The organism is Vibrio sp. HA2012 (genome assembly GCF_002812955.1).
Taxonomy (GTDB): domain Bacteria; phylum Pseudomonadota; class Gammaproteobacteria; order Enterobacterales; family Vibrionaceae; genus Vibrio.
Genome location: NZ_PFXK01000003.1, coordinates 461372 through 519042, shown reverse-complemented (window position 1 = coordinate 519042; position 57671 = coordinate 461372). Strand labels below are relative to the sequence as shown.

Genomic DNA, 57671 nt, shown 5'->3' with positions numbered 1-57671 from the left:
GCAACTCTGGGTGAACGAAAATTGCCGCAAGAGTATCTGCATATAGAGCATAGAAACCAACTACTTTCGACGCTTCTTCAAATACATACACATCTGAAGAAGGTAAATAAATATTACGCATGTTTTCTACTTGGGCTTGCCAAAACGATGGGGCCACAAAGTCATGGGCCTTTATTGAAGCAGAAAGCCAAATATCTAACACGGCATCTATATCTTCTATTATGTATTTTCTTATCATTTCAAACTCTTATTAACCTTACCGCACTAGCACATAACGCCCAATTAAGGTGTGAGCCACGCTACCACAACACTCAAATTGGACGCCGTAATCACTGAATTAGACCCAAACCAAAAATGCCAAGCGTGGGGAATCACTCTTAAATTGTTTGTTATACGATTTTAGCGCAAAGTCCTACTTTCCATAAATGGGCGCATTCTTTCCAGTGCTAACTTACACATTTTTTCATACTGCTCTTTAGTAAGCTCCTCACCTTTTGTTGCCCCACAATTTTCAAAACCAAATTGTACGGCATCATTGATTACACGATCTCTTTCTCTTTCATAATCGTGTTTGATTGCAGTATCTAAAATATGTCCCAAAGCCTTTTGAATAGCACCTTCCGGTATTAGCTTATAGTTATAGCAATCGTCTACCTGCTGAATATCAAACTGAAAGTCTATATTCACATTTAGTTCTGTACCATCCATAGGATTTATTGCGTAACAAGCTTCAAAGGGCTCACCTTGATAATTACTAGAAAGACATAGCGCCATACGCTGATACCCGAAGAGTTCAACATACCCCACGATACTATTATCTAGAGCATTTCCCTTCACATAAACACAATGAAGAGGAGTTCCAGCAGGTCTATCGATTATAGGATCAGACGAGTAATAATATCCAAAACACGGCTCTGTATTGTCGAACTTTAGGTAGTTAATTGCGTGCTCGCAACAGCGAGCGTCTACATTACATTCATGAATTACTGCTAATGCGCTTTTAACTAAGGATCGCCCCGCTTCAAGCCCACCAAATGATAAATTCACATTTATTGGTTCATCTGGATATTGCGTTCTATGGTTAACCTCAAAGTTAATGTTTGCTTCAGGATATTTCTTCTGAACACCTTTAATTCGCTTTTTGGCTTCTTGTTCATTTCGAGCGGTCATGTGAATACAAACCTTGCCATCAATATGAGTTTCTTCATACGTTGGTGCAGCATTTTGCATTTGTCCGTCATGAGCAAGTTTGATCTTTTGACCTGATGGCATTTCAAATGTTTGACTGGGAGCTTGGCCCCTTTCTCGTTTGATTCCTAGCAATAAACTTAGAGGGTTTAATTGCTTTGCGAGTTCAACTTCCCACTTCGAACCAGTTTCATTATTACAACCATTGCAGATAAACCCTGAAACTTTTCTTCTACCACCGATAGCATTAGGAATTATATGCTCTTTGGTATCATTTTTATCAGTGATTTCTACATCACATAATATGCAATTCCTAATCATAGGTGTAAAATTCTCCTAAATCGTATAACGCCGCATTAAGGGGTGAACAACGCCTCCACCTACCTAAAACATTGTGCCATAAACATTTAAGCTAAACTTTGAACCGAAACCGCCAAGCGTTGTGAATCCCTCTTAAATGCTTTGTTATACGCGGGCTTCCGACCAAACTGCGAACTCATTACCACTTGGTTCTAGAAAATGAAAACGGCAACCACCAGGGAATTCGAATATAGGGCGAATGATTTCACCACCACTTTGAACGACTTTATTTAGAGTACCTTCAATGTCAGAGCTGTAGAATACCAAAAGTGCTCCACCGGTATTAGTTTGGCTGCAACAATCGGCTTTGAAGAAACCACCGTCTAATCCCTGATTTGAAAAAGCTGTATATTCAGGTCCGTAGTCGACAAACTCCCAACCGAAAACTGAAGAGAAGAATGATTTTGTCGACTCTAAGTCTTTTGCGCCAAACTCAACATAATTAAGTTTCTCATGCTGATTCATTTCCTTGCTCCTTTTTGATTGTCCTGATAAGCGTATAACGCCTTGCTAAGGTGCAGATAACCACCACGAAACCTAACAAGACCACCGTAATCACTGAAGCCGACCGAGCTAAAAATGCCAAAGGTTAGCTGTCACTCTTAAGCAATTTGTTAGCATTCTTTACCAAAGTTCTGCACGTGTTTGCATCAAGTTGTCAGATAATTGTGCAGCTTTTCGTGATTGCTCGATGTCATACCACAAGTGATTAATGATTGCTCTATCGTAACTTCTATGTATACCTACAGTATCAAATAGCGAATAATCCGTATTATCGGCTAATTCTTGATTACAAAGCTCACATAGCGTCACTAGATTTCTTGAGGTAGTTTCACCACCTTTAGAAAAAGGGATTACATGCTGCATAGTTAATTTCTCAGTGTTCCCACACTTAACACAGCGATAATTATCACGCTCTAATACAGCGGCTTTTTTTACACTTTTGAAGCTTCGAGCAAGAGTTCCAGGTGAGACCAACGATACATCTGTATACACACCCGTTGATGATTCGATGCATTCATGTGCCTTTAGCCATTGCTGCATGTAACTTCGAGCGAACTCAACATCAACTATTGCCCACCCTTGTCCTCTTAGCCAATGATTGAAACTACTTATATCATTTACAATAAATGGATTGTGTCCCAATAGCCTTGCTGTTTCACTGAATCTATCTTTTGAAACCTCACTTGGCTTTCGAACTTCTTTATTATCTTTATAACCAAAAAAATATGTGAAAGTAGAGAAATAAACATACCCACCACATATCATTTTTAAGTCGAAAACGTACACCTCTTTATCACTATCCAAGTCTACGAACCTCACTATATTTCGACTGAATGCTAATGTAAACATCCCCTAAACTAGTGGCATACCATTTTAGAGTTCTTCGGCTTACACTGAGCAAATAAGGAGAACTCGCGATGAAAAAATCACGTTATACCGAAACACAGATCGTTAAGATTTTGAAAGAAGTAGAAGGTGGCCGTCTCATCAAAGAAGTCTGTAGGGAATATGGGATATCCGATGCGACGTATTACAACTGGAAAGCAAAATACGGTGGTATGGAAGCATCCGATATTAAACGGCTCAAAGAACTGGAAGATGAAAATCGTCGTCTGAAAGCGATGTTTGCTGAGTTAAGTTTAGAGCACAGAATTCTCAAAGATATTGTGGAAAAAAAGCTGTAAAGCCAGCGATTAGACGTGAACTGGTCGATTATGCGCGCCAAGTTCATAACGCGAGTTTACGTCTTGCCTGTCGCGCTGTTGGCATTAGCGATTCCGTATATCGGTACCAGTCCAAAAGTAATAATGACGATGAAGTGATTATTGAACTGCAAAAGGCCGTTGAGCGCTACCCAGCGTACGGTTTTGGCAAGTTACTCAAAATTCTTCGCCGTTGGGGTCACGTGTGGAACCACAAGCGGATATATCGGATTTATTGTGAATTAAAGCTTAATAAGCGTCGCAAAGGTAAAAAACGACTGCCTACACGGACACCAGAGCCACTTTGTGTCCCCATGACAGCCAATCAATGCTGGTCTATCGATTTTATGAGTGACAGCCTGCAATGCGGGCGTCGGTTTAGAACATTCAATGTCGTGGATGATTTTAATCGTGAAGTATTGGCGATTGAAGTTGATTTGAGTTTGCCATCACAACGAGTGGTACGAGTGCTTGAACGGATCATTGTTTGGCGAGGCTATCCTGAAAAGTTACGCATGGATAATGGCCCTGAGTTTATCTCGGTGACACTGGCAACATGGGCGGAAAAGCACGATGTTGAGCTGGAATTTATCCAGCCAGGCAAACCAACCCAGAATTCCTATATTGAACGTTTTAATCGAACATACCGTACCGAGATCCTCGATATGTATGTGTTCAGGACACTGACCGAAGTTCGGGAACTGACAGAAGACTGGATACGGGAATACAACGAAGAACGTCCCCATGATGCACTGAATGATCTGACACCATGGGAATATTTATCGAAATGTGAGCAGGCTGAAAACTCTAATTATGGGTGTAACTAATCAGGGGAGGTTTACACTAACGCCCAACTAAAGGGCAAAAACCAAAACCCATTCACTCAACCGAACCAGCCATAACCTCAAAAACAAACCGAACCAAAAGTGGCACGTGTTTTTGTCCCTTTAAGTTGTTTGTTATATGCGTTTTTTATTTGCCTAAGTTTACTAACTTTAACCCTATCCATGACAGACTCCAGTTGTAAACCAGTGCTCCAAACCCGCCTTTTACCAACTTACTAATTACAAATGTCAAACCAACAACAATTGCTACTGGAACTAGCATCAACGCAAAGGTCCAATACTTTGATAATTGAGATATGTCTAAATATTGTAAAGCGAGAAATATGGTTCCTATACATGAGCCACCACCAATGAAAAGAACCATATTTGTAAACATATTTAGTCTAAACTCGTCTCGTTCGACTAACTCTAATGCCATTAGTTTTTTGATACGATAGCGATCTTCTCTTGTTAGTCGTTTTTTGTGGTTAATTTTAAATAGAACCTTAGCATCACCACTACTTATTTGATTTAACTTATCCATCAATATTTCAGAATTGAAGCTATCATCAGAGTTTAATAACAAATTATGCCAAATATCAGAAAGCTCTTTATCCCTAGGGTCAACTTTTTCAACACTATCAGCCCACTTACCAAATAACTCTAACTGCTCAAATGGTAGATCTTTTTCTGGCTGTTTGGCTGCCTTTTGATGAACGGACTCAACGTGAGAAAACAGATTCTGTTCTCTGCGGTTAGCCTTTGCTTTTTCTATGCGCTCTTGAAGATAACTTTTTAACTCCCCCCCGAGGTAATCAGCACTAGGCTTAAAAAGTGACTCTGCAATAGATAAGGACAATTTATTAGACTTCTTTTCTTCTGACATTTCTAATCCTAAAGTTATAGATAAATCAGATTTTCATACTAGTAAAACTAAATCAAGTACTAAGCATATAACGCTTTGTTAAGGGGTGAGCCAACGCAATACCGATGCCTCCGCATACTACCTTAATCACCAAAATCAACGCATAGTAAAAATGCCACGCGTTGCGAATCCCTCTTGAACAACTTGTTATATGCTTGTCTTGCACCTATAATTTATGCGCACATATAATACGCATAGGTTGCTATCATGAGAAACACACATAGTACGCAAGCACCAAAAAAGGCTACGAACTTGAGCTTAAACAGTGAGTTACTCGCTGAAGCTAAGCGCTTAAATATAAACCTTTCAGCAACAATGGAAAAGGCACTTGAAAAAGAAGTAAGCCAACGCCTTAAAGCTGAATGGTTAGAGCAAAATGCTGACGCCATTAATGCTTGTAACGAGCTAACTGAAAACCACGGACTATTTTCCGATTCTTACCGAGTATTCTAATGTCACAATTTTCACTATACAAAAACAACGATAAGAGCACTGCAACTGCGTACCCATACTTTGTCGACGTTCAAACTGAATTGCTGGATACATTGAACACTCGATTAGTGATTCCTTTGACGCCTACAGAATTATTAGAGAAAAAAGCACCAAATCACCTATGCCCAATAATCCATATTGATGAAGGTGACTTCGTAATTCTTACGCATCAAATGGCGAGTGTTCCCACGAAAATTCTACGTGAATCAGTGAATGACCTCAGCACTTTTAGAAACGAGATCATCTCTGCTATCGACTTTCTGATTACTGGCATATAACGCCGCGTTAAGTAGTGAGCAACGCTACCACCTAACCTAAACCATTGCACCGTAAACACAAAACCCAACGATGGAATGAAAAATGCCATGCGTTGGGAATCTGTCTTAAACGCTTTGTTAGCTAAATTATCAGATGTTTTCTGAATGTTTGTCTATAAATGCTCTCGCTTCTCCACGTGTTTGAACATTGAGCGCCTCTTCTACAGCGCTTTCTGGAAGCTTATCTTTTTGAGCATAAATACTAGTTGCCGTTACTAGTGCAGCCCTAACTGACGGTTCTAACACATCTGAATCATAACCGTTGAAAAAATCTTGATGCGCTATCCAACGACCATCCTCCCCTTCAACAATGCTAAAGGCTCCTCGAACAAAACCTTCATCTTTAATGCCTCTTTCCATGTTCTACTCCTTTTTACAAATTAACTTCTTCAAAATTAGCGACATTAATCGCATTTAGCTAACGCCCAATTAAGGTGTGAAGCACGCGACCACTACATTCAATTTGACCGCAGTAAACACTGAACTTAACCCAAACCAAAAATGCCAAGCGTGCTGAATCACTCTTAAATTGTTTGTTATGTGTAATTTTTTCCCTTGAGTATCGACCTTACGAGCTCACCGATAGGAGTGACGTATAGGCTTGCTCCGCCACTTGTTACATATTTCTCACAATCGTCGTAATAATCACTATCTTTAACTACCACAGGTTCAAAATATACATCGACTAAACCAGTGTTAATAAATGTATTGTCAGAGTCAAAATCAATCGGTTCTGAAGACTCACTAGCAAACTCTAAAAAATCACCAATAAACATACCATCGATAATTCGACTAATTTTTAAAAATTGATTGTATGTAATTTCTCCAACGAGAAACTCAGAGAAGAATATTGCAATAACTTTACTCGTATAATGGTCTTCTGCTTTCTCTATGATATAGATAAGCTTCTCTCCAACTTTTACTTTGTAGTCATCCGAGTTATCAATTGAATCGATCATGATTCGGCGCTGTTCTACCGGAATATCAGACAACTCAGAAAGGAAAGAAACAAGCTTTTTCGTAAACAGAGCATCACGTACGCTGCCAATCGCATTGATACCACCTACAATACTAGAGAGAATCGGGATATCTCTTAACACACCATTATCTAAGATTGCATCGATACCAACTTCGCCAATATTTACCGCTAAATTGCTCAGATCATCTTTTTTAAGAGAGTCTTCTAACGACTTTGAAAGCTTCATTTTTCTCTGTTTCCAATGATTACACATAACGCCCAACTAAAGGGCAAAAACCAAAGTCCATTCACTCAACCGAACCAGTCGTAACCCCAAAAACAAACCGAACCAAAAATCGCGCGTGTTTTTGTCCCATTTAAGTTGTTTGTTATGACGGCGGCCCACACCAAACAAAAACCAGCCAATTCAGAGCATTAAGATGAACCGACCACGGCGAATAACTTAAAGACACCGCGTTTTTATTAGCTTAATCCTTTCCAGTTACAGATCAATAAAGCGGTGAGCCACGGAAGTTCAAAAGCTCATTATGCACCAGCGAAAGTCTGATGCCGCAATAAAGACGAGCCTGGAAAATCACCTGAAAAACGGATTGCGGCACGCCCTCAACCAAAAAGAAAGCCCGCCTCATAACGCCCGGCTAATGGGCAAAAACCAATATCATATGCACTCAATTTAATCAGCCGGAACCTCAAAAGCAAACCGAACCAAAAGTGCCACGCGTTTTTGTCCCGTTAAGCCGATTGTTATGTGCGTACCTACGACTTGGCTATTTCAACCCTAACTCTTGCTGCTTGCGTTTGCTAAGACCAGATAAAACTATACGATAAGACTCTGATAAATAATATTTTAGATCTTCATCTAACACATCGGATGTTTCAACTTGCTGAATCCATTTCATACCACGGCTTGCAAAATAAGGGGCTGGAATATAGCCGTCAGATACACGCAAGAATTCAAAGTTTAACTCTGAAGTTTTAAAGGTAAATGCAGGAAGACCTTTCTTACTGTGTGTGCCAATCGCAAATACCTTACCACCAACTTTCCAAACATCTGAACCTCCCCACTGAACTACATGGGTAGCAGTTGGAAAAGTGCTACAGAACTCATTGAATTCTCTATGATCCATGTGATTTCCCTTTTAGCACATAACGCCCAACTAAAGGGCAAAAACCAACCCCATTCACCCAACCGAACTAGCCGGAACCTCAAAAACAAACCGAACCAAAAGTACCGCGTGTTTTTGTCCCATTGAGTTGTTTGTTATGTTTTGGCTACACTTACCTCATGACCCGTTATTGTACACAAGACTAAGCATTGTTCTTTGGACTCGGAACTAAGTACAACTTGACCACTAGCATCCCAAACAGTGTCATTACCACAAGCAACCCAACCACCTGTTGGAGATATATGATTACTTAACAGAACCGGAAATTTGTGAGTAAAAGCTATATTGGATAGTATTTTTGCGTCTGCTTCAAAGCCTGAATCCGAGATTAACACACTTGCGATGTAAACGTCCGCATCTCGCTCAGCGACTCTGAAAGAGTGCTCAGGATATGAGAAATCCGCACATATAGCTAAGCCTATTAGATTACCTTTAACATTGAACAGGTAATCTTCAGAACCAGGTGAACAATACTTCTCTTCACCGTCATGTAAATATTGTTTTGAGTAAAAGTCGATTGTTCCATTTGGAAAGCAAATGACAGCACCAATCGTTGGCTTTATTGAGCTTTCTGTTTTTAGAGGACAACCAGCTATCACAATAAGATTATGTTTAACGGATGCTTGAGATAACTCGGCGAAGTTTAATGGTTCTTGGCTAAATGCCAACTCTTGAACGAGTTCTAATTCGTAACCCGTTAATGATAATTCTGGAAATAGGACAACGTCAGCTCCGAAAGATGATGACTGCTCAATCATCGCCAGATGACTTGATAGATTTTTAACCACATCACCTTTAGCGACTGGAACCTGAGCCAAACTAATTATGATATCCGATCTCAAAATTTCCCCTTAAAAACATAACGCCGCGTTAAGTGGTGAACAACGCGACCACCCAACCTAAACCATTGTGCCGTAAACACTAAAGCTGATTCAAACCAAAACTGTCAAGCGTTGTGAATCCGTCTTGAACGCTTTGTTAAGTTTCAGTTCGCTGCACAAACTCATTATAGAATTTCATTGCATCGTCTTCAGAACCCAAAGCGGTGCTGATGAGCATTTGCAAACTCCACAAACGCCCCGGAACGACTTCGTCTAAGTTTAAGTCAGCAGGATAACTCTCAGGGTCAATGGCCATTTCTAGATTCACAAACCACCAAATCTCGATCTTCCGTAATAAGCCCACCATATCATCAAAGCTTTTTGCCACATCAAAATCGCAACCTTGGGAAGCGAACTTAAATAGCTCATGCGTCAATTCATTACGATGGCGCTTGATACGCTCATATACTTCAATATCAGCGTCATCAATAGCGTCATGTTGCTTTAACCATAAAAGCGAAGCATAGGTTCGACTGCGGTTTAGCTTTAAAACTTTGAGCTTATAATCATCGCTAACAAGTGGGCCGTTTTCATCAAAACCATTTGTAAAGAACTCTCTAATTTTATCTTCGATGCTACTTTTTAGCATTTCGAATGCCATCGAGTGTACAGAAGCCGTGATTATGTTGTTCTTGAGCGACACTGGATTGAGAAACCTTTCCCATGACGCCTTTACTTCTTTATCCATTGCACCTGAACTCCGATGAAACTTAACGCCCAATTAAGGGGTGAGTAACGCAACACCGATGCCACCGCAAACCACCTTAATCACTAAAATTAACGCATAGTAAAAATGCCACGCGTTACGAATCCCTCTTGAATTGTTTGTTAGTACGCTGCCCCTAAATCCTTTGGCACACTCCAAGATATTGAAATATAGCATGAAACTTGTGGTTTAAAACGCTGAAGCTAAAGGGACAACTGCCAAACTAGAACTCAATCTCAAAACACAAGTTGGCGAGAAGAAAAACTTGCTTAACTGCCCTATTTTCGCCGTGTTAAAATTAGCAAAGGATACGGGCTTTAGAACTAAACAACCGCGCCAAAGTAAATCCGTGTTGACGAAAATTTCCCAACACCAAAGAAACCACACCAAAGAAATAGCCCGAAAGTTAGAAACCGTAAACGGTGAAGTCAAAGCAAACACTCCGCATATAGTGCCACCGGAAAGAACGTGAAAGGCACAAATGTTCAGGTGTAAAGCTAGGCAAAGAAACCGATAAACCCCGAAAATTTTACCGTGGATGCCCATCCAGTACTAACGCCCAATTAAGGGGTGAGTAACGCAATACAAAAGCCGCTGCAAACCGCCTTAATCACTAAAATTAACGCATAGCAAAAATGCCACGCGTTACGAATCCCTCTTGAATTGTTTGTTAGTACGCTGCCCGTTAACCTTTGGCACACGCCAAGATATTGAAATATAGCACGAAACTTGTGGCTTAAAACGCTGAAGCTAAAGGGACAACTGCCAAACTAGAACTCAATCTCAAAACGTAAGTTGGCTAGAAGAAAACCATACCAAACTGCCCTTGTTCACTGTTTTTAAATTAACAAAGGATACGGGCTTTAGAACTAAACGACCGCGCCAAAGTAAATCCGTGTTGACGAAAATTTCCCAACACCAAAGAAACCACACCAAAGAAATAGCCCGAAAGTTAGAAACCGTAAACGGTGAAGTCAAAGCAAACACTCCGCATATAGTGCCACCGGAAAGAACCTGAAAGGCACAAATGTTCAGGTGTAAAGCTAGGAAAAGGAACCGATAAACTCCGAAAATTTTACCGTTGATACCAATCCAGTACTAACGCCCTGTTAAGGGGTGAACAACGCAATACCTAAGCCGCCGCATACCACCTGAATCACTAAAACCAACGCATAGTAAAAATGCCACGCGTTGTGAATCCCTCTTGAACAGTTTGTTAGTACGCTGCCCGTTAATCTTTGGCACAAGCCAAGATATTGAAATATAGCACGAAACTTTTGGCTTAAAACGCAGAAGCTAAAGGGACAACTGCCAAACTAGAACTCAATCTCAAAACGCAAGTTGGCGAGAAGAAAAACTTGCTTAACTTCCCTATTTTCGCCGTTTTCAAATTAACAAAGGATACGGGCTTTAGAACTAAATGACCGCGCCAAAGAAACTCGTGCTCTGACGAAAATCTCTCAACACCAAAGAAGCCGCACCAGAGAAATAACCAGAAAGTTAGAAACCGTAAACGGTGAAGTTACAACAAACTCTACACATATAGTGCCACCGGAAAGAACGTGAAAGGCACATTTGAACAGGTGCAAAGCAAGGAAAAGAAACCGATAAACACCGGAAATTTTACCTTTGATGCCAATCCAGTACTAACGCTTCTTAGACAGAGCAAATCCATATAATACCCAGCCTTCCACGTCTATCTAACTTCCTTATATTAACCATTAACACAAGAATAGCACCAATAAATCATGATCTTAAACCATTAACATTGGGGGAACTGATAGATGTTAAGTGGATTTCATCCTTTTATCACACTTTTGCGAAGCAAAAATAACTTACCGTAAAAAGACTGCTAGAAAAAGATGAATAGATTATGAAAACCAATTCCCCTTTTCTCAACCATATTATTGAATTTATGTACTCCCGACATTATGCTAAAAAAACCATTGAAGCTTATCTGCACTGGATAAAACTATATATTATTTTTCATCAAAAACAGCATCCTGAAAAACTCAGCAATTGCCATGTAGAACAGTTTTTAACCTACCTAGTTGTAAAAAAGAACGTTGCAAAAAAAACGCAGGCATTAGCCTTAAACGCTATCAGCTTTCTGTACAGGGAAATTCTCTCCCAGCCACTTGAACTCAATATGCGTTTCAGGCGTTCGGAACTTGAACAAAAAATTCCAGTGGTATTAACCCGAATAGAAATAACCCGGCTACTAGTGTCAGTAAAACCAGAGCATAAACTGATGACTCAGTTACTCTATGGGAGTGGTCTAAGGCTCATGGAACTCATCAGACTGCGCTATCAGGATATTGATTTTGACTATGGCCTGATACGAATCTGGCAGGGAAAGGGCGGGAAAAACCGCGAAGTTACATTAGCACCGGAACTATACAACCCACTGAGAGACCAACAAAAAGTCGTAGAACTATACTATAAATATGATATCCAGAATCCGGACTATCGTGGCGTCAATATGCCAACAGCAACAGAGAGAAAATACCCGAACGCAGGAAAAACACTGCTCTGGCAATACCTCTTTCCATCACGCAAGCTGAGCTTCGATCCGAAGACTAATTTGGTCAGGCGACACCACGTTAACCCATCGTCGTTACAAAAAGCCATTAAACAAGCATCAAAACAGGCTCAGATACAAAAAAACGTTACCTGCCACACCTTGCGGCACAGCTTCGCTACGCATCTACTAGAATCAGGCGCTGATATAAGAACAGTTCAGGAACAACTAGGGCATGCTGATGTTAAAACCACTCAAATATACACCCACGTACTGGAAAGAGGGGCGACGGGAGTTACCAGCCCCTTATCTCATATACTCAAATAAAAGGAAACCACATAAACTATAAAACCCACACATATACCAAAATGGATACAGTAGTAAAAACTACCCCCATTTAGATCACTAAAACAAACCCATACTTGAACACTAATCAGAAAAAATCAGGGAATAAGGTTCTGACTTAGTTTCTGCGCAACCTCCAGCAATCTTTCTTTTGCATGTTCAATATCTTCAATATGATGATGTACTGTTTTTGAGTTCAGCGTCATATACGGAATCGTAATCACCGCCATAATATCACCCAATACACCGATAACCGGAACACTAATATTGGTAACACCCGAGATCTGAGGACTGGCTCCGATAAAATAACCACGCTCAAGTGTCAATTCAACATGTTCAAGCGCATCTGCTATCTCTTCTTTGGTAGCATCCACTTTATTCAAGATCGCTTTTCGCTTTTCTTCCGAGCTGTAACTCAGCAATACCACTCCAGAACCAGAGCCACAGACATCCAGCTTAGCGCCTAAACGTAATCCAAAACCCATTTTATAAGGACTTTCCTGCCGGGCTATAACCACCAGTTCCCCGTTCTTATAAGTACTGAGATGACAGGACTGATTCAGTTTATGACACAACTCTTCCATCAATGGCTCTGCTCGTTTCAGTAACTGCGCAATAGGCGGATGCTGATTCGACAGTGCAAACATCTTTAATGTCAGGGAATAGCTTGATGTATCACCATCAAATTCTATGTACTGTTTTTCAATCAGAACCGACAGCATACGGAATATCTCATTTATACTACGATTCAGTTTTTCCGCTATCTGCTTTTTGCTCAGAGGCTCACCTTCAGAAGCCAGCAACTCCAGTATTTCCAGCCCTTTTTCCAGCGCCGGAGCCCGGTATTCGGTTTTTTTTATATTATCCATTTAAGTATCGGTTCCTAATCACCCGACAGAGAGTCAGAAAGCAATGTGTAAGAACAGATTATACCCAAGCTGCCCTTGAATAGGTATCCGCGGGCAGCCTGAATAACACCTTCTATTTGATCAACCCCATCATTTCCGGAATCGTCATGGAGACAGCAGGAATATAAGTCACCAACATCAGCACAAAGATGATAGCCAGGAAGAAAGGCAATAAGGTTTTTACCACCTGGTCGATATTAATACCGCTAACTTTGCACCCGGTAAACAGAATCGGACCGACAGGTGGAGTAATCGTTCCCAGAGACAAGTTAAAGACCAACAGAATACCGAACTGCACCGGATCCATACCCAAATCCATACAAATAGGCAGAAAAATCGGCGTAAAAATCAATACTGCCGGTGTTGGATCCATAAACGTACCGATAAACAACAATACAACATTAATAATCAGCAGAATAATAATCGGATTATCAGTCAGAGACAGAAGAGAACTGGCGATCATCCCTGGGATCTGGGTAAACGCCATGACCCATGACATAATGGACGATGTTGCCAACATAAATATAACAATGGCCGACATCTTTGCTGTGTGCAGAAAAATCTCGGGTAGTTTACGTAGATCAAGAGCACGATAAATCAGACTCAAAAACAGCGAATAGACAACAGCAATAGCAGATGCTTCTGTCGCGGTGAATACACCACCTAAAATACCGCCAATCACAATCACTATCAGAGAAAGACTGGGAATCGCTTCCAGAGAAACTTTAATACAGTCTGCCAGCGACATCTTGTGCTGAGCAATATAACCTCGGCGTTTTGCCATAAATCCAGCAATCAGCATTACAGCCAGTCCCCACAGGATACCCGGTATATACCCTCCCATAAACAGAGCCGATACCGACACACTACCTGCTACCGTTGCGTATACGATCAATGTATTGCTCGGCGGGATCAGCATGCCTGTTGGCGCAGAAGCAATATTGACAGCCGTACTGAAAGCCGGGTCATAACCTTCTTCTTTCTGAATCGGGTTCATAATTCCGCCAACGGCCGCCGCAGAAGCGACACCGGAACCACTAATAGAACCGAACAACATATTAGAAACCACATTGGTCTGTGCCAGTGAACCAGGGAAAAAACCACTGATGATCTTAGAAAAATTAATCAGCCGGATGGCAATACCACCATTGTTCATAATATTTCCGGCCAGAATGAAAAAAGGAATCGCCAGCAGAGCAAAAGAATCCAGACCGACAAACATACGCTGAGCAGACGTCACCATTGCACCCTGACCGGGAAGAATGGATAACATGGCAGCAAAAGAGGATATTCCGACACTGATACTGATCGGAGCCCCGATAATTAAAAAGAACAGAGTACCGCTGAACATAATCAGTGCGGCAGTGGTTGCTACGTCCATAACCAAACTCTCATATAAAATTAATGTAACTGTCTCAGACGACGGAATAGCCGAAGCTCGTTATAAAGGAAATAAAAAATAATGATTCCTCCACTGATAGGGATAGCCGCATAAATGGCTCCCATGGGGATCTGCAGAGCAGAATCCAACTGCCACATCTGACGTACTGATGTGCTGTAACCGCCAACGATCATAATTGACAAAGCAAATACTGCGGTTGCCAGTTCAGTAAGCATATCGAGAAGAATTCTTATCCGCTCTGGAAACTTATACTGAATAAATGTAATTGCCATATGTTCTCTGAGTCCGAAAACATAAGCGCTGCCGAACAGGATCAGCCAGATAAACAGGTAACGGGACAATACCTCACTGACAGCACTGGGACTGTCAAACAGATACCGAACAACTACCTGATAGGTAACCATTACCGTCATCGTCCCGACAATAAAGATACAGGCAGACGATATAATTTTATCTACCAACCATTTAAGGGCTTCCAGCCCCTTAAAAAACAGATTTTCATTACTACTTAGCATAAAGACAAACCCTGAGCAGAGGGAATAAACCGGAGATTCTGTTCCGGCTTACTCTCTCTACAACTGTGATTTACGACATAGAGTTAATTTTCTCGAACAAGGCTTCCTGCTCTGAGGTTTCAATCAGATCACTCTGCAGTTTCTTACAGCTTTGCTGGAATGGTTTGATGTCCACTTCAGTAAAGGTTGCCCCTTTATCCTGTGCTGTTTTTTTCGCGCTTTCGATCCGGTCATTCCAAATCTTGAATTCAACCGGAGTGCTTTCTTTCGCCAGCTTTCTCAGAGTCTTCTGATCTTCCTCAGACATAGTAGACAGGAAGTAGCTACTAACAACCAGCAAATCCGGAACCATCAGGTGACGAGTCGCTGAGAAGTAAGGCGCTACTTCATACTGTTTCAGATCCGAATAAGTGATCTCATTATTTTCTGCACCATCCAGAACGCCCTGTTGTACAGCTGTATACACCTCACCCTGACTCATAGGGACACCGGTTCCACCCATGCAGTCAAGCATTTTGATCATAGTGTCGGACTGCATTACACGGATTTTTTGGCCTTTCATATCAGCAACGGTTTTTACCGGAGCTTCTTTGGTATACATACTGCGCGCACCGGCCGTATAGGCTGTCAGCACTTCAAAACCAAATTTCTGTGTAGATGCAAACAAGCTGTCTAACTCACCAGAGGTAAATACTTTTTCCTGATGCGCAGGACCGGTGTATATATATGGCATTGCCAGCACACGAAAAGTCTTGTCATAGTTTTCAACCAGAGGGTTAGCCACCATTGCCATCTGAATCGCGCCATTTTGCACTAGTTCTAAAGCTGCTCGTTGATCACCCAGAAGTTCATTCGGATAAATTGTCAGTTTGTAACGACCATCAGTTTCAGTAGACAGTTTTTTACCAAACTCCTGTAACGCCAAATATTGTGGATGTTTATCGGACTGGTTAAATGCCGCTTTAATTTCAGTTGCAGCATTTGCCAACGAAGCAAAGCTAAGCGAACTTCCAACTGCAGCTGCCAGTACAGCGAACTTCAATACTTTTGTTTTCAACATGAGATGTCTCCATAGAGGTACAGGTTTAGTTATAATTAACGGATTTGGTTCATATCGACGAAGTCCATATCGTCAAAAGTCTGATTCTCGCCCAGCATGCCCCAGACAAAGCTGTAATTCTCCGTACCGCATCCGGAATGGATAGACCAACTTGGGGAAAGAACCAGTTGCTTATCACGGACAATAATGTGCCGCGTTTCCTGCGGTTCTCCCATAAAATGGAAAACCACTTGTTCAGGTTTAATGTTAAAATACAGGTAAGCTTCCATGCGCCGTTCATGGGTATGCGCTGGCATCGTATTCCAGACACTTCCCGGTTGCAGATGCGTCACGCCCATACACAACTGGCAGGTAGGCAACACTTCCGGGTGAAGATATTGATTAATCACCCGTGCATTAGCATTCTTCTGATCACCCAGTTCAACTTTTCTTGCGTCTTCGCGGGTAATAAGTCTGGACGGATAGGTGTGATGCGCCGGAGCACTCAAACAATACAATATGGATTTATTGTCTGCCTGCAAAGAAACAAACTCGATAGCTTCTTCACCTTTTCCCAGATACAGCACATCCAGATAATCAAGAACATAGGTATGTTCTTTGGTACGAATTTCTGCTTTTCCGCCCAGGTTCAATACGCCCAGCTCGCGGCGTTGCAGAAAAAATTCTGTGCCGAATGCTTTCTTATCCACAAAATCATCCAGCTTCAATACATCGTCCCCCGGAGATACGCCAATAGCGACAACCCGGTCAATATGGCTATACACCATATTGATACTCGCCTCTTTAAATAAAACCTCTGTTAAAAATTCATCTCTAAGACGCTGAGTATCATACTGTTTTGCGTCAACAGGATTACTGTTGTAATTGATAAACATACATTGACTCCTTAGGTATAGAAGTCATCTTACCGCCTATTCATATTTGATCAATATCGATCAAATATGAATAGGCTTTTTTGCGATCCTTTTCAGAAAATTTTTTGAAACGGCGTTCATTTTTATGACTCATGTCTATTTTTCTGTTCGAATCCCTCTTTTCATTAATCATAACTGTTCCCTTTCCTTCTTTTGTTTCCGAAGCAGAAACGCTATAAACTGTCAGGATCCCTTTAACAATAAATAAAAGAGATAACATGAAAATAGTTGCCGTCACAGCCTGTCCAACAGGCATTGCCCATACCTACATGGCTGCCGATGCCCTACGTAAGGAAGCACAAAAAAGAAACATTCATATAAAAGTGGAAACTCAGGGAGCCATGGGGATCGAAGATCAGCTCAATTCAACCGATATTGCCCATGCGGATCTGATACTGATTGCCTCCGATATCGAAGTAGAGCAACGGGCTCGTTTTACCGGTAATAAGATACACTGCGTCACGATTGAAGAAGTACTGACTGACGTATCCGGCGTATTAGATCGCTGTCAGGCTCTATAAAGACAAGTGGAAATAATGAGAATAGAGAGGCGTATTACCTTTGTCATCGGCTCTGATGGCTTTGCTGCGTGGAAACTAAACCGGCTGAAAACTCTGGCGGGTTATTTTCGCTCTGTCATTTTATTGCGTAACATTACCACCAACGAAGCATCCAATGCAGAGCATACTTTAAAAGTCATAAGCCTTGGTTGTAAAAACGGCGATCTGTGTCAGTTATGGATTGAAGGTTCAGACGCAGAACTTGCCTGTATGGTGTTGACCGATTTTATTGCAGATCAGTTTGATATCATCAATACCTCACACAAACGCAGTGAAGATTACACAAATTCAATTATCGCACACCACCCTTCCTTCCATCTGCCATTCCCGCTGGATTTCCGGTTTGAAGCCTGCAAATTGCACCCCGGGATAAATAAAACGGTACTGATTTCAAACATAAGTACAACTCTCAATCCAGCGATGGCTCAGGCTGTCTTTGCCGCCATGCTGAAACGGGAAGACGTGTCATCAACAGCAATCGGTCACCAGATAGCTCTGCCACATGTCATACTCGAAGGGATTAAGCAGGCTTCTATTGCCGTATACCGTCTGAATCAGCCGCTGGACTGGTATTCAAGAATGGGATCCGTCACGACAGTTGTAGCTCTGCTATTACCCGCTCCGCCAGATATGAACATCATCAAAGCTTTTACCAGCATTAGCCGTACTCTGCTGAACCCGGAATTTTGTCACCTTCTGACCAGCACCACTGAACCAGAAGCAATAAAAGCCATCCTTCTGCACACAATGTCAATGGGCTGTACCATCGACCGCAGTACTGAGCAGAATATAAATAATTCACAAGATAAATAGATTTTAGTGAACTTAAATATTCACTATGGACTTTGCACATTCGAACACCTCTAAATAAGCATCAATCTATTCACATATGAAGAACAAAAAACTGAGCACATTCCCTCTGCCTATTCCCATAATAAAAAAGGGTAAACAGACCATATCTTTTTCAATTAGTCATTATTGTTAATAAACATAGTGAATCAGCCTCTTCTTTATCAGCATTGTGATATTGATCTAGTTAACAAAATAATTCAATCCTGTGAATTTTTATTGCAAAAAACACCGATTACACGTTAAGGTGTTCTTAATTTTTCTAAAGGATGGGAGATATCATGATTTCAAAAGATGCCGTACTAAGAGTGACCAGAAGAACTGACAATCTGGAAACTATCGCTGACATGTATAAAAAAGCTCTGGGTTTTGAATCGTTGGCTGAATTTAAGGATGAAGATGGCTTTGATGGTGTTGTTCTCGGTCACCCGCATCACAATTATCACCTTGAGTTTACTAACCGTCATGGTGCCTCAGAGCCAAAAAAAGAAGCTGACGAAGGTTTTCTGGTTTTCTTCCTGCCATGCAGTCAGGAATGGGAATGGGCATGTCGTTCAATGATCGATGCCGGGTTCTCATATGTTACGGCAAGGAATCCGGTCTGGCGTAAGCTCGGCAAAACATTCGAAGATGCCGACGGAAACCGGGTTGTTATTCAGAATCGCGACTGGGCGATGTAATTTTTCGGGCTCACCGATCCCTCTCATCAGATAATCAGGCTGCGCTTATTTTTCCCCTTTAAGCGTGGCCTTTTTTTGCTTACTCCATACCCCGGTACTCTGTCGGAGTTCGTCCGGTTTTATTTCTGAACACCCGAAAAAAATAGTTCACATCCTGAAACCCGCAACGGGTAGCGACTTCATTCAGACGAAATGAATACTTACGCAGCATAAACTTTGCCCGGTCGATTCGTACCCAGGTAATATAATCGGCTAGGGTCATATGGCCCTGTTGACGAAACAGACGTGAAAGATGATTAGGTGACACACTGAACCTTTCTGCGATACTGGAACGGGTAATAGATCGATGAAAGTTTTCCTGGATATAGATACAAATCCCCTGATAAAGATCTTCACTGCGTTTCTTTGCTGAATGTGCAGGATCTGCAATCATGATCTGGGCATAACTCATCAGAGCCAATAGCAAATGTTCATCCACAGGAGTTCTCCTTGGTTCCCGAGCTAATGCGTTCAGCGCCTCAAGAATATGGTCTATTGCATGCCCGGTTCGGGTCTGAATACTGTGTTTGCGAACATCAAAAAATCCACTTTCATCTTTCTTTTTTCCAACCAGACTGAATCCCAACTGACGGCGTCCGAACAAGAGACTGAGTACAGAACAATCCGTATCCCAGTCCGGCCGGTTCCAGCAATTTGGCGGAATAAACAAAGCATCACCGGAAAGAATACTAACATCGGTGATTCCATATTCCGGATCCTCAATCTGATTACGGTACTCACCACTGATCACCAATTCCAGACGTGGAAAATTAACCTGATAGCTAAACGGAGGAGGAGTCAGTTGATCATTGGCAAACCAGATCCGGTTAAAATTTTCTCGTTCCGACAATAGAGTTTCCAGCAGATCATGAAACACCATGCTCATAATATTATTCTTACCTTATCCCCTTCTCCGCTTTCTTCAGCAAAGGCAGGCGAATTATCTGTCCTATCGTGATGTGTAGCACACTTTTTACGGTTATATAATGGCAACTTTAATCCAGAAAGTGAAATGGATAAATCATAAGGGAAAAATAAAAAATATATTAACACAAGAAAATTGACACATATCATCATGAAAAATAATTGAATTTTCATTTTTTATCTATCTTCCTTCACCATTTAAAATACATGCGTCGGATCACACTTAAAACTTATGGTTACAATAATCCAGTAAATGTCTCTCCTATGCACTATCGGTTTATTCCCTGCCAGACGAAAATATCTCTGACACAGCGAAGGCCTTCGTACCAATAAATCCAATACACAATAGGGTGAAACACTATGATCACTGATCTCATCAATGAAAATTTGATATGCCTTGATCTCAATGCAACAACCAAAAATGAAGCATTTATTGAGTTAATCGATTTGCTTCATACACAAGGCAGAATCAATGACAAAAATCAGTTTCTGACAGATATTCAGGCACGCGAAGAATTGGGTAATACCGGCTTTGAAGCAGGTGTCGCGCTTCCGCATGCCAAAAGTTCTGCCGTTACCGAACCGGCCGTTGCCATAGGTATCAGTCGAAACGGTATTGACTACGGTGCCGAAGACGGTCAGCCATCGAAACTTTTCTTTATGATCGCCTCTCCGGACGGTGGATCAAACCACCATATTGAAGTGCTGGCAGAACTGTCCTCAAAGCTGATTGAAGATGGTTTTATTGAAAGTTTCATGCAGGTTAAAAGTGCAGAAGATGCCCTTGAGCTATTGCTGCAAAAGGTTGAACCATCCCAGATGAATCCTGTCGCCGATAAAGGATTCCTTATCGGGGTAACCGGCTGTCCGGCAGGCGTCGCGCATACCTATCTGGCAGCTGAAGCTCTGGAAAAGGGTGCTGCCGAACTGGGCTATCAGATCAAGGTTGAAACCAACGGTTCTATCGGTGTAAAAAATGAACCGACAGCCGAAGAAATAGATCGTGCGGATGCTATTATCGTCGCTTGTGACAAACAAGTAGATATGGGACGTTTTGCCGGAAAACGAGTCATAGAAACCGGTGTAAAAGCACCGATTAAAGATGCCATCGGCCTGATTCAACAGTCACTCAGACAGCCACTCTATCAGGCGGATAATGTTAAAAACGAAAAGAACAAAGCTTCTCAGGGACGCTCTGATCTGTATCGATTCCTGATGAACGGTGTATCACATATGATCCCGTTTGTGGTTACCGGTGGTCTGCTGATCGCTTTGTCACTAGCTATTGGCGGTGAACCAACCGAAGCAGGTATGGCAATTCCTCCGGGTAGCCTGTGGAATAAAGTCTTAGATGTAGGTGTTGTTTCCTTTACTCTGATGATCCCTATTCTGGCAGGATACATCGCCTATGCCATTGCAGATCGTCCAGCACTGGCTCCCGGTCTGATTGGCGGCTGGATTGCTAATAACGGTTCCTTTTACGGAGCAGAAGCAGGTACTGGATTCATCGGAGCTATCCTTGCCGGTCTTTTGGTCGGTTACTTTATCCGCTGGCTAACAAGCATTAATTATCACAAATTTATTCAGCCGCTTGTGCCGATTATGATTGCACCAATTGCCGGTTCGCTTTTCATCTCCAGCCTGTTTATCTTTGTCATCGGTGCACCAATTGCCGGTTTGATGGACAGCCTAAATATCCTGCTGACCACAATGAGTACCGGAAACGTTGTCCTTTTGGGAATCGTTCTGGGTGGCATGGCCGGGTTTGATATGGGTGGCCCGTGTAACAAAGTCGCCTTCCTATTCTCTGTTGGCATGATTGCCAGTGGACAAACCCAGTTTATGGGTGCGATGGCCTGTGCCATTCCGGTTGCACCACTGGGTATGGGTCTGGCTACAGTTCTGGGACATAAACTGAACTTGTTTGAAGCATCAGAGTTTGAAGCAGGCAAAGCTGCCGGAGCCATGGGACTGGTCGGCATCTCTGAGGGAGCTATCCCGTTTGCGGCTCAGGATCCGTTGTCTGTCATTCCGGCGAACGTGATAGGCTCAATGGTTGCGGCAGTCATGGCATTCTCATTCGGGATCACAAACAGCGTCGCACATGGTGGCCCGGTGGTTGCTCTGCTTGGTGCAATGAATAAACCACTGCTGGCACTTATCTGCATGGCTGCGGGTTCAGTCGTAACAGCTCTGGTTTGTGTCACACTGAAGAAAATGCGTCAGAAAAAGGCAGAAGCCGCATTTGCCTGATCATAGTACAACAAGCATCACTGTTTTCTGCATGCTCCTGACAGACCGTCAACTGTGATGCTTTTTGTCCCTTCATATGAAGGGACATTTTTATTTATATCTGTGTCAGTCTCATTTTCAGGACAAAAATGTGCAGTACCCACCATCTCAAAAGTGCACTTTGTATACTGGATCACGTAAACTACGGCACAATAAACCGAATTATATCAGAGGATAACCATGACTCAGGCATCAACTCAGTATTTCTTCCCAATGGAAAATGTCATTCAGAACTATGCGTGGGGAAGCACAACTTCTATCCATGAACTCTTTGATATCGCCAATCCGGAACAAAAACCGCAGGCTGAAATATGGATGGGAGCCCACCCGAACGGCTGTTCAAAAATCGTTGAAGATGGGGAAACACAATGGCTGTCTGATTTTATCAGTCTGGATAAATCAGGGATCCTACATGAAGGAACTGATATTCAGTTTGGTGAACTGCCTTACCTGTTTAAAGTTTTGGCTGCAGCCAATGCCCTTTCCGTTCAGGTGCACCCGAGTAAAGAGCAAGCAGAAATCGGTTATGAAAAAGAGGAACTGGCAGGTATAGCCCGTACCGCAGCAAACCGAAATTATAAAGATCCGAACCATAAACCGGAATTAGTATATGCTCTGACTCCTTATCAGGCCATGAACGGATTCCGGGAATTCCCGGAAATTATCGCCCTGTTCAGACAAATCAGCCTGCCTTCAATCAAAGAACTGGTGAATGCATTTTCAGCATCCCCTGATGCTGAAGGGCTAAAAACATTTTTCCGCGCAATGCTTTCTCTCGAAGGAAATCAGAAAGAAACCGCGGTACAGGAACTGCTGACCTACGCTGAAGCAAACAAACACCATGAACTGTTCGCCCTGATCCAGGAGCTTGCACAACAATATCCCGGCGATATCGGCTTATTTTGTCCACTCATGTTGAATGTATTAACACTGCAGCCCGGCGAAGCGATGTTCCTGCATGCCTGTACACCACATGCCTACCTGAAAGGGACCGGTCTGGAAATTATGGCAAGTTCAGATAATGTATTGCGTTCAGGGCTGACACCTAAATATATTGATGTGGAAGAACTGGTAGCCTGTACACGTTTTGAAGGTAAGCCACTAAAAACGCTGCTGACTCAGCCAGAAAAGCAGGATGGCATACTTTACTTTCCGGTTCCGGTGGATGATTTTAAATTTGCAGTTATTGAATCAGTACAGGCTCTGACTCTGTGTCCGGAAAGTGCTGAAATTCTGTTTGCTGTCGATGCGAACATGACACTGAATCATAAAAGTGGTGAAACAGTCACCGTCAAAAAAGGAGAGTCGGTATTTGTACCGGCTTATACCGGTAAATATCAGCTGTCAACGACCGGGAAAGTTGCACGCGCTTATAATTGATCACACACTAAAAATCATCGCACAATGAAAACTGCCGGATTTACCGGCAGTTTTCATTTCCAGTCCATAAGCTATTCTCTCAACCCCAATGCTTTATGGGTAGTATTCAGGTTCTTCTCTGCCAGTTCCGGCATTTTATTTACGATCGTAGCATACAGGCAGTCAATCATCGCCAGTTTGACCAGTCTTGCTGTCCCGTTTTTTCCCATCACAGGTTCCGGAGAAGAAGGCGCATAAAGAGGAATATCGGATAACAGGGAAAGCTCTGCGTTGTAGTTATTGGTAATAGAAATAATTTTGGCTCCAGACTGCTTTGCCAGCCGTACAGAGTCCATCAAATCGGCAGTCTGGCCAGAGTGGGAAACCACCAGAACAACATCATGCTCTGACAGAAGGCTTGCCGACATCAGCATCAGGTGCCTTTCCATAGGTACCGATGCCTTAATACCGATACGCAATAGTTTCTGCTGAAAATCTTCACAAACAATACTGGATGCCCCGGCAGCATAAAATTCTATACACTTCGCATTCAAAATCGCATCCGCTGCAGCACTTAATGCCTGAGCATCAATAAAATCCAGAATTTCAGTCAGTGCATTAATAGAATTGTGCAGCACCTTGCTGATAATTTCTTCACAACTATCATCAGGAAGCAGTTGTTCACTAGGTATAAAATCTGCAGATTCAAGCTGTGCTGTCAGTGCATCTTTCAGTTGCTTAAATCCACTATACCCTAGTTTTTTCGATACTTTTACCAACAGGGCAGGTGAGACTCTCAACCGTTCAGCCACCTCTTTTATCGAGGTATTCTTATGCAGAAAATGAGGCTGCAGGAAGCTCTCAACGATTGACTGTTCCGTCTTGGTTAAAGACGGCATCCGCATCCGGATATTCGGTAAAGGCTGGTCGATATTTACTGACATACAAACATTCCGTTGAAAAACAGCACCCATTATATACCCGATAAAAACCAAAAAGAGTGTTTTAATTTACACTCTGCATAATCCTTATATAAATTACTGCCAACAGCATAACAAATTTGTGGACTATAATTTGTAGGCTATAATTTTTGGTGAACTATCTGATTTATAGCAGAATCACATAACTAAAACCGATAATAACTTGCTGCATGATTGCGGTTACACGTCAGACGGAGTGTTTGTCATGTTTCATAAGAAACTCACCACTGTTCCTCTCATTATTCTGGTGTCGACATTCATCTTTCTGGACTTCACTCTGCTGTTTCTCAATATCAACCTGACTCAAAAACTGGAAAATGATGCACTGATTATTAATGTAACTGGCCGGCAACGCATGCTGTCGCAAAATATCGCTAAAAATCTGTTACTGCTCAGTAGCCCTTCTACCTCTTTAAGCGAAGCCGCGGAAGATAAAAAAACTGTCATTGAATCAGCGAGAACACTGAACCAGACTCTGAGAACATTAAAAAACGGTGGAACTCTGCACACTCCGGATGAAAAAAACGTAACACTAAAAGCGATCCATGATCTGAAAAGTCAGCAACTACTGACCAAAGCTCTGGAATTATGGACACCAGTATATAAAATGCTGGAAAGTGATCAGCCTTACCGAAACAATAACGTACTGCAGAACTATGCCCTGCAAACGAATAAATCCATGCTGTTTCTGATGAATGAACTAACCATACGCTCAGAACAACTGTCCATTCAGAAATCACAAACCCTGCGTATTGCACAAATTATTATTTTCATTCTGGTACTGATTAATTTTCTTCTGATGATATACCGACTGCATCTGGCAAATAGAAACAGTAATGCATTTCAGAGGAATCTGGAAAACCTTCTGATGAATCTGCCGCAAGCGGCTTTACTGATTAATGATAATAATCAAATCACCTACGCCAATGCTGCTGCTGAACAGATCTTTCACCGCACCTCAGGAAGGCTAAAAGGAGAACCCATTACCCGATTTATCCCGTTACCACTGGAAAATTGTCAGATACAGATCCACGATCAGCATTTTGAACTGACACAATCGCTTGCCGTCACCATTCCCCATGAACTGAAACTTATCAGCCTGCTCAACATTACAGAATCTGTCGAACTGAAACAAAAATCCAACTATGACGTGCTGACACCACTGCTGAACCGCAGCGGCCTGATAGAAGAGTACATGCTATTAGCCAAAAAGGCAGAGCAAATCTGCTGTCTGTTTCTCGATTTAGACAAGTTTAAATCCATCAATGATACCTATGGGCATCCCATCGGCGACAAGGTCTTGGCCATCGTAGCACAACGGTTAAAATCCAGCATAAAGACCGGAGATATTATCGCCCGCTTTGGTGGTGATGAATTTGTAGTCATGCTGGAAAGGCCTGCCAACATAAAAGATATCGATATACTCTGCAACCGTCTGGAATCAGTGACCAATGAAGAAATCAGAATTGGTCACCATTCATTTCATTTGGGTGTCAGTATTGGTGTTCATGTCGGAGATCCACAAACCGAATCTTTTGATATGATCATCAATGAAGCGGATCAGGCCATGTATGAAAATAAACACTCCAATAAGCTGGTCGAGCAACTGATTCAGGGAAAAGCCCTACATACCTGATGGTCAATCCCGAAGTATACCCTGCCCCCGAAACCGGCTCTCTAGCTCACTGACACCCAGTCCACTTTGTTTGCGGACTTTAATCTGTACAGGAATACGCTCTTTCATCGCTTCCACATGGCTGATCACACCGATCATTTTTCCGGATGCATTCAGACTGTCCAGAGCGTCCAGCGCCATATCCAGCGTCTCAGCATCCAGTGTACCGAAGCCTTCATCCAGAAACAGAGAATCAATACTGGTTTTATGACTAACCAGATCCGACAACCCCAACGCAAGGGCAAGACTAACCAGAAAACTTTCTCCGCCGGAGAGAGTCTTTGTATCCCGCACTACATCTCCCTGCCAGGTATCGACTACTGACAATTCCAGCCCCTGATTTTCTTTTCTCTGTAGTTCATAGCGACCATGCAGACGCTGCAATTGCTTATTGGCCAGATAGACAAGATTATCCAGAGTCAGCCCCTGTGCAAACTTACGAAATTTGTCCCCGCTCTGTGAACCAATCAGTGCATGCAGATACTGAATGTCATCATAGACGCCACGGTACTCACTAATTTCTTGAAACAACGCCTGCTGATCCTGTCTGCGTTTTACATCAGACCGTAGCTCGTTAGTCACTTCTCCCTGTTGTTTACTCCGGATTTCTATACTCTCTCTCAACGCTATAGTCTGCTGCACAAACTCTGCTTTCGGCATAGGCAGATACTCCTGCGCCATATCATCATTCAGTAGCTGTTGCTCCGTTTTTCCTGCAACGCTGACCAGCGTCTGCGCTTTATCCCGTTCACTGAACAGCTTCTCTTTTAATGCCATCAGCCGGTGTCGTTCTTCTTTCTCCAGCAAGGCAGCCTCAAACGCCTGGGTCGATTCAAACAGGCTCTCCTGTAATAAAGTTTCCCACTCCTGAATTCGAGCTTTCTGGCTGTTTTGTGCCTGCGCATAAGACGACTGCAGATTTACAATTTCCCCTTTCAGAGACTGAAGGACTCTCTGCTGCGCCATGACCTTCTCTTGCTGATGCTGGTATGCCTTTTCTGCTATATTACAAAGCGCCTGACCAGCCAGCCTTTCATCATCCACCTGCTTGTTCCCAAACAGGATATGCCTTTCCTGCTCAAGCTGTTGTACACGTTTAGCCTGTTGTGTCAGCTCCTGTACCATCACAGCCAGTTTCTGCTCTGTTTCAGATATCTGTCTACGGCCGGTGTCTACATTTGCATGATGCACAGCCAACTCGCGCTGATACCGTTCCTGTTTGTTAACCGTTTCTTTCCAGACGCTTGCATCATTTTGTTTACTGTCCAGCCAAACAGACAGCGCAGATTTTTCCAAAGATACAAACCCCTTTCCGTGGATCTGAGCAATCAGTCCGGAAAACAAGCCATCAATCTCACTCAGTAACTTCCCTTGCTGTTCCTGCTTCTTCTCCAGATCACTGCGAATGTATCCCAATTGCTGACCAAACAATTTCAGCTGAGATTCCGCCTGTTGATAATGTACTAATGCCGTATCCTGAGCGTCTTTGGCGGCTGTTAAACGCTGATTCAGATCGCGATACTCATGAATAGTCTTATACAAAACAGAACTCTGTTGCTCAGTTTCAATCATCCGCTGTTTCAGACTGTCGGCGTCTTCAATTGGAAGCGTGTATACTGCCTGAACAGCCAATTGCTGCCAGCGTCCATCCAGTTGGTTCTGTTCCTGAATGATATGCTGCTGTCGCTTCTGTTCATCCTCAATCCGGCGCTCCAGAGAACTGATATCCAGATTAAGTTTGTCTCCTTGCTCTTTAATACTTTCCCGTTCTTTATCCGCTGCCAGCATACTCTGCCGAGTCTCAGAGAGGCTGATCACAGCATGTTGACTGGCATATGGATGCTCAGTCGAACCACAAAGCGGGCATGCCTCTCCAGCAATAAGCTGAGTACGGTACTCCGCCAGACGTTCCTCCTGACTGACCAGTCTATCCAACGCTTTTACCAGCTCATTCTGTGTCGTATAACGCTGTCGCAGTTGCTGCCGCTCCAGTTCCAGCTTCTGTTTATCCAGCAACAGAGCCGGGATCTCCTGTTCTTTCTTCTGTTTCTCACGCTGAAAATTCAGCCACTGACTCTGTACCATTTGCAGAGAAGACAAGGTCGCCATCACCTGATTCTGGTGCTGCAACTGATTTTCAAGCTGATGGATATCTGTCTCAATCGCCCGTTCTTTCAGAAACTGCTTTTTCTTATTTTCTGTTTCGCTATAGCTCTGCTGTAATCGGGTAACCTGATCCGATTCCAGCTTAAGCTGCTGCTGATCAGCAGTATATTTAAGCTCTTCCTGCTTTAACTTTGCAGTATCGGCAGTTACCTGATCAGCCAATTGCTGAGCCTCTTTCTGCTGCGTTTCTATTCGACCATATTGAGCCACCCAGAGCCCTAAAGACTGTTCCAGACAGATATCCGCCTGGTGTTCCTTCATATACTGACCAATCTGCTGCAGAGAAAGCTCCACCTGTACAAGGCACTGTTGCTGCTCAGACAAAGCCTGTTGCTGTCTGTCCCATTCGGAATTAAGGTGTTGCTGACGTTGTTCCAGATCCACCTTTTTATCATGTTCAGTACGGAGATTCTGATCCAGAGGGATCACCTTCTCATTCAGAAGCGTTTCCAGTGCCCGGCTGGCTTGTCTGGCCTGCTCAAGATCCGATTGTTTTGCTTCAAAGAGGATTTCTGCCTGCTTGTAACCCTGCTCAGTTTCTTCACTAGCCTCAGATTTTTGCTTGAGATTTTCTTCAATTTGATGACAGTGATTACTTGCTTCATTCATCAACAGGTACGGTGCCCGTAATGCTTCGGCAGGTTCACTACGAGCCAGTTTATCCAGCTCTAGGGCAGAGGTCGCTATCACCTCTTGAGCCAGCATTAGTGCCTGCTCTGCTTCCTGTTTATGAATGCGGCTTTTCTCCAGTTCATTCCACCAGTGCAACCCGGCATCCAGCTTGTTCAACAAACTTTTTTGCTGGTTCTGCTCCTGTTCAAGCCTTTTCTGTTCCTGTTCCAGTGCCTGAGCCTCTTCCTCGGTCAGCAACTGCACCCCTTGCGCTCTAGCTTCCAGCTCAGCCATGGTCTGTCTGGTCTGAGTATAATGCTCATGCACCTTTGCTGAAATCTTCCCGTAGATTTCCGTTCCCGTAAGCTCTTCCAGCAACTCCGCCCGCTCTGCCTCTCTGGCATTGAGGAATGCAGCAAACTGCCCCTGAGAGAGCAACATGGACTTGGTAAAACGACCAAAATCCAGCCCGGTTACGGATTCTACCAGTTCAGATTTCTTCTTAATCTGATTTGCCAGTACTTGACCGGAAACCACCTCTGCCAGCTCTACCTGTGCCGGCTGCAGATTACCATCGGCTTTGTCACGGGAACGGCGCATGCTCCAGAATGCCCGATAAGCCTTACCTTTTACCTCAAACTCAACTTCCGCCAGACACTCTGCTGTACCGCGAGTCATCAGCTCATTACCGGAAACGGAGATATTATCCAACCGCGGAGTTTTGTGGTATAACGCCACACAAATAGCATCCAATATGGTGGTCTTACCTGCACCGGTTGGGCCAGTAATAGCAAACAGACCGGTCTCAGAAAACGGTGAACGGGTGAAGTCGATATACCACTCTCCTTTCAAAGAATTAAGATTTTTAAAGCGTAACGTTAAGATCTTCATTCACCGCCTTCCTTATGTCCGACTTCCAGTACAATCTGACTAAATTTCTGCTTCAGACGGGTTAATCGCTTCTGTTCATCCTCTCCGTCAAACCGTTCCTTTTCCAGTCGCTTATCAAAAACGTCATAGGGAGTCAGCTCTGATAACGTTTCTGTTGCCTCACGCATCAGAGTATCGCGCCGATCACTTTTACTGCGTTTTAAACGAATGACTTCCACATTTAGCCCTGCTGTCATTTCCTGAATACGCAACTGAAGATCTGAAAGATAATCCTGAACTTCAACTTCAATAAACAGCCAGACAGGCTCTTCTTCTTCCGATGCAGGGGGATATTGATTCAACATAACCTGAATCTCAGCCAAATCGCCTTTCAGTATTTCCATCCGGCGAAACATAGGAACGTCAACCGGTATGATCTGCCTGTGTTTATCAGCAAAGAATTCAACGATAATCACCTGTTTCCGCCATTTCAACTCATCAAAACTGAGCGGAATCGGCGAACCGCAATAACGAATATGGTCAGATTTTGCAACGATCTGCGGACGGTGAATATGCCCCAGAGCGATGTAATCGGCGGGAGGAAAGCCATCGGCAGAAAAGGCATCCAAAGAGCCGATATAGATATCCCGTTCAGACTCTGTTTTTGTCACACCAAGAGCCGTCAGATGCCCGGTTGCGATAATAGGTACCTGACAATTCTGATTTTCTCTGTATGCTAATGCTTTCTGATACAGCATCCGGTAATGATCCTTGATCTGCTCACCTAACTGCTTTTGTTTGTCCTTTCCTGACCCCCCGGCAACACTTTGCATCACATCCCGGGCTCGGATAAACGGAACAGCGCACAATAAGGCTCCGACAGTACCTTCTCGATTTTTCAGTTCAATAAGCTGTTCTTCCGGCTCCCCCTCAGTACTGGCAATCACCCGGGTATTCAGGCAGGAAAGCAACTGGCGGGATTCATTCAGAGTCGAAACTGAATCATGATTTCCCCCAAGGATCACTAACTGACAACCTGTACGGCTTATATCCACCACAAACTGGTTATACATCTCCCTTGCATAGCTAGGAGGCGTTCCTGTATCAAACACATCTCCAGCAATAATTACAGCATCAATATTTTCAGTTTTAACCAGCGTCAACAACCAGCGGATAAAGGCCTGATGTTCATTTTTACGGCTTTTAGTAAAAAAATTCTGGCCCAGATGCCAGTCGGAGGTATGGAGAATTCGCATGCTCTGTCTTACGCAGAAAAAGATAAGCTATTGTGCCAAGAATAGACAGGGGACTCAAATAGCCAATATAGGCTGTCATATTTCTATCACAATAATCTGTTGTAATTCGCTGACTTATATACATTGATTATCCTGAATTTGAATATTGCTATCACCTTAGACGAAGCGACCATCTGTAACCCGAGTGCTCTTGAGTACCACTGGGTGAGGACGTTATATGCAGAAGGGTATGATGACAAATCCATTAATCACTATATTCATGCCTGTTTTGGCGGGGATATGATTTTTGCGGATCTGTTTAGGAGAGTGGCAATGCATCAGGAGAGTATTTACATTCTAATGCAATACGTCGGCTGTGCTCCATCCAGCAGAGAACTCATTTAGTCTCTATTGGATATTGAAAAATAAAGAGCCCGGAGAACAACTCCAGGCTCAGATAACAATATAATGCTAAAAACGATTATTACCCTTTCACACCACCGGCTGTCAGGCCACCAACCAGCCAGCGCTGTGCCAACAGGAACACAATGGTAATCGGCACGGCCGACAAGACGGCAGCTGCCGCAAAATCGCCCCACAAATAGTTCTGCGGATAAAGATACTGCTGCATACCCACCGCCAGCGTATATTTATCAATATCCGAGAGCAAAAGTGTTGCAACCGGTACTTCCCCTACCACCATAATGAAGGACAGAATAAAGACTACAGCCAGGATCGGTACAGAAAGAGGCAATAGAACCAGACGGAATGCCTGCCATGGTGTGGCTCCGTCCAATGCAGCCGCTTCTTCCAGCGAACCATCAATAGACTCAAAATAGCCTTTAATGGTCCACACATGCAGTGCAATTCCCCCCAGATAAGCAAAGATAAGCCCGCCATGCGTATTCAGCCCCAAAAACGGAATATATTGTCCCAGCTTGTCAAACAACGCATAAAGAGCAACCAGTGCCAGTACTGCCGGGAACATCTGAAAAATCATCATTGCTTTCAGGATGGTACTTTTACCACCAAATTTCAGACGAGCAAATGCGTAAGCTGATGTTGTAGACAAAGTCACAATAAATAGCGAAGAAACTCCGGCAATTTTGATCGTATTCCACAGCCACAGCAGAACAGGAAACGGGGGTTTTGTTACCGTTCCGTCAGCATTTGTTACCGAAAAGCCCAATGCCAGTTTCCAGTGTTCCAGAGATGGGTTCTCCGGAATAAGGCTACCAGTTGCAAAGTTACCTTCACGAAAAGAGATAGCCACAATCATCAGCAGCGGAAAAATGATCAGTGACAGGAACATCCATAATCCGATATGGGTTGCCCATACACGATATTTCAGATTTTTACCTTGTACCATTGCCATGGTGATGACTCCTTAATCTTGTACCGGTTTGGTGAAGTGTAAATTGATGAGTGCCAGACCACCGACTAACAGGAAGATCAGTGTTGCTATCGCGCTTGCCAGGCCAAAATCCTGACCACCGCTGCCTTCAAATGCAATCCGGTAGGTATAGCTGACCAGCAAATCCGTATAGCCCGCAGGTTCTGTCGTACCAATCATATTCGGACCACCGGTCGTTAACAGGTAAATCATCACAAAGTTATTGAAGTTGAAAGCAAAGCTCGCAATCATCAATGGTGTCAGTGGCTTAACCATCATAGGAACGGTAATGCGGGTAAAGTTTTTCAGCGGACCTGCACCGTCTATCGCCGAAGCTTCATACAGATCATCCGGAATCGCTTTCATCAGACCCATACATAAAATCATCATATAAGGGAAACCAAGCCATGTGTTTACAATAATAACCATAGCCCGTGCCATTATCGGATCAGAAAACCAGTTGGGGCTAAGACCGAACAGAGCCTGCAAAACCATATTGATCTCACCAAAACTCTGATTAAATAAACCCTTAAAAATCAGAATCGAGATAAATGCAGGAACGGCATAAGGAAGAATAAGCAGTACCCGATACACAGAACGCCCCCGGAGCTCTTCCCACTGTACGATGCTGGCTAGCACCAGACCGATAAAAGCAGTAAAGATTACCGTCATAGCAGAAAATGCGATCGTCCAGATAAAGATGCTGATAAAAGGTTCTTTGATACCATCGTCTTTCCATACTCTTTCAAAGTTAGCGGTATCGACATTGACAATAAAGCCGGGAGAAATGCCATCGCCTACGAAATGATCATTTTTATCGACCACCTGATAATAGCCAATTTGCATATTTGGCTTCAGTGTTTCTCCGGTTTTATTATCAATAAGCGTCTGACCATCTTCCTGCCTCGTATACAGAGGAACCACTGACGCAAACTTACGCAAACCACTCATACGGATCACCGCTCCGTCAGGAGTATTCAGATCAATACCACTAAGTGTACTGCGGTGTTTAATGATACTTTTAATCTGTTCAGGAGTTCCCTGAACCGATGGCACAGGAGCTAGGTCTAAATAAGGTTCAGTAAAATCATCCAGTTTTATTTCCCGGGTTGCCAGCAGTTGCTCACCCTGAGTAATCACCAGACGATAACCATTTTCTGTCCGATACAGAGAAAAAGGATAGCTTTCGCCGCTCTGATAAGTTCTGTCCAACAAAACCTGCTGTGCTCTTTCCAAAGAGAGCTGGTTCTTGGCGCTGTAGTTGGTAAACGCCAGACCTACGGTATACATAAGAGGAAAAAGGATAAATAAAATCATACCCGCGATACCCGGATAGATATAGCGATGTGCGTATGTTTTTTTACTGCCAAAAATATAGATGGCTAATGCGGTAAGCACAACTGTCAGCATTGCAAATGCCAGCTCACCACGGGAATACATAAGAATCGATGCGTAACCATTAAGGATACCGACTGTCGCCAGCAGTGCCCATTTAATAAACACTTTCTGACCGAGTGGCACATCACCGGATGCAACCACACCTGAACCTTGAACTGACTGCATAAAATAAAACCTGCTAGCAATAAGGAAAAATTAAAAATCAGGGATAACTTACCATCCCTTCCTCTGTATCATCGGAAATAATAACGAATACATCATCATCCTGAACCCTACGCCCCCAACTGAACCCGTTAATTTCGTGATCTCCATCGTCAACAAGGAGCGATCCTTATCACAGAAAATATACATTTTGTGATAAAAAACACACTTAGTGTCCTATTTTATTTGAAGTAGATCTTACTTTGTATTTCCCCGAACATAGAGCCTCCTCCTTTTCTACTCCCCCTGAAATTAATTCCACCGGGAGGATGTCTGCCACGTCCTATTTTAAGAGACTACAGCAATCCAAGAGTGGATAGTAAGAGCCTTTGCCGGTAATTCTGTTACATTGCGGAAAGACATTTTGCTTACCGTCACCAGAATATACTTGCTGGCATTCATTGCCGGGAGAGTCAGTAAGCACGTTACATGTGTCACAGTTTGTTCTACGGGGGAGTATTCAGACTGTGGAGGGGAGAATACTGGCTTTCTTTTAGCAATAGCAGGTGATGTCTGCATAAACCGGAGACATCACCTTTTTTCTCACAGAGACAGGATGGCTTACCTTTCAAATTTATTTCGCTTAAAGATTGAAAGGTAAGCGACCCCTAAACGGTTTTCTATAATGACGGCTCGCCATACAATGGTGAGTCCGCATAACGAATCAAGTTTTATTGTGAGCAGTAACAGCATAAAAAATATCGAGGACAAGCTACATGGCAAGTGTTACGTTAAAAAACGTCTGTAAAGCATATGACGACGTATTGATTTCAAAAAACGTCAGCCTGGAAATCAAAGAAGGCGAATTTGTTGTGTTCGTTGGTCCGTCAGGCTGTGGTAAATCTACTCTGCTACGCTGTATCGCCGGGTTGGAGGACATTACTTCCGGAGATCTCTATATCGGACAGGACAGAATGAATGATGTGGAACCGGCCAAACGCGGCGTTGGCATGGTCTTCCAGTCTTATGCGCTTTACCCGCACCTGAACCTTTACGACAACATGTCTTTCGGTATGAAACTGGCGAAAGCAGATAAAAAAGAAATAGACCAGCGGGTAAATCATGCGGCTGATATCCTTCAACTGACTCATCTTCTGGATCGTCAGCCTAAGGCATTGTCAGGTGGACAACGCCAGCGGGTCGCTATCGGCCGGACTCTGGTTTCACAACCTAAGGTCTTCCTTCTGGACGAACCACTATCGAATCTGGATGCCGCATTGCGTGTCAATATGCGCAGTGAGATCACCAAACTGCAGCGTAAACTTGGTTGTACTATGATCTATGTAACCCATGATCAGGTTGAAGCAATGACCATGGCAGATAAAATTGTGGTCCTTGACGCAGGTCGTGTCGCACAAGTCGGACGTCCTCTGGAACTATATCACTATCCGCAGAATCGTTTCGTTGCCGGATTCATTGGCTCACCGAAAATGAATTTCATGAGTGTACAGATTGAAGCAGTAGAAGACGAACGAGTCATGGTTCAACTGTCTAACGGAGAAACATTCTGGGTCCCGGTATCAGGTGCAACCGTCAACAAAGGTGAACGTATGTCGCTGGGCATCCGCCCTGAACATCTGTTAAACGCAGATGTCGGTGATGCAGTGATTGCTGGTGACGTACAAATTGTAGAAAAACTGGGGCATGAAACTCAAGTGTATCTGCACCTTGACGGTGCCGATGCCGATGTTATCTACCGAGTGCCGGATACCCTTAATATCGAAGTTGGCGATAAGTATTCTATCGGTCTACCAGCACATCGTTGCCATCTGTTTCACAGTAACGGTGACGCATGTCGCAGACTGTATAAAGAACATGGCGTAGACTAATTATTAGCCAAGTTACTAAGGGGTTAACCCTTTACGACCAAAACCCTCAGCCTTTTGCCGAGGGTTTTTTCTTGTCCGTTGCCTATTTACACCAGATAATTCCTCCAGATAAACAGGTTTTAGCCAACAGTAAACAATCATGACAGAACAGCAGTTTAAACAAGGAATAGCCACCCACCTGAAAGCCATCAGGAAGCAAAGACAACTCAGTCTGGATGCCGTAGCAAAACTAACCGGTGTTTCTAAGGCCATGCTGGGACAAATTGAACGGGAAGAATCCAGCCCGACCATTGCCAAACTGTGGCAAATTGCATCCGGTCTGGAAACATCATTTTCAGCCTTTTTTACCCAAACACCCGAGCCGGATGAACATCAGTATTTTCCGGATCCAGATATGAAAGTGAAATCCATCTTTCCCTATAACCCTGCGGTCAATTATGAAATACATGAAATTACTCTGACTAACCATCATTGCCAAATGTCAGATGCCCATGCACCCGGAGTAATCGAAAGTATTATTGTTCTGCAGGGTGATATGGAAGTTTTGAATAATGGCCATTGGGAACCAGTTAAACAAGGCAAAAGCTTGCGTTTTTGTGCTGATCAACCACATGGCTACAAAGCGATAAGTAAAACCGCAGTCTTCCAGAATATCGTCAGTTATTAATGAGTAATATATCCAATCCACTCAAAATACAATGGCCCATTGGGTAAAAACAATGAGCCATTGATGTGTGGTTTTATTATTGATAAACAACATCTCAGAGTTTTTCAGGACGATATCAATCATCACAGTACATATTTTCGTCAGTGAAGTAAGGATCGTCATCCATTGCGTGTGGCAACTTTTCTTTAAGCTGTTCCAGCTGATTTTCAAGTTGATTCATCAGCTCAATATCACCTTCAGAACCGGCGACTTTGATATCATGTTCCAACTCTTTAATTTTGTCACTGATATTCATATTCACCTCCAGTATCGGGTCTCAAGAATGAGCCTCGCCCTCCCATCGGAAGGTATCGACCCTACTACTAGCATAGCCCAGATTTGATTTGGCGGTGTGTTTACTTAATATCACCCCATATAACGTCGGATCTGATACCCGGAAAAAACATCATACGCCTTTTCTACCTGTTCCGGCGTCGGTGTAGTAAATGAATGAAACACTTCATCCATGCGGAAAGCCATGTATTTCGCCTTGCCCAGTTCATGATATGGCAGCAGTTCAATGGTGCTTCCACTGAGATATTCACGAATGAACTCGGCGGTGGCACGCAGATTGTCGTCATCCAGATTCACTTCAGTGATTAAAGGCACACGAATCGTCATCGGCACACCCAGTTCATGCATTTTTCGCGCGTTGTCCAGAATAGTCCGGTTGCTTTGTCCCGTCACTTGCTCATGCACCTGTTCATCCATGTGCTTGATATCAAAAAACACATGTTCAATTCCAGACATCAGATCCTGACACTGTTTCCAGTTAAAAAAGCCACAGGTTTCCACCCAGACAGAAACACCAAGCTGTTCACAGCCCGCCATTAACTGCCGCAGAAACTGATGCTGCAAAAACGGCTCTCCGCCGGAAAAGGTCACCCCGCCACCTGTATGGCGGAAAAACAGCTCATCACGACGGATCTTCTGCATAACGGATTCGACATCGGTATCTGAACAGGCCAGCTCTAACGCTTTTTCCGGACATACCGAAACACATGCGCCACACAAGGTACAATCACTCAGATCGAATTCATTACTGGATGGTTTAAGGCTCTGTGGGCACACTGGCTCACAGCTGTGACACTGCGAGCATTTATGTGCATAAAAGGCGAGCTTGGGTTTCTTCGTCCAGCTTTCAGGATTCGCGCACCACTGACACCGAAGGCCACAGCCAGCCAGAAAGATCGTGGTTCTTACTCCATCCCCGTCATGGATGGAGTAATCCTGCATCTGAATAACAACGCCGGAGGATACCTCTTTCCCCATTACATGGCTCCGTGAGCGGAACGGGCGATGATCGCTTCCTGCATTTCCGGAGACAGGTTCACAAACTGGGTACTATAACCAGCCACCCGCACCAGCAGATCTTTATACTCTTCAGGATTTGCCTGTGCTTTACGCAACACCTCGGTTGACAGAGTATTAAACTGCACATGGAATGCACCCAGAGAGAAATAAGCACGAATAATATTGCCCAGATCCCGTTTGCCTTTTGGCGTGCTGACCAGATCCTCACTCAGACGCAGGTTCAGCAAGGTGCCGCCTGTATGCACATCATGATTCATCTTGGCACTGGAACGCATCGCCGCCAGCGGGCTGCTGACATCACTGCCAGCATAAGGGGATACCCCTTCGGTGATCGGTTTTTTCGCTTTCCGTCCACATGGCGTCGCACCGACAATCCGGCCGGTCGGGATATAGTTAGAGATCCCCATAAATGCCGAATTAAAGTTCGAGCCGAAGATATCTTTATAAGAGCGGGTCTCACGGTAGTAATAGTTCGCCAGATCCCGGGCAATGGAATCCACATAGTCGTCATCATTGCCGTACTTCACCACATCCAGAGCCTTGTCCCGAAGACTTTCATAGCCTTCCCAGTCGGCATTCATCGCGGCGTCCAGTTCAGCCAGAGTGATGACCTGATCTTCAAAGACCAGTTTCTTAATCACCGCCAGCGAGTTCGCAACAACGGCCAGACCAATACCGGTAAGTACCGGACCCACATTGTATTTTGCTCCACCCTGCGACAAATCAGTCCCCGTAGTCAGACACTCTTCAATACAGGTAGAAAGGAATGGTCTTGGTACCATTTGTGAGTGAAGTTTTTGCGCAACAACCGTCGCGACCACAGAGTGATAAATAAGGTTACCGACCTGTTCAAAGGCCGCATCCTGCACTTGTTGATAGCTGGTGTATTCCTGAACAGGTTTCGCATCCAGCCCCAGCTTTTCTCCGGTCAGACGGCTTTTCCCCTGATTCAGAGCGTATTCCATGGCGGCCACAAAGTTCACGTTCACCGCCGATGTCCACTGACCGGTTTTACGGAAATGAGGCACCACGCAACCGCAGTTATTCCAGTCTCTGGCATCTTCCGCTTCATAACCGGCCTGAAGCAGCATCTGCGTACCAGCCTGATCGTTATGGATAGCCGGAAAACCAGTTCCTTTACTGACCAGATCCGTCACCGCATACAAAAATTCCGGCGGACAGTCAGAATGCACCCGGACACTCAGCCCCGGTTGGTGAGTACGTACTTCGTCCGTTGCTTCTAGACAAAGGTAAGTCAGCTCATTGGTACCATCGGATCCGTCACGTTTTTTTCCGCCGACAGTCAGATTCTGAAACTGGTTATACCCGGCAAAGTACCCGGTGGTATTTTCCGAAATGGTCCAGACCCACTCGGAGTATTTCAGCCACAACGCATGGATCAGCTCTTTCGCTTGCGTTTTTTCCAGACGACCAGCCTCTATATCGGCAGCATAATAAGGATACATATACTGATCGAAGCGACCCGGATTCAGAGCCAGCGGGTTTTCAGTAATAATGCCGCCTAACTGCACGAACCAGACAAACTGAATCGCCTCATGGAAAGTTTCCGGCGGATGTTCCGGTACCCGCTTACATACCCGGGCAATATCCAGCAATTCAGCCTGGCGCTGGCTATCTGTTTCCTGTTCTGCCATCTGCTCCGCCAGCCCGGCATACCGGTTCGCCAGCGTCATGATCGCCTTAGCGGTTAAAATGGTCGCCTGATAGAAATTAATCTTGTCGATATTCTCATCGCTCAGATAATCCAGCTCAGCCAGTTTTTCCTCAGCCTGCTGCAACACCCCACGATAGCCCACTTTAAATAGCAGCCCTTCATAATCCGGCGTGATCTCACCCACCGCCTGACGCCATTTTGAATCGTTATCGATAATGCCGGTATCGACCGCAATCCTGGCCGTCTCTTCAGGTAGCAAAGAAAGAAAATGTTCTTCAAGAGATTTACCCTCCCAGTACGGGAAGATATCTGACCGCACCACACTACGCTGCTCGTCCGTCATCTGGTAAGGATCCTGAGGACGGGTAGCAAAGGTGTCCATCTCCTTATCGACCCAGCGCCATGAGTATTCAGGCGTCAGGATCCCGGTACGGCGAAACTTACCGGCCGTACCGATAATCAGCTCGTCAGGGAAAATTTTGATATCAAATTCATTACAAAAGTCAGAAAACGCCTGAGCCCTACGCAGAATAACCGGTTGCCCCTCGGTCCGTTTATGTGAATCCGTGTAGATCTTCGCTCGTTCGTAACAGATCGAAGGTTTTGAATTAACATAATTTTGCCGTAACCGCTCAATACGTTCCGTGACTTCCATACTCTGACTCCTGAAATAAACTTATTTGTGCGTTATTGCGCACAAATAAGTTTTAATCCAGAAGTATTTCCATGTCAACGATCAGTCTGTTAACTAGATACTGAAATATAAAATCAGAATATTGGTGACATACTGTATGTTTGTGAACTGTATAAAATGATACCCAACAAGGTCAGTAAGATACCACCGACAAATTGCAGCCCCATGCTACCAAGTGAACTATGCTGATGATTTTCAGCTCTTAGATAACGCTGAATAACCTTTTTCCCGGAAATAGTCATCAGAGCAATTGTCGATGTGGTGATAGCCGTACCGATTGCCATCAGAAATGCACTCACGATACCCAGCCAGTAAATCCCCACAACATTAGAGAAAAGAAGTACCAGAATAGCACCAGAGCAAGGACGAATACCGATACTGATAATAATTCCTACGTAAGATTTCCAGTTCATGGCCTGATTCAACTGGCTACCTGAAACACAATGACAACAGTGGCATCCGGCACTGTACTTGTGATGCTTCAGATAATAGTAAATAGCTTTTGATGTACGCCACAAAATAGTAATTCCAAGCAAAGACATTGCGAGAAAACTGGCATTAATTAAATAATCAGCCTTACTGCTCACATCCCGCATAGAATGACTGAAAAGAATAACTAAAGAAGAAACCAGAACAGTAGCAACAATCGCCTGCATAAAGGCCGACAAAATCGTCAATATCAGGCCATGTTTAATTTTACTGGGATGCGTTGCCAGAAAAGTGGTAACAATAACCTTACCATGCCCTGGTCCGACAGAATGCAGAATACCGTAAAGAAAACTCAGTCCGGCCAAAGAGATGCCAGCCGCAAGGCTATTCTCTTTTGCATCATAAAGCAGATCACTTAACTCAGCATTAATCTCTCTCTGCCATTTAATACTGCCAAGAAGAATCTGTGGCCACGCCAGCCAGAGCTGATAGGCCATTAATCCTAAAAATCCAAAAACCAGCACTGTACTCAGGTAATATCGAAACGGAAATACTGCCTTATTCATGAATAGCCTCTTCAGTATCTGTCGGCGATACGCAATGGAACCGGACTGTTTGAGTAAACAACTGACCAAGAGCATTATCCGGATCAGCATCTAATGGCAGAGACAGGGCATAGTTCATCTGTTCCGGTGTTGGATTTGGCTCTACCATTTCTATACTGCAATTTTTAGCCAGAGCATCCGATAATATAACGTCTGCCGGATGCTTCCATGTCATATCAACATAATAACTGGGTTCAAAAATCAACAACTTCAACGCTGATTCCGTAATCGGTTGAGGTTTTACCAGAGGGAGATCAAAAGAAAAAACACCTTTCCCACGCTTAAGAGAAAGTTGTGCATTTCTGCCTTCCAGATACCGGATAGGCTTATCTTCATCATAAAAATAAGTGAAATAATGATCACCCAACATATTAGCCAGCATCTCATCGGCCAATGTTTGCAGTGACTCTTGTTGATGTTCCGGAGACAGATCTTCACCATCCAACATGTATGCAGTGGTCATGGCATCAAAAACCCACTCCATCTGAAAACCGGTGACCAGGGTTTCTGAACCCTGAACATAGGTTTTCATCTCTACCCAGGAATGAGGATGAGCCTGAACAGAACCGGAGCAGACAAATATCATCAGACTAAGATATAGTAAAAACAACGTTTTCAGCATAGTATGCATATAAATAAACCAGTTATACTCAGTAAAAACATAAGCGTTATAATATAACGCCAAGCATAATTCAAATCTCACATCCTGAGATAAGACAAACCTATGCACCGGTACAGTGCAGAGATTGTCGTTTTAGCACTGAAATATCCATTCAAATACTTGTCTCTGAAAAAAACCGAATAAAACAAATAGAACGACCAGTAAATCCGCAAAACATCAGAATAAATAACCTAAATAAACAATTTAATAAAAATAAAAAACTACTTAAATTTTGGCATATATGTTGTATCCGGTAAGCCAAACAACCACGTTTATGATGATATTTATAAGGATCGCGTTATGTTTGAACTTACCAGTGTTGATACGGCAGAACCCCCGCATTCTTCTCCCCGAACGGGAGAGGGCGCTATCATCGATAAAAAGAATACTATCTATAGCAAGAATACTATCGAAAAAAGTATTATCAGCCATTTCACATCCCCATGTTCAAGACCAATAATCTTTTCAGGATTTGCACCTCTCGCAGAAAAGCTCAGTAAACAATACGCCATTACTTATATCGACAGCCAGAAAAAGCCGTCTTTAAACACCCGAAAAGTCGTAAAAGGCGATGTACTGGAATTCATCTACTTTAACGCATCTCCTTGTCTGGTTATTTCCAGTACCACCAGTGCGGACTGGCACCACTCTTTCCAGTTAGATAAACTGACAAAAGCCATTGAGCGCAACAAATATCAACTGGTTTTACTAGAGTTCTACGATGACGATGTCATTAAAGTCAACCGCTCTTTAAGAAGCGACCTGAATCAGGAATGTGTGGAATGGTCACTGAAAGGAATCACCACCAAAAATACAGATTATGGTCACTCAGTAGCAGATATCAGCGGTCATTCAGGCAAAGAAAACCGCGAAATCACCGCTAAGCTGGGGATCTTCAATAAACAACGCCTGCTCTCTTATTTCAGAAAACAGCTTCCCGGATATGAAATTGAACGTCACTCGACACTGATCCCGTCAGATCCGAGTTTTACGCTTTCGTTTAAGTTAAAAGGCAACCGCTACGGCAAATAACTAGCTTAAATTAAGGTATAAAAAAGCCCGATGAATCATCGGGCTTCAGCTGATTTGTATAAAGGTCTATTATCCCTGACGGATCAGATAATCAAATGCTCCAAGACTGGCTTTTGCACCGTCTCCCATCGCTATAATGATCTGCTTATATGGAACAGTTGTCGCATCACCGGCGGCAAATACACCAGCCATACTGGTTTCACCATGACTACCGACCTCTATTTCACCTCTTACAGAAAGCTGTACATCAGAATCTTTCAGCCACTCTGTATTTGGCACCAGACCAATCTGAACAAAGATACCTGACAGTTCCAGCTGTTTAATTTCATCCGTATTACGGTCTTTATACTTAAGACCGGTCACACGCTTACCATCACCAATAACCTCTGTTGTCTGCGCCATGGTAATGATATCCACATTAGGCAGTGAATTTGCTTTTTTGATCAGTACCTGATCAGCCCTCAGCTCACCAGCAAATTCCAGAACCGTCACATGCTGAACAATACCGGCCAGATCGATAGCCGCTTCAATACCCGAGTTACCACCACCAATAACAGCTGTTTTCTTACCTTTAAACAGAGGACCGTCACAGTGAGGACAGTACGCTACCCCTTTATTACGGTATTCCTGTTCCCCCGGTACGTTCATCTCTCTCCAGCGGGCACCCGGACTCAAAATCACACTCCTGCTCTTCAGCATCGCACCACTTTCCAGCATCACATTGATATAACCATCTTCAGTGAGCTCTGCACCCATGAGTTTATCTACCTGCTGATCGGTAATAATATCCACACCATATTCTTTCAGGTGTTCACCCATATCCGCAGCCAGCTTAGGACCTTCCGTTCTCTTCACTGAAATAAAGTTTTCAATAGCCATGGTATCCATAACCTGACCACCAAAACGTTTCGCTACGATACCGGTACGGATGCCTTTACGTGCAGAATAAATCGCTGCCGCACCACCAGCCGGGCCACCACCGACAACCAACACATCAAACGGTTCTTTCTCGTTAATACCGGCAGCCGCTTTTTCTGCTGCACCATCGTCCAGCTTCGTCATAATTTCAGCCAGTGACATGCGTCCCTGCCCAAACAGCTCACCGTTCACAAATACACTCGGCACAGCCATGATGTCACGTTGTTTGACTTCATTCTGGAACAGGGCACCATCAATCATAGTAACCTGAATATCCGGATTAATAGCAGCCATCATATTAAAAGCCTGCACCACATCCGGACAATTCTGACACGACAGAGAAATAAAGATCTCAACATCCAGTTGCTTGTTCAGATTTGCGATCTGCTTAATCGTCTCTGGGTCAAGCTTCATAGGATGACCACCACTGTGCAATAGAGCCAGCACCAGAGAAGTAAACTCGTGCCCCATTGGCAGGCCGGCAAAACGCAGAGTAGACCCTTTTTCCGGATTAGTGACGGCCATAACCGGTTTACGTTCACTGGCACTGTCATCCCGAACTACAGATACCAAATCACTGAGTTCAGAAATTTCACTCGCTAAGGAAAAAATATCCTGAGAAGCTTTGCTTTCATCCAGGCTGACCACTAGCCGGACATCGTGTTTCAGATTACTCAGATACTGCTTTAATTGTTGTTTGATTGCTTGATCTAACATGTTCACTCACACCTTTATTATGATTTATAGAGTGGTCACTCTGGATAGAAACAGATAAGAAGAAGCAGGTCAGATTTCCGGATTATATCCAGAATCCGTCCTGCTACGTTTATAACTGGAAACTAACTAATATAACTTGGAATAACTAATCCGTTCCGAAAGAATTAAATCTTACCAACCAGATCCAGTGAAGGAGCCAGCGTTTCTTCACCTTCTTTCCATTTCGCCGGGCATACTTCGCCTGGGTGTGCAGCAACATACTGAGCGGCTTTTACCTTACGCAGCAGATCTTCTGCATCACGGCCGATACCTTCAGCTGTAATTTCCATCGCCTGAATAACACCGTCAGGGTCAATCAGGAAAGTAGCACGGTCAGCAAGACCCTGACCTTCGCGCATTACACCAAAGTTATTAGTGATATTGCCAGTCTGGTCACCAACCATGTAGTAATTGATTTTACCGATGGTATCTGAACTGTCATGCCACGCTTTGTGAGTGAAGTGAGTATCTGTGGAGACAGAAAATACTTCTACGCCACGCTTTTGCAGCTCGTCATAGTGGTCGGCAAGATCGCCCAGTTCTGTCGGACATACAAATGTGAAATCAGCAGGGTAGAAAAAGAAGACTGCCCACTTCCCCGCTACATCCTGCTCAGTGATATCAACAAATTCACCGTTTTTGAAAGCCGTGGCGCTGAATGGTTTAATTTTAGTATTAATCATAACTTTACTTTTCCTTTATGTTATTGAATGGCAATGTTCTGCTCTGTATACATAATCACACGCAATCTTCATAAAGAAAAATAGATTTTACATATTAAATCAATAGATAAAAACTATCAAAAAGGGGGCCGTAAGGATCCTGTTTGTAACCTCCATAACCAACATATTATTTGTTATTCATCTTCCACACCAGACCATGCCAGCACACCACGAACCGCCCGCCTCCAGCCTGCATATCTCTGCGTTTGTTTCTCCTGATCTTCTGCCGGAGTAAAAATCCGGTCAATTTCAGCCTTACCGGAGACTTCATCCAAACAGCTCCAGAAGCCAACGGCAAGACCGGCCAAATAAGCAGCCCCAAGCGCCGTGACTTCGGTGACTTTCGGCCGCAGAACATCCGTCTGCAGAATATCGGCCTGAAACTGCATCAGGAAATTATTTGCAACTGCTCCGCCATCAACCCGTAATGACGTGAGTTGAATTCCTGAATCTGCCTGCATTGCATCGATCACATCCTTACTCTGATAAGCAATACTTTCCAGCGTAGCCCGGATAATATGATTAGCCCCTGTCCCCCGGCTCATACCAACAATTGTCCCCCGGGCATAAGCATCCCAGTATGGTGCGCCTAACCCAGTAAAAGCAGGAACCACATACACCCCATTGGAAGAATCTATCTGGGTTGCAAGGTATTCAGAGTCTCTTGCATCATCCAGCAGTTTCATTTCATCCCGCAGCCACTGAATAGATGCCCCACCCATAAATACAGAACCTTCCAGTGCATACGCCACTTCACCGCTCGCCCCACATCCCAGCGTTGTCAGCAGACCGTTTTGTGACGTCACTTTTTCCTGTCCAGTATTCATCAGTAGAAAACAGCCGGTTCCATAGGTATTTTTTGCCTGACCAGGTTTCACACACATCTGTCCAAACAGTGCCGCCTGCTGATCTCCGGCAATACCGGCAATGGGAATACGAGTTCCTCCCTTACCACCAATATTTGTTTTGCCGTAGATCTCCGAAGAAGGCCTGACTTCCGGCAGCATTGAGCGTGGAATATCCAATTCTTCCAGAATCCTGTCGTCCCATTGTAATGTATTGATATTAAACAGGAGTGTCCGGGAAGCATTAGTGTAGTCCGTCACATGAACCTGGCCCTGAGTCATTTTCCACACCAGCCAGGTGTCCACCGTTCCAAAAAGAAGTTTCCCTTCCTGCGCAAGCTCCCTTGCCCCTTCAACCTGATCCAGAATCCATTTTACTTTGGTACCGGAGAAATAAGGATCAAGTAGCAGACCCGTATTTTCCCTGACATACACCTCAAAACCATCCCGGCTTTTCAGCTCTGTACAGATACCGGCAGTACGACGACATTGCCAGACAATCGCATTATAAACAGGCTCACCCGTTTCTCTATTCCAGACGATCGTCGTTTCCCGCTGATTGGTTATCCCGATGCCGACGACCTGATCAGAACGGATTCCTTTCTGTTCAAGCGCTTCAATCAAAGTCGAGCTTTGTGTCGCATAAATTTCCAGCGGATCATGTTCCACCCAACCTGCCTGTGGATATATCTGAGTAAACTCCCGCTGAGCGACACTAATAATATTGGCATCATGATCCAGCACAACGGCTCGCGAACTTGTAGTTCCTTGATCAAGAGCCACAATATATTGATTATTCATTGGTAAAGCATTTTGTTTCATGTCTGTTTCTGTCAGTTGTCATACTTGGGGATTCAGGTAGATAGACTGAGAATAAACACAAACCCGAAACATTACCGTGATGGTTATTCAGTAAAGCTCTGAACACAGATAACAAATAAGACTTTGTCAAATTTGCGAACCTTTATCATTCACAGACATATTTTTAGTGCCACACTGTAACAATACATTTCACAAATAAGATAACCATGAAATCAGGCATACAGTATCAAACCGAAGTTATCATCATTGGTGGCGGGGCAACAGGCACAGGCATTATGCGTGATTGTGCACTACGAGGTATCGACTGTATTTTACTGGAAAAGGATGATCTGGCCTCGGGTACCACCGGACGCAATCATGGCCTGCTGCACTCCGGAGCCAGATATGCGGTAACTGATCAACACTCCGCCAGAGAGTGCATACAGGAAAATCGTATCCTGAAACACATTGCCCGGCACTGTGTGGAGGACACTTCCGGGCTGTTTATTACGTTGCCAGAAGATGATCGGATGTTTCAGGATACCTTTATTCATGCCTGCCACTCCGCAGGTATTGAAGCTGAACCATTAACCCCTGAAGAAGCTCTGCTTCTGGAGCCGAATACAAATCCTCAGTTAACCGGAGCCGTCAGAGTGCCGGACGGTACACTGGATCCTTTCCGGCTCTGTGCCTCAAATGTACTGGATGCAAAAGAACACGGTGCACGCTTGTTTAGCCATACACTGGTAACGTCTCTGATCCGCAACGGGGATAAGGTCATTGGAGTAAACGGCATACACAGTCAGACAAAACAATCTTTGCAGATATTCGCCCATGAGGTTATCAATGCAGCGGGGATCTGGGGACAGAGGATCTGCGAATATGCCGATCTAGATATCAAAATGTTCCCGTCTAAAGGTTCGTTACTGATCCTCGATTACCGGATCAACAATCTGGTGCTCAACCGTTGCCGAAAACCCTCTGATGCCGATATCCTCGTACCCGGTGATACTATTTCACTCATCGGCACCACCTCAGAAGAGATTGACTATGACGGTATAGACGATCTGCATGTCACCGACAAAGACGTAGATCTGCTGCTGAAAGAAGGTGTAAAACTGGCTCCGGTTATGGAGCATACCCGTGTTCTCAGAGCCTATGCCGGAGTCCGGCCTCTGGTTTCTCTGGAAAGTGGCCACACCGGACGGAGTATCAGTCGCGGTATTGTACTGCTGGATCACCAAGAACGAGATGGTTTGAAAGGCTTAACCACCATCACCGGCGGCAAACTGATGACTTACCGCCTGATGGCTGAACAGGCAACTGACCTGATCGCAAAAAAACTGGGCCATACCACGCCTTGTACAACTCACATCCGTCCGTTACCGGGTTCAGATCGTCTTCCCAAACAGAGCAGAAAGCATATCAGCATGGCTAAACCTGTTTATGAATCGGCTATTTACCGGCATGGCGAGCGGGCCATATCTTTCCTTTCTGAACAACCCAAAAATCAAACCATCATTTGCGAATGTGAAATGGTGACTGCCGGTGAAATCGAATACGCAATAAAACAATTGGATGTGCACAATCTGATCGATCTGCGCCGTCGAACTCGTCTGGGTATGGGACCCTGTCAGGGGGAACTCTGTGCCTACCGGGCTGCAGGCCTGTTTAAAGAATACGGCAACTTGTCCGGATATGAATCAGGACAGTTACTCGTCGATTTTATGGAAGAAAGATGGACAGGTATTAAGCCAATATTCTGGGGAGAAGCTCTGCGTGAAGCCGAATTCAGCTACTGGATCTACGAAGGCCTGTTTGGTTGTAGTGATATACCGCTCCCCGGAAAGAAAGCTGATCAGGAGCAAAAATAGTATGCTGAATTATGATGTTATCGTTATCGGTAGTGGCATGGCGGGTTATTGTGCTGCATTAAGATGTCTGGATCACGGTCTGCGCACTGCAATTATCAGCAGCGGTCAGAGCGCACTGCATTTTTCATCCGGCTCCATTGATCTGTTATCTCACTCCCTGTTCACCCACCAGCCAGTCAAAAATCCCTGGCAGGAGATCGAACATCTGCAAACCACTCTGCCACACCACCCTTATGCAAAGCTGGGCTCATGCATTGTCCGTGAAGGAATGAACTGGTATCAGGCTCTGATGGAACAACAAAACTTATCGCTAAGCAGCAAGAATACACAGGAAAATCACTATAGGATCACCACATTAGGCACGCTAAAACCTACCTGGCTTTCTCAGCCATATGTCAGAAAGATAGATTTCAATTTTAATGATCTCTCCCGGATCCAACGTATTGTGCTGATCACCATTGATGGATTCAGGGACTTTCAGCCTCAAATTGCACGAGGAAACCTGCTTCATCATGATGCTTTTCAATATATTCCGATAAAAACGGTCAGAGTCAGTGTATCGGCTTTCAGCCGATTAAACCGGAATCCGCACGACTTTCGTTCTATTGATCTTGCCAGAATTCTGCGAGAAGACAGTCAGTTTGAGGCGTTTGCGGGTCAGCTTTCCTCAGCAGCAACACCCGACGATCTGGTGATCATTCCTGCTGTTCTGGGCAATGGAGAGGGATTAGATCTGATGAATAAACTCAGCCAGAGCACCAAGCTTCAGTTTCACGAAGTTCCCACAATGCCTCCTTCTCTGCCAGGGATCCGGATAGAAAATACGTTGATGAACACATTTATCAACAACGGAGGAATCCTGATAAAAGGTGACGAAGTACTCCGAGGAATATTCCGGGAAGAAAAAGGAATACAACGCCTGACCAGTATCAGAACAAGAAAAATGGCCGATATCAACTTAAGTGCCGGACATTATGTGCTGGCTTCTGGCAGTTTTTTCAGTAAGGGACTGATTGCCCATCAACAACATATTGAAGAACCGGTTTTCGGACTGGATCTGACGGAAACAGCAAACCGGTCATCCTGGCATCAGAAAGACTTTTTCAGTCCTACTCCACATGCATTTATGTCTTTTGGAGTAGCAACAAATAAGCGTTTCCAGCCTTCTATTCAGGGGAAAATTATCAATAACCTCTTCTGTGCCGGTTCCATACTGTCCGGGTATAACCCTGTTGCTCATGGCTGCGGAGGAGGCGTCGCTATTAGCACCGGCTACTTTGCCGCACAGCAGATACTGGCTGAACGTCAGCAGGGTATACCGGCAACAAAGGTAAAGGCATGAATATCACCAACAAAGACACCACCTTCGAGCAATGCATCAAATGTACTATCTGTACTGTGTACTGCCCGGTAGCTAAAGTAAACCCGGATTTTCCCGGCCCCAAACAATGCGGGCCGGATGGTGAACGTCTGAGAATAAAAAGCCCTGAATTTTATGATGACATGCTGAAATACTGTACTAACTGCAAACGGTGTGAAACAGCCTGCCCTTCAGGCGTTCGAATCGGGGACATTATTGCTGTAGCCAGAAGTCAATACGGTAAAAAAAACATAAATCCGAAACTGCTCCGGGATTTTATTCTCAGCCATACGGATCTACTGGGTTCTCTGGCGACCCCGGTTGCCCCGGTGATAAATGCCACCACCCAATTACCCCTGATAAAAAAAATCATGCACAAAACCATCGGAGTACATGACCATAAATCATTACCCAAATATTCCCGCCATACATTCAGACACTGGTTTAAGAAACAAGTGCAGGATCAATCCATGTATCCGCGGCAAATCAGCTACTTCCATGGCTGTTATGTTAACTATAATCATCCACAATTAGGAAAGGATTTTATCCGGGTAATGAATGCGATAAATATTGGTGTCCGTCTTCTGGACAAAGAAAAATGCTGTGGGGTGCCTATGATTGCAAATGGCTTTTACAAGCAGGCACGAAAAAATGCCGAATACAACCTTCACTATCTGGAACAAGCGATCCGACAAAACAGTTGTGCCATACTTTCAACGTCTTCAACCTGTTCATTTACGTTACAAGAAGAGTATCCGCACGTTTTAGGAATAAATAACGAAACCGTTGCAGACAAAATTCACTATGTCAGCCGCTTCCTGCTTAAAGAATTTATGAACGGAAATAGGCCTCTAATGCACCCTATCAACAAACGGATTGTGTACCATACCCCCTGCCATCTGGAACGTAGCAGAGGCGCTATTTTTACGATTGAAATGCTACGGATGATCCCCGGTCTGGAAGTGATAGTGCTTAACAGCGAATGCTGCGGTCTGGCAGGAACCTATGGGTTTAAAGAGGAGAATTACACAGCATCGATACTCATCGGCCAGAACCTGTTCGACAAGATTAACCGTTCAGAAGCAGATTACGTCGTCACCGACTGTGAGACCTGTAAATGGCAGATAGAAGAAAACACAAACCTGCCATGTATTCACCCCGTCAGCCTGTTGGCTAAGGCTCTAGCTTAATACCGGACAGCAGTCAATAAACAGGCTAAGACCATCAGTATGGACTGCCGGAGAAAAACCTTTTTCCGACTAATCTCCGATATTCTCCTTTGCCCACAATAAAGCCTGAAGACGGTTTTTCGCATGGATCTTCTTAAACACATTATGCAAGTGCGTCTTTACCGTATTTTCACTGACAAAAAGCTTATCCGCAATCTGATTATTAGAATTACCATTCCCCAGTAATCTGATGATCTGCTGCTCCCGTTTGGTAAGACGGGTGTAGGCCTGTGTACTTGCTGCATTATGTCTGCCACGAAAATGAAGAATATATTCCTGTGATAATTTCCGGCTCAGCCACATCTCTCCCTGCATAATTTTATCAATTCCGCGGGTCAGTAAATCAATGCTGTCAGACACATAAAATACCCCTGAGAGATGGCTCCATGACAGCAGCTCCTGATAATGCACATCATTTTTACAATTAATCAGCACTTCTTCTGCATCAGGAAACAATTTATCCCTGCAGTCAGCATAAATCTCATTCATCTGAACGGTATAAACGGACATATCAATAATAACAATGTCACTGACCCTGTCATATTCTGTAAGATGACGTCCAAATAAAGACGCCAGGGGAGTAATATTAATAACAGCATTCAGATGATGTTCCAGAGAATCTTTCAGCAGAGAAGCCTGCAAACTGTTCTCTGTAATCAGTGTAATAACTCTGATTGTTTCCATATTATTATTCATAACACCCTACTTATCACGTATTTTGGTAACTTATCAGGCAATGAGAATTCATTAATAAAAACAATTACCATTCAATGAGAAACGTTGATAATTTTCATGATATTTATACTTTTAAGCTAGCCTAAACCTTAATACTGTCAAGGCATGAGAAAAGGTAAAACAAAGGTATTAGATACGTGGTAAACCTATCTGTAGGAGATCTATAAGGATATTGGGATATTCTCATATAAAAGAATAAGACGAAATTTTCTGACCGCTTTCAGATCATATTAGGTGACCACCTCATGAGCAGGCCACTACGTAATAAAAACAGAAAACCAAAAAGCCACCAAAGGCGGCTTTAAGGCATTGAATATTAATGACTATTTTCAATAGCCAAGACTTAATGAACCGGCACGTCCGTCTCAGAGTAGAACTGGCCAAAATGCTTTTCCAGAATTTCCGGTGTCAGCTTGCCTTCCGCTTCCAGCTTTTTAAGTTCAGCGACTATCGCCTGCTGCTCTTCCAGAGTCGGTAGCTTGACTTCCGGTTCATCCTGGGTCATCTCAGACATCTGCTCCAGTTCTTTTTCAAAATCGCTCATTCTCTTTACCTGATCCGTTAAAACTGGCACGAGTTTACCTATTTCACCCCGATGATTCCAGCCCGTGGCAAACTGAATTCTGTAACCGCCGAAATGAATAGTGATACAGCTAAAATAATAATACCGGGAACAGTATTCATTTCAATAAGCTACCTTGACAATACACTGAATATCCCCATATATACCGAAATGAGGTCAGGAAGTGACTTCGGTATATAAAAAGGTAAAAACAGGAATCTCAGAAATGCATTCGGATATCTTTCAACAGCTTCAGCAGTACCTTAACTCACAGGTTATCGGACAGAGTGAACTGATCAAACAACTCCTGGTTGCCCTTCTGGCTGATGGACATATTCTGGTAGAAGGTCCTCCGGGACTGGCCAAAACCCGGGCTGTAAAAACATTGTCTGACTGTATCGAGGGAGACTACCACCGCATCCAGTTTACTCCTGATCTGCTTCCCGCAGACCTAACAGGCACCGATATCTATCGTCCGGAAACCGGTGAATTCATCTTCCAGCAGGGCCCGGTGTTCAATTCACTCATCCTTGCCGATGAAATAAACCGTGCTCCGGCAAAAGTTCAGGCCGCTATGCTGGAAGCCATGGCTGAAAAGCAGGTCACCGCCGGACGAAAAACGTATCCGCTACCAGAGCTGTTTCTGGTTATGGCAACACAAAATCCTATTGAACAGGAAGGCACCTATCCACTGCCGGAAGCACAATTGGATCGTTTTCTGCTGCATCTCGATGTCGGCTACCCGGACGCAGAAAGCGAACTGGCAATTCTGCGCCTGAACCGTGGAGAAGCACAGGGAAATACCCCACCAGATCCCGTTCTAATATCCCAGAAGCAGATCTTTCAGGCCAGAAAAAGTGCACTAACCGTCCATATGGCAGAGAGCATCGAACAGTATATCATCCGCCTGATACTGGCAACCCGGACACCGGAAAAATACAGTCAGCAATTGGCTACCAATTTAGAAATGGGCGTCAGTCCGAGAGCAACGATCGCGCTAGATCGCTGTGCACGCGCACATGCCTGGCTAAGTGGACGGGACTATGTGACACCGGAAGATGTACAAAGCATGGCCTTTCCTGTACTGCGTCACCGTCTGTTGCTCAGCTATCAGGCACAAGCAGAAAATAGACATCCAAATCAGATTATTCAGCAGTTGATTTCTCTGGTAGGGAGTGCCTGATCAGCATGCGAAATCCAAAGAGACCATATCCGACACCGGATCCCATACCTGGCGGCGGTAACGGGGTAACCCTGACGCTAAATGAACTGCTGCAGTATAAGAGTCAGACTGTACGCTGGCTGCCGCCGGGCAAAAGTCTCTGGTCACAGTTAAATGGTCAGCATTCGAGCAGGCAGAAGGGACGGGGGATAAACTTCTCTGAAGTACGAAAATATCAACCCGGAGATGATATCCGCAATATCGACTGGCGGGTTACAGCCAGAACCGGCAAACCACACACAAAACTATTTACTGAAGAACGGGAACGACCGGTGCTCCTCTATCTGGACTTCAATGCTTCTATGCGTTTTGGTTCCGTTTTTATGCTGAAATCAGTCCAAATGGCTCATATGGCCAGTCTGATCAGCTGGCTTGTCACTGCTCAGCATGATCGTATCGGTGCCATACTCGACAGTGGCAACAAACTTATTGATATTCGCCCCACATCCAGAGATAAAGGTGCTCTACAATTGCTGCATACACTGACAAAAATGCACAATACGGCTCTGCATGAGCCGACAGGTTACCAGCAACCAATGACTGATGGATTTGCCGCATTACAGCGCCTGAGTCCTAAGGGAAGCGATATTATGATTCTCAGTGATTTTATCCGCTACAGGGAGAATGATAAGGCTGTACTAAGCCAGTTAAGGCAACATAATCAGCTACAATTTATTCATTTTTACGATCCCCTTGAAGCCGGATATACTGCATACCGGGGAACGGAAAAAGTAACCAATAACGAAAACGTTCAATGGTTAAATTTTTCGGTAAAATCAACCAGAACACAGCTGGAACAGGCTTTTATCAGCAGACAGGAAAGTATTCAGACACTCTGCCGCTCATTAGCTATTCCGTATTATTCAGTTTCCAGCTCTCAACCGTTAATTCATCAAATCGTCGGGAAGCCAGCATGACGAACATTGCATCAACTGTCAGTAACCTGTTACCTCTGAAAGATCTTCATCTGCCGGCCCCTCCGGGTTTTTGGCCTCTGGCATGGGGGTGGTGGAGCCTTCTGCTTACCATGTTCCTGACCGTACTAACCATCTGGCTGCTGTGGCGCTGGCGGAAAAAACGTCTGGCTCCCAAAAAAGCCGCTATCGCATTACTGAATCTGGAAAGGGCTACCCTGACCCCGTCCGGGGCAATGGAAATTGTCCGGCAGGCGGCTCTCAGCTATTACCCGAGAAGTCAGGTTGCTCATCTTTCCGGAAGCAAATGGCTGGATTTCCTTGACTCACAGATAAACGGCTCCCTGTTTAAGCCCAATGAACGTGAATGGCTACAGGCTCTGTACGAAAAACACGCGGAGGTTAATACGGAAGCTCTGGTCGAGCAATGCCATCACTGGCTGACTCTGGCTCTGCCTCCAAAGAGGGGGAGACGTGGCTAACCTGCCCGCTCATATTGAACTGATCTGGTGGTGGATGCTGTTTCTGCTGCCACTTCCTCCTCTGTTCTACTTTCTCACACCACAAGTGAAAGAACACTCAGCCATCTACCTGCCTTATCTTCATCTTCCGGAAACTCCGGTAGATAAGGTTCCGGCAAACCTGCCAGCAAAAGTTCTGGCAGCCTTTATCTGGATAGCTCTGGTTACAGCTGCGGCAAGACCCGTCTGGTATGGGGAGCCGGTTCAGTCACCACTCAAACACAGAGATATGATGCTGGTTGTTGATCTTTCCGGTTCAATGAAAGAGAAAGATATGCTATCCGGTGATGAATATATCGATCGACTCAGTGCAGTTAAACAGGTTCTGGAACATTTTGTCAGCCAACGGGACGGCGACCGGCTGGGACTGATCCTGTTTGCTGATCATGCCTATTTGCAAACCCCTCTGACACTTGACAGACAAACTATCACGACCCAAATACATCAAACTGTCCTAGGACTAGTGGGAGTACAAACCGCCATCGGCGAAGGGATTGGTCTTGCAACTAAAACCTTTGCAGACAGTGATGCACCGCAACGCGTAATGATCCTGCTAACAGACGGTATGAATACTGCCGGAATTCTAGACCCACTGGAAGCAGCAGAGATAGCTGCCAAATATCACACCACCATTTATACTGTCGGTGTCGGTGCTGGTGAAATGATGGTTAATGATTTTTTCTTCCGCCGGAAAGTCAATACCGCGAAAGATCTGGATGAAGAAACCCTGAAAAAAGTTGCACAGACAACCGGCGGTAAATATTTCCGGGCCCGAGACAGACAGTCACTACAGGACATCTACACAACCATCAATCAGCTTGAGCCAGTCAGTAAGGCAACAGAAATCTGGCGTCCGCAAACTGAGTGGTTTGGATTGCCCCTGATGCTGGCATTGCTGGCTTCCGCACTGTTGATTTTTATCAGAAGACACCATTTGTGAGTACTTTTATGGATAAGTTTATTTTTCTGTATCCTCTCTGGCTGCTGGTACTTATTCCGCTAGGAGGTGTTCTGTTTCTATACGCCAGGAGCCGGAACACTTCAACACTCATAGCTCCACATATTGCACAGCAACTCGGACTGAGCAATAGGCAAAGTAAATCCCGAACCATAGAGCTTATTACTGTAGCCTGGATTATTGCTGTAATGGCACTGGCTGGCCCAAGTCTGCAGAAAAATAAGGTTCCGGTTTTCACCACCAGCGCAGCCCGGGTGCTGATTCTGGATATGTCACGCTCTCTTTATGCGCAGGATATAAAACCAGACCGGTTAACACAGATAAAGTACAAGGCTCTGGATATGTTACCTCACTGGCAGGAAGGCAGCACCGGACTGATTGCTTATGCCGGTGATGCCTACACCATCAGCCCGCTAACAACAGATGCCAAAACACTGGCAAATCTGATCACTAACCTGACTCCGGAAATAATGCCGTATCAGGGATCCAGAGCAGATGCGGCTGTTCGGCTCGCAATTGAGACTCTGCGTCAGGCAGGGCATCAGCGTGGAGAGATTATTCTTATCAGTGACGATATAAATGATGATGAGAAAGATGGTATTACACCCCTGTTGGAAGACTCGCTATGGCGGCTTTCCATTCTGGCAGTCGGAACGGTAAACGGTGCCCCCATCCCCCTTCCAGACGGGACATTACTCAGAGACCAATCCGGTACACCGGTTATCGCAAAAACCAATATACGTAATATGCAGACTCTGACCCGGCAATCCGGCGGTATTCTGGCTCCATTGCAGAACAACGATACCGATATCGAACTGTTGACCCAAGCCCCACCCCACATTGACAACCACGCGACCAAGCAGGACA

The 57671-nt window shown here is 44.2% G+C and carries 56 protein-coding genes (2 of these 56 running past the window's edge); 22 read left to right on the top strand and 34 right to left on the bottom strand.

The window, feature by feature from the left end; genetic code table 11:
* The 4 genes from CSW98_RS08510 to CSW98_RS17635 form a co-directional block, all read right to left on the bottom strand.
* Positions 1 to 238, bottom strand: partial view of a GNAT family N-acetyltransferase gene (locus CSW98_RS08510; protein WP_100800021.1) — the 5' portion only. It extends 188 nt beyond the left edge of the window; 238 of the gene's 426 nt are visible here — the first part of the coding sequence; its start codon is at positions 236 to 238; the stop codon falls past the left edge of the window.
* A gap of 161 nt (positions 239 to 399) precedes the next feature.
* Positions 400 to 1509 (bottom strand): HNH endonuclease, encoded by a 1110-nt coding sequence (locus tag CSW98_RS08505; RefSeq protein ID WP_100800020.1) that lies wholly within the window; start codon positions 1507 to 1509, stop codon positions 400 to 402.
* A 144-nt stretch (positions 1510 to 1653) separates the two neighbouring features.
* Positions 1654 to 2013: a VOC family protein gene (locus CSW98_RS08500; protein ID WP_029841057.1), complete on the bottom strand. Its 360-nt coding sequence runs from the start codon at positions 2011 to 2013 to the stop codon at positions 1654 to 1656.
* A 159-nt stretch (positions 2014 to 2172) separates the two neighbouring features.
* Positions 2173 to 2856: an HNH endonuclease gene (locus CSW98_RS17635; RefSeq protein WP_198517315.1), complete on the bottom strand. Its 684-nt coding sequence runs from the start codon at positions 2854 to 2856 to the stop codon at positions 2173 to 2175.
* Positions 2857 to 2969: 113 nt separating this feature from the next.
* Here CSW98_RS17635 and CSW98_RS08490 point away from each other — a divergent pair.
* A protein-coding gene (locus CSW98_RS08490) for an IS3 family transposase (protein ID WP_443083656.1) occupies positions 2970 to 4081 on the top strand; the annotation gives its coding sequence in 2 pieces (ribosomal slippage) (positions 2970 to 3231 and positions 3231 to 4081; 1113 coding nt in all).
* Between the two features lie 145 nt (positions 4082 to 4226).
* Here CSW98_RS08490 and CSW98_RS08485 read toward each other — a convergent pair.
* Positions 4227 to 4964, bottom strand: coding sequence for a hypothetical protein (locus CSW98_RS08485; protein ID WP_100800019.1), 738 nt, complete (start codon positions 4962 to 4964; stop codon positions 4227 to 4229).
* Positions 4965 to 5210: 246 nt separating this feature from the next.
* On the opposite strand from CSW98_RS08485, the gene CSW98_RS08475 reads away from it, so the two are divergent.
* Entirely contained in the window at positions 5211 to 5456 is a 246-nt protein-coding gene (locus CSW98_RS08475) for a type II toxin-antitoxin system CcdA family antitoxin (protein ID WP_053809770.1), read from the top strand.
* Entirely contained in the window at positions 5456 to 5773 is a 318-nt protein-coding gene (locus CSW98_RS08470) for a CcdB family protein (RefSeq protein ID WP_100800017.1), read from the top strand. Before CSW98_RS08475 ends, CSW98_RS08470 begins: the two co-directional genes overlap by 1 nt.
* Positions 5774 to 5902: 129 nt before the next feature.
* On the opposite strand, the gene CSW98_RS08460 is transcribed toward CSW98_RS08470, so the two are convergent.
* The 5 genes from CSW98_RS08460 to CSW98_RS08440 all read right to left on the bottom strand — a co-directional run bounded on the left by CSW98_RS08460 (position 5903) and on the right by CSW98_RS08440 (position 9526).
* The gene (locus CSW98_RS08460; RefSeq protein ID WP_100800016.1) at positions 5903 to 6172 is read right to left on the bottom strand and encodes a hypothetical protein; all 270 of its coding nucleotides are present in this window, start codon (positions 6170 to 6172) and stop codon (positions 5903 to 5905) included.
* Between the two features lie 176 nt (positions 6173 to 6348).
* Positions 6349 to 7017 carry a hypothetical protein gene (locus tag CSW98_RS08455; protein ID WP_100800015.1) on the bottom strand — a complete coding sequence of 223 codons (669 nt, stop codon included), beginning with the start codon at positions 7015 to 7017 and terminating at the stop codon, positions 6349 to 6351.
* A 541-nt stretch (positions 7018 to 7558) separates the two neighbouring features.
* Positions 7559 to 7918 (bottom strand): MmcQ/YjbR family DNA-binding protein, encoded by a 360-nt coding sequence (locus tag CSW98_RS08450; RefSeq protein WP_100800014.1) that lies wholly within the window; start codon positions 7916 to 7918, stop codon positions 7559 to 7561.
* A 134-nt stretch (positions 7919 to 8052) separates the two neighbouring features.
* Positions 8053 to 8799: a carbon-nitrogen hydrolase family protein gene (locus CSW98_RS08445; protein ID WP_100800013.1), complete on the bottom strand. Its 747-nt coding sequence runs from the start codon at positions 8797 to 8799 to the stop codon at positions 8053 to 8055.
* A 136-nt stretch (positions 8800 to 8935) separates the two neighbouring features.
* Entirely contained in the window at positions 8936 to 9526 is a 591-nt protein-coding gene (locus tag CSW98_RS08440) for a hypothetical protein (RefSeq protein WP_100800012.1), read from the bottom strand.
* 1891 nt (positions 9527 to 11417) lie between these two features.
* Here CSW98_RS08440 and CSW98_RS08410 point away from each other — a divergent pair.
* Complete coding sequence (locus tag CSW98_RS08410) at positions 11418 to 12392, top strand: integron integrase (RefSeq protein ID WP_100800009.1); 975 nt, start codon at positions 11418 to 11420, stop codon at positions 12390 to 12392.
* A 116-nt stretch (positions 12393 to 12508) separates the two neighbouring features.
* Here CSW98_RS08410 and CSW98_RS08405 read toward each other — a convergent pair whose 3' ends face one another.
* From CSW98_RS08405 to CSW98_RS08380, 6 genes are all read right to left on the bottom strand, one after another.
* The gene (locus tag CSW98_RS08405) at positions 12509 to 13279 is read right to left on the bottom strand and encodes an IclR family transcriptional regulator (protein WP_100800008.1); all 771 of its coding nucleotides are present in this window, start codon (positions 13277 to 13279) and stop codon (positions 12509 to 12511) included.
* A 112-nt stretch (positions 13280 to 13391) separates the two neighbouring features.
* A complete protein-coding gene (locus CSW98_RS08400) occupies positions 13392 to 14699 on the bottom strand; it encodes a TRAP transporter large permease (RefSeq protein ID WP_100800007.1) in 1308 nt (435 codons plus the stop codon).
* A gap of 20 nt (positions 14700 to 14719) precedes the next feature.
* The gene (locus tag CSW98_RS08395; RefSeq protein ID WP_100800006.1) at positions 14720 to 15235 is read right to left on the bottom strand and encodes a TRAP transporter small permease; all 516 of its coding nucleotides are present in this window, start codon (positions 15233 to 15235) and stop codon (positions 14720 to 14722) included.
* A 70-nt stretch (positions 15236 to 15305) separates the two neighbouring features.
* Entirely contained in the window at positions 15306 to 16295 is a 990-nt protein-coding gene (locus CSW98_RS08390; RefSeq protein ID WP_100800005.1) for a TRAP transporter substrate-binding protein, read from the bottom strand.
* Positions 16296 to 16330: 35 nt separating this feature from the next.
* Positions 16331 to 17170, bottom strand: a complete 840-nt coding sequence (gene kduI / locus CSW98_RS08385) for a 5-dehydro-4-deoxy-D-glucuronate isomerase (RefSeq protein WP_100800004.1) — start codon at positions 17168 to 17170, stop codon at positions 16331 to 16333.
* A gap of 40 nt (positions 17171 to 17210) precedes the next feature.
* The gene (locus CSW98_RS08380) at positions 17211 to 17447 is read right to left on the bottom strand and encodes a hypothetical protein (RefSeq protein ID WP_157810368.1); all 237 of its coding nucleotides are present in this window, start codon (positions 17445 to 17447) and stop codon (positions 17211 to 17213) included.
* Here CSW98_RS08380 and CSW98_RS08375 point away from each other — a divergent pair.
* From CSW98_RS08375 to CSW98_RS08365, 3 genes are all read left to right on the top strand, one after another.
* Positions 17428 to 17730: a PTS fructose transporter subunit IIB gene (locus CSW98_RS08375; protein WP_100800002.1), complete on the top strand. Its 303-nt coding sequence runs from the start codon at positions 17428 to 17430 to the stop codon at positions 17728 to 17730. The two genes, CSW98_RS08380 and CSW98_RS08375, sit on opposite strands and share 20 nt — an antisense overlap.
* A 15-nt stretch (positions 17731 to 17745) precedes the next feature.
* Positions 17746 to 18582 carry a PTS sugar transporter subunit IIA gene (locus CSW98_RS08370; RefSeq protein ID WP_100800001.1) on the top strand — a complete coding sequence of 279 codons (837 nt, stop codon included), beginning with the start codon at positions 17746 to 17748 and terminating at the stop codon, positions 18580 to 18582.
* Between the two features lie 317 nt (positions 18583 to 18899).
* Positions 18900 to 19298, top strand: coding sequence for a VOC family protein (locus CSW98_RS08365; protein ID WP_100800060.1), 399 nt, complete (start codon positions 18900 to 18902; stop codon positions 19296 to 19298).
* A 79-nt stretch (positions 19299 to 19377) separates the two neighbouring features.
* On the opposite strand, the gene CSW98_RS08360 is transcribed toward CSW98_RS08365, so the two are convergent.
* Positions 19378 to 20223, bottom strand: coding sequence for a helix-turn-helix transcriptional regulator (locus tag CSW98_RS08360; protein WP_100800000.1), 846 nt, complete (start codon positions 20221 to 20223; stop codon positions 19378 to 19380).
* Positions 20220 to 20435, bottom strand: coding sequence for a hypothetical protein (locus CSW98_RS08355; RefSeq protein WP_100799999.1), 216 nt, complete (start codon positions 20433 to 20435; stop codon positions 20220 to 20222). The genes CSW98_RS08360 and CSW98_RS08355 overlap by 4 nt, the downstream gene beginning before the upstream one ends.
* Before the next feature lie 186 nt (positions 20436 to 20621).
* On the opposite strand from CSW98_RS08355, the gene CSW98_RS08350 reads away from it, so the two are divergent.
* Together CSW98_RS08350 and manA are read left to right on the top strand one after the other, a co-directional pair.
* On the top strand, positions 20622 to 22514 hold the full coding sequence (locus CSW98_RS08350; protein WP_100799998.1) for a PTS fructose transporter subunit IIABC: 1893 nt from the start codon (positions 20622 to 20624) through the stop codon (positions 22512 to 22514).
* A 219-nt stretch (positions 22515 to 22733) separates the two neighbouring features.
* A complete protein-coding gene (gene manA / locus CSW98_RS08345; protein WP_232733494.1) occupies positions 22734 to 23933 on the top strand; it encodes a mannose-6-phosphate isomerase, class I in 1200 nt (399 codons plus the stop codon).
* A 71-nt stretch (positions 23934 to 24004) separates the two neighbouring features.
* Here manA and CSW98_RS08340 read toward each other — a convergent pair whose 3' ends face one another.
* Positions 24005 to 24856, bottom strand: coding sequence for an SIS domain-containing protein (locus CSW98_RS08340; RefSeq protein WP_100799997.1), 852 nt, complete (start codon positions 24854 to 24856; stop codon positions 24005 to 24007).
* A gap of 241 nt (positions 24857 to 25097) precedes the next feature.
* On the opposite strand from CSW98_RS08340, the gene CSW98_RS08335 reads away from it, so the two are divergent.
* On the top strand, positions 25098 to 26528 hold the full coding sequence (locus tag CSW98_RS08335; protein ID WP_100799996.1) for a diguanylate cyclase domain-containing protein: 1431 nt from the start codon (positions 25098 to 25100) through the stop codon (positions 26526 to 26528).
* A gap of 3 nt (positions 26529 to 26531) precedes the next feature.
* Here the strand turns inward: CSW98_RS08335 and CSW98_RS08330 are convergent, their stop codons facing one another.
* Together CSW98_RS08330 and sbcD are read right to left on the bottom strand one after the other, a co-directional pair.
* Entirely contained in the window at positions 26532 to 30236 is a 3705-nt protein-coding gene (locus tag CSW98_RS08330; protein WP_100799995.1) for an AAA family ATPase, read from the bottom strand.
* The gene (gene sbcD / locus CSW98_RS08325) at positions 30233 to 31471 is read right to left on the bottom strand and encodes an exonuclease subunit SbcD (RefSeq protein WP_100799994.1); all 1239 of its coding nucleotides are present in this window, start codon (positions 31469 to 31471) and stop codon (positions 30233 to 30235) included. The genes CSW98_RS08330 and sbcD overlap by 4 nt, the downstream gene beginning before the upstream one ends.
* Before the next feature lie 144 nt (positions 31472 to 31615).
* Here sbcD and CSW98_RS17625 point away from each other — a divergent pair, with 144 nt between their 5' ends.
* Entirely contained in the window at positions 31616 to 31855 is a 240-nt protein-coding gene (locus CSW98_RS17625) for a hypothetical protein (protein ID WP_198517318.1), read from the top strand.
* A gap of 79 nt (positions 31856 to 31934) precedes the next feature.
* Here the strand turns inward: CSW98_RS17625 and malG are convergent, their stop codons facing one another.
* The 3 genes from malG to CSW98_RS17565 all read right to left on the bottom strand — a co-directional run bounded on the left by malG (position 31935) and on the right by CSW98_RS17565 (position 34961).
* The gene (gene malG / locus CSW98_RS08315) at positions 31935 to 32825 is read right to left on the bottom strand and encodes a maltose ABC transporter permease MalG (protein ID WP_100799993.1); all 891 of its coding nucleotides are present in this window, start codon (positions 32823 to 32825) and stop codon (positions 31935 to 31937) included.
* Positions 32826 to 32837: 12 nt separating this feature from the next.
* On the bottom strand, positions 32838 to 34406 hold the full coding sequence (malF, locus tag CSW98_RS08310) for a maltose ABC transporter permease MalF (RefSeq protein ID WP_100799992.1): 1569 nt from the start codon (positions 34404 to 34406) through the stop codon (positions 32838 to 32840).
* Between the two features lie 324 nt (positions 34407 to 34730).
* Positions 34731 to 34961 carry a hypothetical protein gene (locus tag CSW98_RS17565; protein ID WP_157810367.1) on the bottom strand — a complete coding sequence of 77 codons (231 nt, stop codon included), beginning with the start codon at positions 34959 to 34961 and terminating at the stop codon, positions 34731 to 34733.
* Positions 34962 to 35158: 197 nt separating this feature from the next.
* On the opposite strand from CSW98_RS17565, the gene malK reads away from it, so the two are divergent.
* Both malK and CSW98_RS08300 read left to right on the top strand, forming a co-directional pair.
* Positions 35159 to 36271, top strand: a complete 1113-nt coding sequence (gene malK / locus CSW98_RS08305; protein ID WP_100799991.1) for a maltose/maltodextrin ABC transporter ATP-binding protein MalK — start codon at positions 35159 to 35161, stop codon at positions 36269 to 36271.
* Positions 36272 to 36410: 139 nt separating this feature from the next.
* A complete protein-coding gene (locus CSW98_RS08300) occupies positions 36411 to 36938 on the top strand; it encodes a helix-turn-helix domain-containing protein (protein ID WP_100799990.1) in 528 nt (175 codons plus the stop codon).
* Between the two features lie 115 nt (positions 36939 to 37053).
* On the opposite strand, the gene CSW98_RS08295 is transcribed toward CSW98_RS08300, so the two are convergent.
* The 5 genes from CSW98_RS08295 to CSW98_RS08275 all read right to left on the bottom strand — a co-directional run bounded on the left by CSW98_RS08295 (position 37054) and on the right by CSW98_RS08275 (position 42325).
* On the bottom strand, positions 37054 to 37233 hold the full coding sequence (locus CSW98_RS08295) for a hypothetical protein (RefSeq protein ID WP_100799989.1): 180 nt from the start codon (positions 37231 to 37233) through the stop codon (positions 37054 to 37056).
* A gap of 110 nt (positions 37234 to 37343) precedes the next feature.
* On the bottom strand, positions 37344 to 38249 hold the full coding sequence (locus tag CSW98_RS08290) for a glycyl-radical enzyme activating protein (protein ID WP_100799988.1): 906 nt from the start codon (positions 38247 to 38249) through the stop codon (positions 37344 to 37346).
* Positions 38249 to 40621 (bottom strand): glycyl radical protein, encoded by a 2373-nt coding sequence (locus CSW98_RS08285; protein WP_100799987.1) that lies wholly within the window; start codon positions 40619 to 40621, stop codon positions 38249 to 38251. The genes CSW98_RS08290 and CSW98_RS08285 overlap by 1 nt, the downstream gene beginning before the upstream one ends.
* Positions 40622 to 40734: 113 nt before the next feature.
* Positions 40735 to 41655, bottom strand: a complete 921-nt coding sequence (locus CSW98_RS08280) for a nickel/cobalt transporter (RefSeq protein ID WP_100799986.1) — start codon at positions 41653 to 41655, stop codon at positions 40735 to 40737.
* Positions 41648 to 42325, bottom strand: a complete 678-nt coding sequence (locus tag CSW98_RS08275) for a DUF1007 family protein (RefSeq protein WP_100800057.1) — start codon at positions 42323 to 42325, stop codon at positions 41648 to 41650. Before CSW98_RS08275 ends, CSW98_RS08280 begins: the two co-directional genes overlap by 8 nt.
* A gap of 330 nt (positions 42326 to 42655) precedes the next feature.
* On the opposite strand from CSW98_RS08275, the gene CSW98_RS08270 reads away from it, so the two are divergent.
* Entirely contained in the window at positions 42656 to 43387 is a 732-nt protein-coding gene (locus CSW98_RS08270) for a hypothetical protein (protein ID WP_100799985.1), read from the top strand.
* A gap of 69 nt (positions 43388 to 43456) precedes the next feature.
* On the opposite strand, the gene ahpF is transcribed toward CSW98_RS08270, so the two are convergent.
* The 3 genes from ahpF to glpK all read right to left on the bottom strand — a co-directional run bounded on the left by ahpF (position 43457) and on the right by glpK (position 47429).
* Positions 43457 to 45022: an alkyl hydroperoxide reductase subunit F gene (ahpF, locus tag CSW98_RS08265; protein ID WP_100799984.1), complete on the bottom strand. Its 1566-nt coding sequence runs from the start codon at positions 45020 to 45022 to the stop codon at positions 43457 to 43459.
* A 164-nt stretch (positions 45023 to 45186) separates the two neighbouring features.
* Positions 45187 to 45744, bottom strand: coding sequence for an alkyl hydroperoxide reductase subunit C (gene ahpC / locus CSW98_RS08260; RefSeq protein WP_100799983.1), 558 nt, complete (start codon positions 45742 to 45744; stop codon positions 45187 to 45189).
* 173 nt (positions 45745 to 45917) lie between these two features.
* Positions 45918 to 47429 carry a glycerol kinase GlpK gene (gene glpK, locus CSW98_RS08255; RefSeq protein WP_100800056.1) on the bottom strand — a complete coding sequence of 504 codons (1512 nt, stop codon included), beginning with the start codon at positions 47427 to 47429 and terminating at the stop codon, positions 45918 to 45920.
* 227 nt (positions 47430 to 47656) lie between these two features.
* Between glpK and glpA the strand changes: the two genes are divergently transcribed.
* The 3 genes from glpA to glpC are packed head-to-tail and all read left to right on the top strand — an operon-like array spanning position 47657 to position 51853.
* Positions 47657 to 49303 (top strand): anaerobic glycerol-3-phosphate dehydrogenase subunit A, encoded by a 1647-nt coding sequence (glpA, locus tag CSW98_RS08250; protein WP_100799982.1) that lies wholly within the window; start codon positions 47657 to 47659, stop codon positions 49301 to 49303.
* A 1-nt stretch (position 49304) separates the two neighbouring features.
* Positions 49305 to 50645, top strand: coding sequence for a glycerol-3-phosphate dehydrogenase subunit GlpB (glpB, locus tag CSW98_RS08245; protein WP_232733493.1), 1341 nt, complete (start codon positions 49305 to 49307; stop codon positions 50643 to 50645).
* On the top strand, positions 50642 to 51853 hold the full coding sequence (gene glpC / locus CSW98_RS08240) for an anaerobic glycerol-3-phosphate dehydrogenase subunit GlpC (protein ID WP_100799981.1): 1212 nt from the start codon (positions 50642 to 50644) through the stop codon (positions 51851 to 51853). The genes glpB and glpC overlap by 4 nt, the downstream gene beginning before the upstream one ends.
* 69 nt (positions 51854 to 51922) lie before the next feature.
* On the opposite strand, the gene CSW98_RS08235 is transcribed toward glpC, so the two are convergent.
* Together CSW98_RS08235 and CSW98_RS08230 are read right to left on the bottom strand one after the other, a co-directional pair.
* Entirely contained in the window at positions 51923 to 52576 is a 654-nt protein-coding gene (locus CSW98_RS08235; RefSeq protein WP_232733492.1) for a LuxR C-terminal-related transcriptional regulator, read from the bottom strand.
* Positions 52577 to 52970: 394 nt separating this feature from the next.
* A complete protein-coding gene (locus CSW98_RS08230; RefSeq protein ID WP_100799979.1) occupies positions 52971 to 53171 on the bottom strand; it encodes a restriction endonuclease subunit S domain-containing protein in 201 nt (66 codons plus the stop codon).
* A gap of 244 nt (positions 53172 to 53415) precedes the next feature.
* On the opposite strand from CSW98_RS08230, the gene CSW98_RS08225 reads away from it, so the two are divergent.
* The 5 genes in view from CSW98_RS08225 to CSW98_RS08205 are tightly spaced (at most 34 nt apart) and all read left to right on the top strand, a layout consistent with a single transcriptional unit that may run on beyond the window.
* The gene (locus tag CSW98_RS08225; RefSeq protein WP_100799978.1) at positions 53416 to 54372 is read left to right on the top strand and encodes an AAA family ATPase; all 957 of its coding nucleotides are present in this window, start codon (positions 53416 to 53418) and stop codon (positions 54370 to 54372) included.
* A gap of 5 nt (positions 54373 to 54377) precedes the next feature.
* Positions 54378 to 55328 (top strand): DUF58 domain-containing protein, encoded by a 951-nt coding sequence (locus tag CSW98_RS08220; protein WP_100799977.1) that lies wholly within the window; start codon positions 54378 to 54380, stop codon positions 55326 to 55328.
* A complete protein-coding gene (locus CSW98_RS08215; protein WP_100799976.1) occupies positions 55325 to 55807 on the top strand; it encodes a DUF4381 domain-containing protein in 483 nt (160 codons plus the stop codon). Before CSW98_RS08220 ends, CSW98_RS08215 begins: the two co-directional genes overlap by 4 nt.
* 34 nt (positions 55808 to 55841) lie before the next feature.
* Positions 55842 to 56786: a vWA domain-containing protein gene (locus CSW98_RS08210; protein ID WP_100800054.1), complete on the top strand. Its 945-nt coding sequence runs from the start codon at positions 55842 to 55844 to the stop codon at positions 56784 to 56786.
* An 8-nt stretch (positions 56787 to 56794) separates the two neighbouring features.
* Positions 56795 to 57671, top strand: the start of a protein-coding gene (locus tag CSW98_RS08205; protein WP_100800053.1) for a vWA domain-containing protein. 914 nt of this gene lie beyond the right edge of the window; 877 of the gene's 1791 nt are visible here — the first part of the coding sequence; it begins with the start codon at positions 56795 to 56797; its stop codon lies beyond the right edge, outside the window.

Coding starts and splice junctions, on each gene's coding strand:
- CSW98_RS08215 (WP_100799976.1), top strand. CDS start 55,325: ATGACGAACATTGCATCAACTGTCAGTAACCTGTTACCTCTGAAAGAT.
- CSW98_RS08410 (WP_100800009.1), top strand. CDS start 11,418: ATGAAAACCAATTCCCCTTTTCTCAACCATATTATTGAATTTATGTAC.
- malF (WP_100799992.1), bottom strand. CDS start 34,406: ATGCAGTCAGTTCAAGGTTCAGGTGTGGTTGCATCCGGTGATGTGCCA.
- malG (WP_100799993.1), bottom strand. CDS start 32,825: ATGGCAATGGTACAAGGTAAAAATCTGAAATATCGTGTATGGGCAACC.
- glpC (WP_100799981.1), top strand. CDS start 50,642: ATGAATATCACCAACAAAGACACCACCTTCGAGCAATGCATCAAATGT.
- CSW98_RS08400 (WP_100800007.1), bottom strand. CDS start 14,699: ATGGACGTAGCAACCACTGCCGCACTGATTATGTTCAGCGGTACTCTG.
- CSW98_RS08350 (WP_100799998.1), top strand. CDS start 20,622: ATGATCACTGATCTCATCAATGAAAATTTGATATGCCTTGATCTCAAT.
- CSW98_RS08290 (WP_100799988.1), bottom strand. CDS start 38,249: ATGGGGAAAGAGGTATCCTCCGGCGTTGTTATTCAGATGCAGGATTAC.
- CSW98_RS08450 (WP_100800014.1), bottom strand. CDS start 7,918: ATGGATCATAGAGAATTCAATGAGTTCTGTAGCACTTTTCCAACTGCT.
- CSW98_RS08460 (WP_100800016.1), bottom strand. CDS start 6,172: ATGGAAAGAGGCATTAAAGATGAAGGTTTTGTTCGAGGAGCCTTTAGC.
- CSW98_RS08475 (WP_053809770.1), top strand. CDS start 5,211: ATGAGAAACACACATAGTACGCAAGCACCAAAAAAGGCTACGAACTTG.
- glpB (WP_232733493.1), top strand. CDS start 49,305: ATGCTGAATTATGATGTTATCGTTATCGGTAGTGGCATGGCGGGTTAT.
- CSW98_RS08210 (WP_100800054.1), top strand. CDS start 55,842: ATGCTGTTTCTGCTGCCACTTCCTCCTCTGTTCTACTTTCTCACACCA.
- CSW98_RS08395 (WP_100800006.1), bottom strand. CDS start 15,235: ATGCTAAGTAGTAATGAAAATCTGTTTTTTAAGGGGCTGGAAGCCCTT.
- CSW98_RS08230 (WP_100799979.1), bottom strand. CDS start 53,171: ATGAGCGATTTTGAAAAAGAACTGGAGCAGATGTCTGAGATGACCCAG.
- CSW98_RS08340 (WP_100799997.1), bottom strand. CDS start 24,856: ATGTCAGTAAATATCGACCAGCCTTTACCGAATATCCGGATGCGGATG.
- CSW98_RS08270 (WP_100799985.1), top strand. CDS start 42,656: ATGTTTGAACTTACCAGTGTTGATACGGCAGAACCCCCGCATTCTTCT.
- CSW98_RS08330 (WP_100799995.1), bottom strand. CDS start 30,236: ATGAAGATCTTAACGTTACGCTTTAAAAATCTTAATTCTTTGAAAGGA.
- CSW98_RS08295 (WP_100799989.1), bottom strand. CDS start 37,233: ATGAATATCAGTGACAAAATTAAAGAGTTGGAACATGATATCAAAGTC.
- CSW98_RS08225 (WP_100799978.1), top strand. CDS start 53,416: ATGCATTCGGATATCTTTCAACAGCTTCAGCAGTACCTTAACTCACAG.
- CSW98_RS08455 (WP_100800015.1), bottom strand. CDS start 7,017: ATGAAGCTTTCAAAGTCGTTAGAAGACTCTCTTAAAAAAGATGATCTG.
- CSW98_RS08440 (WP_100800012.1), bottom strand. CDS start 9,526: ATGGATAAAGAAGTAAAGGCGTCATGGGAAAGGTTTCTCAATCCAGTG.
- glpA (WP_100799982.1), top strand. CDS start 47,657: ATGAAATCAGGCATACAGTATCAAACCGAAGTTATCATCATTGGTGGC.
- glpK (WP_100800056.1), bottom strand. CDS start 47,429: ATGAATAATCAATATATTGTGGCTCTTGATCAAGGAACTACAAGTTCG.
- CSW98_RS08220 (WP_100799977.1), top strand. CDS start 54,378: ATGCGAAATCCAAAGAGACCATATCCGACACCGGATCCCATACCTGGC.
- CSW98_RS08335 (WP_100799996.1), top strand. CDS start 25,098: ATGTTTCATAAGAAACTCACCACTGTTCCTCTCATTATTCTGGTGTCG.
- CSW98_RS08355 (WP_100799999.1), bottom strand. CDS start 20,435: ATGAAAATTCAATTATTTTTCATGATGATATGTGTCAATTTTCTTGTG.
- manA (WP_232733494.1), top strand. CDS start 22,734: ATGACTCAGGCATCAACTCAGTATTTCTTCCCAATGGAAAATGTCATT.
- sbcD (WP_100799994.1), bottom strand. CDS start 31,471: ATGCGAATTCTCCATACCTCCGACTGGCATCTGGGCCAGAATTTTTTT.
- CSW98_RS08235 (WP_232733492.1), bottom strand. CDS start 52,576: ATGGAAACAATCAGAGTTATTACACTGATTACAGAGAACAGTTTGCAG.
- CSW98_RS08375 (WP_100800002.1), top strand. CDS start 17,428: ATGAAAATAGTTGCCGTCACAGCCTGTCCAACAGGCATTGCCCATACC.
- CSW98_RS08285 (WP_100799987.1), bottom strand. CDS start 40,621: ATGGAAGTCACGGAACGTATTGAGCGGTTACGGCAAAATTATGTTAAT.
- CSW98_RS08275 (WP_100800057.1), bottom strand. CDS start 42,325: ATGCATACTATGCTGAAAACGTTGTTTTTACTATATCTTAGTCTGATG.
- CSW98_RS08485 (WP_100800019.1), bottom strand. CDS start 4,964: ATGTCAGAAGAAAAGAAGTCTAATAAATTGTCCTTATCTATTGCAGAG.
- CSW98_RS08470 (WP_100800017.1), top strand. CDS start 5,456: ATGTCACAATTTTCACTATACAAAAACAACGATAAGAGCACTGCAACT.
- CSW98_RS08280 (WP_100799986.1), bottom strand. CDS start 41,655: ATGAATAAGGCAGTATTTCCGTTTCGATATTACCTGAGTACAGTGCTG.
- kduI (WP_100800004.1), bottom strand. CDS start 17,170: ATGTTTATCAATTACAACAGTAATCCTGTTGACGCAAAACAGTATGAT.
- ahpC (WP_100799983.1), bottom strand. CDS start 45,744: ATGATTAATACTAAAATTAAACCATTCAGCGCCACGGCTTTCAAAAAC.
- CSW98_RS08365 (WP_100800060.1), top strand. CDS start 18,900: ATGATTTCAAAAGATGCCGTACTAAGAGTGACCAGAAGAACTGACAAT.
- malK (WP_100799991.1), top strand. CDS start 35,159: ATGGCAAGTGTTACGTTAAAAAACGTCTGTAAAGCATATGACGACGTA.
- CSW98_RS08370 (WP_100800001.1), top strand. CDS start 17,746: ATGAGAATAGAGAGGCGTATTACCTTTGTCATCGGCTCTGATGGCTTT.
- CSW98_RS08505 (WP_100800020.1), bottom strand. CDS start 1,509: ATGATTAGGAATTGCATATTATGTGATGTAGAAATCACTGATAAAAAT.
- CSW98_RS08300 (WP_100799990.1), top strand. CDS start 36,411: ATGACAGAACAGCAGTTTAAACAAGGAATAGCCACCCACCTGAAAGCC.
- ahpF (WP_100799984.1), bottom strand. CDS start 45,022: ATGTTAGATCAAGCAATCAAACAACAATTAAAGCAGTATCTGAGTAAT.
- CSW98_RS08360 (WP_100800000.1), bottom strand. CDS start 20,223: ATGAGCATGGTGTTTCATGATCTGCTGGAAACTCTATTGTCGGAACGA.
- CSW98_RS08390 (WP_100800005.1), bottom strand. CDS start 16,295: ATGTTGAAAACAAAAGTATTGAAGTTCGCTGTACTGGCAGCTGCAGTT.
- CSW98_RS08500 (WP_029841057.1), bottom strand. CDS start 2,013: ATGAATCAGCATGAGAAACTTAATTATGTTGAGTTTGGCGCAAAAGAC.
- CSW98_RS17565 (WP_157810367.1), bottom strand. CDS start 34,961: ATGCAGACATCACCTGCTATTGCTAAAAGAAAGCCAGTATTCTCCCCT.
- CSW98_RS08405 (WP_100800008.1), bottom strand. CDS start 13,279: ATGGATAATATAAAAAAAACCGAATACCGGGCTCCGGCGCTGGAAAAA.